The organism is Nocardiopsis sp. LOL_012 (genome assembly GCF_048060475.1).
Taxonomy (GTDB): Bacteria; Actinomycetota; Actinomycetes; order Streptosporangiales; family Streptosporangiaceae; genus Nocardiopsis.
This window is the reverse complement of the sequence record NZ_JBHMIV010000018.1, coordinates 55,336-110,571: the sequence shown is the minus strand read 5'-3', so window position 1 is coordinate 110,571 and position 55,236 is coordinate 55,336. Positions and strand designations below refer to the sequence as shown.

Below are 55,236 nucleotides of genomic sequence, written 5' to 3'. Positions count from 1 at the left end.
TTACCAGCGGCGCGACGACCGTGACCAGCGGGGCCGTGACCGGCGCGATGACCGGGGCGGCTATCGCGGGGGCGATCGTGAGGGTTTCCGGGGCCGTGATGACCGCGGCAGCGGTTACCAGCGGCGCGACGACCGTGACCAGCGGGGCCGTGACCGGCGCGATGACCGGGGCGGCCGTGGTGGTTTCCGGGGCCGTGATGACCGGGGCGGCGGCTACCGCGACCGGCGTGACGACCGTGGCGGCTACCGGGGCGGCGACGACCGGCGCGGCGGCTACCGCGACCGCCGCGACGACCGCGGGCGCGGGCGCGGGGACGACCGGCGCGGCGGCCGACGTGAGGAGCGGTCCCCCGAGGACATCGCCCCTTCGCTGCCCGAGGAGATCACCTACTCCCAACTCGACCCCGAGATCCGGCGCGACCTGAACTCCCTGCCCAAGACGCTCGCCGAACTCGTCGGCAAGCACATCGTGGCCGCGGGCCTGTTCCTGGACGAGGACCCCGAGCGCGCCTACAAGCACGCCGTCTTCGCCCGCAGGAAGGCCGCACGGGTGCCAGGGGTCCGTGAGGCCTCCGGCGTCGCCGCCTACACCGTCGGCAAGTGGCAGGAAGCCCTCTCCGACCTCCGTGCGGCCCGCAGGATGAGCGGTCGGGACAGCTTCCTCGCCGTCATAGCCGACGCCGAACGCGGTCTGGGCAGACCCGAGCGCGCTCTGGAGGTCGCCGAGGACCCCGCCGCGGCCACCCTGGACACGGCCGACCGCATCGAACTCCGGATCGTGGCCTCCGGCGCCCGCCGGGACATGGGAGACCTCGAAGCCGCCCTGGCCGAACTCCAGGTCCCCGAGCTCAAGGAGCGCCGCGCCCGCCCGTGGGTGGCCCGGCTCTTCTACGCCTACGCCGACGTCCTGGCCGAACTCGGACGCGAGGAGGACGCCCGGGAGTACTTCTCACGGGCCTCCGCGGTCGACCAGGAGGGGGTGACCGACGCCGACGAGCGGCTCGCCGCCATCGAGGGCGTCGAACTCGTCGACGTGGACGGAGACGGCATCGTCTGGACCGACGCCGAGGAGTTCCCGGCCGATGACGAGGAGCGGGACTGACCGGAACGGACCGCACGCCGCCGGGTGGTGACCGGCCCCTCGGCGGCGCCACCGTGCGCCTGGGCGCCCTCCCCGAAGCCCACGACTCCGTCGTCTGCCTGACCTTCCTCGATGGGCGGCCACTGCTCGTGCGCCACAGGGACCGGGGCTGGGAGTTCCCCGGCGGCCACGCCGAACCGGGGGAGGACGTGGCGGACACCGCCCGCCGAGAGGCCTTCGAGGAGGCCGGTGCCACCCTCGACCGCCTCCGGGTCGCGGGCCACTACGTCCTCGCCGGCGGCCACGTCACCGTGGTCACCCACGCCCGGGTCACCGCTCTGTCCCCGCTGAGCGGGGACTTCGAGACGGTGGACGTGCGCGCGTTCGACGCGTTGCCCGAGGGAGACCTGTCCTGGTCGGACGGCCTGTACGCGCACCTGCTCCGGGAACTCGGGCTTCCCGGAGCGCCCTGAGGCGGTACGCCTCAGGACCCCTCGGCCGCCTTCTTCGCCTCGGCCTGCTCCCGGGCGAGGCGGTCCAGCCAGTGCACGATGCCGGACACGTTGGACTCGGGCCCCGAGAGCACGTCCATGACTTGGGCCGACTCCTCCGAGGCCTCCGCAGGGCGCCGCCCGTACCGGGAGACCACCTTGTCGCGGACCATGGCGACCGCGTGGTCCAGGTCCCCGTCCGTGCCACGGGCCTCGCGTACGGTCTCCACCCACAGCCGCAGTTCGGACTCGGACCGGTCGATGGTCTCGGCCACCGTGTCCACCGCGCCGAAGTGGGAGAACATGAGCCGCTGCGCGTCGATGTCCCCGAACAGCCGCAGTGTGCGCAGGCACGCGTCCATGTCGAAGTCCGGCGGCGGGGTCGCGGGGCGCAGGTCGCCGGTGCGCGGGTTGTACACGCCCAGGGCGTCACCGACGTACAGGTCGCCCGTGGCCGTGTCCACCAGCCCCATGTGGTGCTTGGCATGGCCGGGCGCGTAGTGGGACACCAGGCGCCTGCCGCCGCCCAGATCGATCTCGCCCGTCTCGGCCACCGAACGGATCCGGGTCGCCTCGGTCGGGCTCATCCGGCCGAACAGGGTGTCCAGACGGTCGCCCCACACCATCGCCGCGCTGCGCATCAGACGGCCGGGGTCGGCCAGGTGCCGTGCGCCGCGTTCGTGGACGACGATCTCCGCGTTCGGGAACAGCGCCGCCATGTCACCGGTCCCGCCGGCGTGGTCCAGGTGGATGTGGGTCACCACGATGGTGGCCAGATCCTCCGGTGCCAGGCCCAGAGCGGTGATCGCCCGGTGCAGCGTCCGAGCCGACCCCGCGGTTCCCACCTCCACCAGACAGGGCCGTTCGGTGAGGATCAGGTACGCCGACACCACCCCCGGATATCCGGCGAGCATCGTGTCGATGACGAAGATGTCGTCGCCGAGGGAGACGGTCCCCTCCGGCAGGTCGCTCACATCCACCACGGGTGCCACCTCTCAATCACACGGACCCATCCGACTCTAGGGCGTCCGTCCACAGGCGCGAGGAGGGGCCTTGCCGTTCCGGCGCGCGCCGGGGGAGGCTGGATACCAGCGCACACGCTCTCCGTCGCAGTCCTCTCCGCCGTGCCGCGCCGTTCCCCCGCTCCTCCAGGAAGGACGTGCACATGCAGCAGGAGGCCGCCCCCACAGCGCCGGACACCGACCACCGGAACGAGATCACCGTGGCAGGCCGACTCACCGCCGAACCGGTGTTCCGGGTGCTCCCCAGCGGGGACCGCCTGGCCACCTGGCGGGTCTGTGTGGCCCGCACCGCCGCGACCCGCTTCCGGGGCCGTCGCGGCGACTCCATCACCTGTGTCAGCTTCGATCCCCAGGTCCACGACCTGGTCGGCGAGTGGCGGTTGGGCGACGTGGCCCGCATGAGCGGTGCGCTGCGACGGCGCACCTGGCGGGCCCCCGGCGGTGTGCGCAGTGTGTACGAGGTGGAGGTGCGCACCGCCGCCCGGTTGCGGAGGAGGGAGAACCGGTGACGGCCTCACCAGCCCAGCCGGGCCAGTGCCGTGCGCGCGTCCGGCCCCGCCGGATCGACCGACCCGTCCGACCACACGGCCGAGCACAGCGCGCGCAGCCCGTCCAGGCGGTCCCCGGAGCCCTCAAGGCGCAGGTCCGCGCCCTCGACGGCCACCGTCCACCCGCCGCAGCGCGTCCGCGGCCCCTCCGCGGTCACCGGAGGGTGGGTCTGGTTCATACCCGACACATCCCAGGCGAGGTAGCGGGGACGCCGGTGCTCCGGCGCGCACAGGGCGTCCAGCGGTGTGGCCACCCCCGACAGCACCAGCAGCCCGTCGGCGCCGTGCGTGGTGGCGCCCTCGATGTCGGTGTCCAGGCGGTCGCCGACGATCAGCGGGTTGCGGGCGCCGGTGCGCAGGATGCCCTCCTCGTGCAGGGGGCGCATGGGTTTGCCCGCCACGATCGGCTCCACCCCGGTGGCGTGGGCGATCACCCGGACGAACGCCCCGTTGGCCGGGGTGATCCCCCACTCGTTGGGGGCGGTGGCGTCGGCGTTGCTCGCCACGTACAGCGCGCCCCGGGAGACGGCGAGCGCGCCCTGGTCGAGCAGGTCGCGGGACAGGGTGCGCGCGTACCCCTGGACGACGGCCACCACGGACCCCGAATCCACGGTCACCGGGCGCAGCCCCCTGCGCCACACCGCCTGGCGCAGTCCGGTGTCGCCCACCACCAGCACCTCCGACCCGGCGGGGAAGCGGTCGCTCACCAGACGCGCGGCGGCCTCGGCCGAGGTCACCACGTCCTCGGGTGCGGCGGCCACACCCAGTTCGGTGAGGTGGTCGGCGATCCGGGCCGGGGTACGCCCGGCGTTGTTGGTCACGAACGCCACCCGTGCGCCCGCCGCACGCGCCTTCCCCACCGCCTCCGGTGCACTCGGCACCGCCCGGGAACCGATGTAGACCACCCCGTCCAGGTCGAGGAGCATCGCGTCGTAGAGCTCCGAGAGCGGACGTTCGGCGGCGAGCAGGGCCATCTCGGGGTACCCGTTCCGTGTGGGTGCGCGGACGTGTCCCAGGTTAGGGCCGACGGGGCGGCGGGGACCTGCGGTCGCCGGTGTGCGCTGTGTCGCACCGGCGCTGCCGGGCGGCCGCTTCCGTGCGTCCCGGGCACCGGGCGCGAAGCGCACCCCGCCCCGGTCGCGGGGCCGCCGGGGCCGGGACCGCGGCCGTCACGGGAGCAGGCGCATGACCAGTCCGGTACGGGGTTTGGGGCCGAACGAGGTGGACTTGCGCGGGGTGAGCTCCCCCCGGTCGGCGACGGCGTACACCTGCTCCACACGCAGTGGGGGCACGATGACGGCGGTCCCGTGCGCCTCCCGGGCGGCCGCCACGGCCTTCGCCGGATCGTCGTGCACCTTCCGCGTCCGGTGCTCGGCGTATCCCCACAGAGGGAGGAGTACATGCTCCAGAACGGCAGTGGGCAGCTCCCGGTAGGTCCGAGACCGGGAGGGGGCGGCCTCGGCCGCCTGCGCCGCGTCCACGTCCCGCACCAGGTGGAAGCGGCCGAGGGGGTCGGCCAGGAGCAGGGCCGGGCGGCCCGCCCCGGCGAGGGCCCGCTCGGCGTCGGGCAGCGAGGCACCGGTGAGCTCCTCGACCCGGGCGGCCGAGCGCGCCGCCTCGACCGCCGCCGCCGTGTCCAGGCCGGGCACGACACGGTGGATGGCTCCCAGGTCGGGCGGGTGGGTGTCGCTGTCCACCAGGTAGGCGAGCCCGTGGTCGCAGCCGGGAGCGCACCCCGATGCGCGCATTTCCTGGTAGGCGGCGTAGCGGTGGTGCCCGTCCGCGATCAGTGCGGTACGCGGGGCCAGGTCGGCGGCGATCTCGGCGTGGACGGCCGGGTCGGTCAGCGCCCACAGCCGGTGCCGGGTCCTGTCCGCGGTGCTGGTGTCGACCAGGGCCCTTCCCAGCCGCTCCGCGTCCTCTGCGGCCCGGGTGGCGGCTCCGCCGCCGCCCGGGTACAGCAGGAAGACCGGTTCGAGGTGGGCTCCCGTGCTGACCGTCAGCCGGAGCCGGTCGAGCACGGGGCCGTGGTCCACCTCCTCGTGCGGCCGGACCGGTCCGTGGGCGGGGGAGGAGGCCGGTGGCAGGGCCAGCGTACCGATCAGTCCGCGCTGGCGGACCCCCGCGGCGGTGGTCTGCTCGTACACGTACAGGGCGGGTTCGGGGTCCCGGGCCAGGATCCCCTGGTCGATCCACGCGCGCAGCCGGGTGGCCGCGCCCTCGTAGACGGCCGGGGAGGTCCGCCCCGCGCCGTCACCGCGCCCCCTCGGGTCCAACTGGTAGGGCACCGTGAGGTGGGCGGCGTTGTGCGGGTCCGAGCGCAGCAGGTCCCGCGCCTCCTCCGGCCCCGGGACGTCGTAGGGGGGAGCGAGGAGGACGGCGGCGTCGAGCTCACCCGAGTCCAGGGCCCGTCCGACGTCCAGGTCCGTGTAGCGCAGCCCCCGGAACGGGGTCAGTGCCAGAGGTGGGCGTGCCATGCCCTGAACGCTACCCGTCTTATCCGCGGGTGCTCCGGCGTTCACGTCGGAGGTGAGCAGGATCCGGTTCGCGCGCTGTGTTCGTGGTCCTGTGCTTTCCGTGTCGCCGGCGGGTGGGAACCGGCCCCGCCGACGTGGTCGCCGCCGGACGGGCGGAGACGTTGAACACCTGCGGAGGCTGTGTGAGGCCGGGAATCCCACGCCCCGGCACCGGCCTGTGAAACAGGGACCGGCTGTCGCCGTGAAACGTTCGGCGCCGCTCGCCCGCAAGGGCGAGTCGGAACGCCCGTCGGTTCACGGCGGGGAGGACGTCAACCCGTCGGCGTGCGCACCCGTGGGAACCCGGAGCGGGTGCGGCGCCCCACCGCGCCGCCCACCCGGCGGGTCACAGCATGCGGCGCATGCGCATCAGGTCGCCGACGCTCGCGTCCACCCGGAGCCGCCGGGTGAGCAGCGCCCCGGCCGCGTCCAACCGGTCCTCGGCCAGTTCCACGAGGTCCCCGCTGGACACCGTGATCCTCACCTGGGCTCGCGGTGCGGGCGTGTCGGCCGGGCGGTGGGTGATGCCGACCAGGCCGTCCACGGTGAGCCGCATGTCGAACACCGCCGACAGGTCCGGGACCGCCACGCTCACCGAACGGTCGCGGATGTGCTTGCGCCGCTCCGCCTCGGACTGGGCGAGGATTCGCTCGTTGAGTTTGGCGATGCCCGCCAGGCACGCCTCGATGTCGTTCATGGCCCCATGATGCCGTCGCCGGTCCCGTGGCCGGGCACCGGCACCCGGGCACCGTCCGTTCGTGGGGCCGGTGCCCGCGCCCCATCGTGTCCGGGCGCGGGCGTCTTGCCGTGGGGAGCGGACGGGCGTATGAACCCGGCCCTGTCCGACGCGCCCCGTCTCCGAGAGGTGGATCGCGGACGCCTGCGGTGCCCGGGACTCGGGCACGGGCGCCCCGGGACCCCCGCAGACGGGGCCTTCGCCTGCGCGGTGGTCCGGCTGTGCCCGAGGGTGGGCGACCCCGTCCGCGGCCGTGGCGCCCGCGCCGCTCCGGCGGGCGGTGCGGCCTCCCGGTTCCCGCGCCATCGGAGCGCGGGCCCCGGTAGCGTGGTGCACGCACCTTTCGCCGTGCGGCCTCCCCCGTCCGTGCGTGCTTTTCCCGTTCCTCCCTCCTGCGGTCCCATCAAGGAGACATTCATGGTCGTCGACGCGGTACGCACCTATCTCGATGCCGCCAGTGGCCTCACCGAACTCTCGCGCAAGGACGCGGTCACGGCGGCCAAGGCCCTGCTCCGCGCGGAGGGGACCGCGGCCCCCGCGCCGACGGAGCACGAGGCCCCGCCCCCCCGGCTCGGCCAGAGCATCCAGGCCCTCGCCGGCGAGCTGATCGAGACCAACCGCTCCAACCGCTCCGCGATCGCCGACCTCGTGCGTGCGGAGGTCGGGCGGCAGTTGGAGCGCATGGACGTCGTCCCCCGCACCGAGCACGACCGCCTGGTGCGCCGCACCGCCGAACTCGAACGCCGTCTGGCCGCCCGGCAGGGCCTGGAGCGCCCCTCGGCGCAGGCGGAGGGCGCCACCGCGTCCGGCGTCCGGCCGGTCCCCTCAGACGGGGGCGCCGCCCCGCTCCCCGCCGGGGAGGCCGCGGGGGCGGAGACCGGCACGGACGGTGCGGAGGCCGAGGAGGAGCCCGACACCGCCGCGATGACCGGGGCGCGGTCGGCCCCGGGCGACGGGGGCGGCGAGGGCGAGGACGGCGACGCCAAGCAGCACACCGCCAAGAAGCCCGCCCCGCGCGCCAAGCCCAGGACCGCGGCCAAGAGCACACCCAAGCCCGCCCGGTCGCGTTCCACGGCCAAGCGCAAGGGACCGGCCAAGAAGTAGGGTCGGTGCGCGGCGCCGACCCGCCCCGCCCCGCGATCCCGCGTGGAGCCGATCCGTTCCGAGGTACCCGCGGGTGGAGCCGCACACCCCGAAGGAGGAGGTCAGGACCATGGAACCCACGGAACAGGCCGCCGCGCTGGCCGAACAGACCCTGGACACCGCACGGGAACGCCTGGCGTCGCTGGAGTCGCTGCCCACGGCCCAGCACGTCGAGGTGTTCGACTCCCTGCACCGGGAGCTGTCCGCCGTCCTCAGGTCACTCGAAGAGAGCACCGGCGGCGACCCGCGGCCGACGCTATTCTAGGTGACCATGGCGAAACGTACCCGTCTCGACGCGGAACTGGTCCGGCGCGGACACGCACGCTCACGCGGCCACGCGGCCGAGATCATCGAGGGCGGGCACGTCCGGGTGGCCGGAATGGTGGCCGCGAAACCCGCGACCCAGGTCGGTACGGACCAGCCCATCGTGGTGCGCGCCCCCTCCGACGGGCCGCCCTACGTCTCCCGGGGCGCGTACAAGCTCATCGGCGCCCTCGACGCGTTCGACCTCGACGTCTCCGGCCGCCACGCCCTCGACGCCGGGGCCTCCACCGGCGGGTTCACCGACGTACTGCTGCGGCGTGAGGCCCTGCGCGTCACCGCGGTCGACGTGGGCTACGGCCAGCTCGCCTGGCCCCTGCGCAGCAACGAGCGCGTGCGCGTCATGGAACGGGTCAACGTGCGCCACCTGACCCCCGAGATGGTCGGTGAGCCGCGGCCCGACCTGGTCGTGGGCGACCTGTCGTTCATCTCCCTGGCCCTGGTCCTCGAACCGCTGCGCGACTGCGCCCTCCCCGGCGCGGACTTCGTGCTCATGGTCAAACCCCAGTTCGAGGTCGGCAAAGACCGTGTCGGAGCGGGCGGTGTGGTCCGCGACCCGGTGCTGCGCGCCGAGGCCGTCACCGGCGTGGCCGCCCGCGCGCTCGGCCTGGGGCTGGGCACCGTGGACGTGGCCGCCAGCCCCCTGCCGGGCCCCTCGGGCAACGTCGAGTACTTCTTGTGGATGCGCGAGGGCGCCCCGCCCCTGGACCCCGGGCGCCTGGCTCGGGTGGTCGAGGAGGGGCCGGGCTGAGCCCCGTGGCACCGTGTCGGCGGTGTCCGATAGCGTGATCCGGCCGGGTCGTCGACCGCACCCGGTCCGCATCCGACTCCCCGCGGGGAGCTGATCACGAGGGGAGGGCGATGACTCGCGAACGCAGCGTCCTCCTGCTGGCGCACACACGCCGGCCCGCGGCGGTGCGCAGCGCGCGCCTGGTGCACGAGCGGCTCACCCGCGCCGGCCTGTCCGTGCGCATGCTCAAGGGCGAGGTCGAGGCGCTGGCCGAGGTCGGCCGCCCCCTGTGGCCGGTGGAGGTCGTCGAACCGGCCGACGCCGCCGACGGTGTGGAACTGGTCATGGTGCTGGGCGGTGACGGCACCCTGCTGCGCGCCGCCGAGATCGCCCGGCCGGCCGGTGCGCCGGTACTCGGGGTGAACCTGGGACACGTGGGCTTCCTCGCCGAGGCCGAGCGCGAGGACCTCGGCGCGACGGTGCACAGCGTGGTCGACCGCGACTACGGCGTCGAGGAGCGCATGACCCTGGACGTGGCGGTGTTCAACGGCGGTCGCGGCGACGGCGCGCCGCCGGTGCGCACCTGGGCGCTCAACGAGGCCACCCTGGAGAAGGGTGAGGCCCGGCGCATCATCGAGGCCGTCCTGGAGATCGACGGCCGCCCGCTGTCCCGTTGGACCTGCGACGGTGTGGTATGCGCCACACCCACCGGATCCACCGCGCACGCCTTCTCCGCGGGCGGCCCCGTGGTCTGGCCCGACGTCGACGCGATCCTCGTCGTGCCGCTGAGCGCGCACGCCCTGTTCGCCCGGCCCCTGGTGGTCGGGCCGAAGGCCACGGTGGCGCTGGAGGTGCTCCCCGATACGGCACCGGGCGTGCTCTGGTGTGATGGACGGCGTATGGTCGAATTGCCTGCAGGGGCACGAATCGAGATCACCCGTGCCGACACACCGGTCCGGCTGGCCCGGCTGCACCGGGCGCCGTTCACCGATCGGCTGGTGGCCAAGTTCGGCCTACCGGTCGCGGGCTGGCGCGGGCGGGTCGACAACGACCACTGACCGGGGCGCGGTTCCCGACGCGACGCGCGGGTCCGGACATGAACGCACTGGCGTCAACCACAGGAGAGGGATCGGTGCTCGAGGAAGTCCGTATCCAGGGACTCGGTGTCATTGACGACGCCGTTCTGGAACTGTCACCGGGTCTGACCGTCGTCACGGGTGAGACCGGCGCGGGAAAGACCATGGTCGTCACCGGGCTCGGACTGCTCTTCGGTGGGCGTGCCGACCCGCAGCGCGTGCGCCCCGGTGCGCCGCGCGCCGTGGTCGAGGGCCGCCTGACGATCCCCCAGGAGGGCCGGGTGGCCTCGCGCGTGCGGGAGGCCGGGGGCGAGATCGATGACGACGACGTCCTCATCCTCACCCGCGCGGTGTCGGCCGAGGGGCGTTCGCGGGCGACGATGGGCGGCCGCTCCTCCCCGGTGAGCCTGCTCGCCTACCTCGCCGACGACCTGGTCGCCGTGCACGGCCAGTCCGACCAGCAGCGCCTGCTGCGCGCCGAGCGCCAGCGCTCGTCCCTGGACCGCTTCGCGGGCCCCGACCTGGCCCGCGTGGCGAAGCAGTACACGGTGGCCTACCGGCGCCACCGCGAGGTGTCGGCGGAGCTGGAGACGCTGGTCGAGCGGGCGCGCGAGCGCGCCCAGGAGGCCGACATGCTCCGCTTCGGGGTCGAGGAGATCGCCGAGGCCGAACCGCAGTCCGGCGAGGACGCGGAGCTGCTCGCCGAGGAGACCCGGCTGGCGCACGCCGACGGCCTGCGGGTCGCGGCCACGACCGCGCACGAGGCGCTCGCCGGGGACCCGGCCTCCGACGTCGAGATCGACGTCGTCGGACTGCTGTCCACGGCCCGCCAGGCGGTGTCGTCGGTCAGCGAGCACGACGAGCGGCTCGCCGCGATCGGTGAGCGCCTGGACGAGGCGTCCTACATCCTCACCGACGCCGCCACCGAGCTGGCCTCCTACGGGGAGTCGGTGGATGCCGACCCGGCGCGCCTGGCGGTCGTGCAGGAGCGGCGCGCACTGCTCACCCAGCTCTCGCGCAAGTACGGCCAGAGCGCCGACGACATCCTGGCCTGGGCGGAGAACGCGGCCAAGCGCCTCTCCGAACTGGACGGTGACGACGAGCGGATCGACGCGCTGCGCACCGAGGCCGACGACCTGTACGCCCGGATGGACGAGGCGGCCCGGGAGCTGAGCCGCATCCGCACCGAGGCGGCGGAGCGGTTCGGCGCTGCGGTCACCGAGGAGCTGACCGCCCTGGCCATGCCGCACGCGCGGGTGGTCCTGCGGGTCGAGACCGGTGAGGAGTTCGGGCCGCACGGGCGCGACGAGGTGGAGCTGCTGCTGGCCCCGCACCCGAGCGCCCGGCCGCTGGCCCTGCACAAGGGGGCCTCGGGCGGTGAGCTCTCCCGTGTGATGCTGGCCATCGAGGTGGTCTTCGCCGGCGCCGACCCGGTGCCCACGTTCGTCTTCGACGAGGTCGACGCGGGCGTGGGCGGCAAGGCCGCCGTGGAGATCGGCCGCCGCCTGGCCCGCCTCGCGCGCAGCGCGCAGGTCATCGTCGTCACCCACCTGCCGCAGGTCGCGGCGTTCGCCGACGCCCACCTGGTGGTGGAGAAGTCCACGGACGGCCTGGTCACCGAGAGCGGTGTGGTGCGGCTGGACCGCGCGGGCCGGGTCCGTGAACTCTCGCGGATGCTCGCCGGGCTGGAGGACTCCGAACTGGGGCGCGCACACGCCGAGGAGCTGCTGGGCAACGCCGACCCCGAGCGCGCGTACCCGGCCGGATGAGGGTGTCCGTGCCCCGCGGGGCACGGACACCGCGGCTCGCCGGGGCGGACAGGAGGGCGTGCAGAACACGCCGACCGATCCATCGTTGTGACGCACTGTCGTCGAATTCTGACAGTATGCGATCGATGAAGGTATCGGATGCGCTCAGCGCCACAGTCCTGCGGCTCCGCCGCACCCGGGGGGACGCACCCGCCGGACTGGTCGCGCCCGTACGTTCGGACCGGCGCACCAAGAACCTGACCAAGCGGCTCCGGCCCGGCGACATCGCCGTCATCGACCACGTCGACCTCGACAGGGTCAGCGCCGAGGCCCTCGTCGGATGCGGCGTCTCCGCGGTCCTCAACGTCGCCCGGAGCATCAGCGGCCGGTACCCCAACCAGGGCCCCGAGATGATCGTCTCCGCAGGGATCCCCCTCGTCGACGACGTCGATCCGGAGGTGTTCACCCGGATCCGCGACGGCGAGCGCCTGCGCCTGCTCGGTGGCTCCCTCCTGCGCGGCGACGAGGTCCTCGCGAGCGGCACCCCCCAGAGCGCCGAGACCGTCGGCGCGGCCATGGCCCAGGCGCGCGCCGGACTGGCCACCCAGTTGGAGGCCTTCGCCGCCAACACCATGGCCTACCTCCAGCACGAGCGCGACCTGCTCCTGGACGGTGTCGGGATCCCCGCCATCGGCACCGAGATGGAGGGGCGCCACGTCCTCATCGTGGTGCGCGGCTACCACTACCGCGAGGACATCGCCGCCCTGCGCCCCTACATCCGCGAGTTCCGCCCGGTGATCATCGCCGTCGACGGCGGCGCGGACGCGGTCATGGACGCCGGCTACCGCCCCGACATCATCGTCGGCGACTTCGACTCGGTCTCCGACCGGGCGCTGGGCAGCGGCGCCGAACTGGTCGTGCACGCCTACCGGGACGGCCGGGCCCCGGGCCTGCCCCGGCTCACCGACCTCGGGTACACGGCCGTGGTCTTCCCCGCGACCGGCACCAGCGAGGACGTCGCGATGATGCTCGCCGACGGGGCGGGAGCCGCCCTGATCGTGGCGGTCGGCACACACGCCACCCTGGAGGAGTTCCTCGACAAGGGGCGCTCCGGGATGGCCAGCACCTTCCTCACCCGGCTGCGCGTGGGCGGCAAACTCGTGGACGCCAAGGGGGTCAGTCGCCTCTACCGGTCGCGGATCTCCCCGTGGGCGCTGCTGGGCCTGGTCGCCGCGTGCCTTCTCACCATCGTCGTCGCCGCCTACAGTTCTCCGGCGGGGCAGGTCTACCTCACGTTCCTGGCGGCGCGGTGGGACGCTTTCTCCTATTGGCTGACGGGGCTGCTCACGTGATCGACTTCCGCTACCACCTGGTGTCCATCGTCGCGGTCTTCCTAGCCCTGACCGTGGGAATCGTGCTGGGCACCACGATGCTCCAGGATCCCCTGCTCGACACCCTCCAGGCGGAGACGGCCGACCTGCGCGTCCAGAGCGAGGAGCTGCGCGTCCAGCGCGACGCGGCCGACCGGGTCGCGCTGGGCGCCGACCAACTGGCCGAGGCCCTGTCCGGGGACGTGCTCGGCCGCCGCCTGGACGGCCTGGGCGTGGCCGTGGTGGCGGCCCCCGGCGCCGACGTGGACGTGGTCGCCGCCCTGGCCGACCGTGTGGCGGAGGCCGACGGCGAGATCGTGGGGCGGATCGACCTCACCCCGGACCTGGTGGAGCACGGCAGCGCCTCCTTCGTCGCCGCGGTCGCGCGCCGGGCCTCCGGCGCCTCCGAACAGCTTTCGGGGACCGCCTACGAGCAGGCCGGAACCGCGCTCGGCCGGGCCCTGGCCGACGTCGGGAAGGGCGGCGGTGGAACCGGCGGCACGGACGGGGACGAGGAGGCCGGCGGTGCGTCCGACGGTGTGTCCGACGGCCCCTCCGCGCCCGGACCCGAGGAGAGCGGAGAGCCCCGGGAGGCCGACGGTGCCGCCGCGGTACGGGCCGCCCGGGCGCGGGCCGGCGCCGTCCTGGACGACTTCGCCGAGAGCGGCCTGATCGCCCTCCACGGTGAGCCGGCCGGTGCCGCCGACACGGTGGTCGTGGTGGCGCCCGCGGCCCCGCTCTTCGGCTCCGACGGGGACTCCGAGGCCGTCACCGCCGCCCTGGCCTCGTTCGTCGCCTCCATGGGCGGCCAGGTCGGCCCCACGGTCCTGGCCGGGGACGCCGCATCCGCGCAGCCCGGCGGCCTGATCGCCCGCGCGCGCTCCCAGGAGTCGGGTCTGGCCACGGTCGACCTGGCGGGGCGCCCCGTGGGCGACGTCATCACCGTCCTGGCCCTGGCCGACGCACTGGAGGGCGCACCCGGCGCCTACGGAGTGGGGGAGGGCGCGGCGGGGTTCGCCCCCGTGCCGCTGCCCGGCCCCCGGCCACGGCCCGTCGTGGAGCCCTCCGCCGCGCCGTCGGCCGGTGCCGCGACCGCCGGCGGGCTCGCCGACGGCACCGTCGCCCAGGCCTCCGGCGTCCCCGACGACACGCCCCGGGCCGTGGAGGAGGGGGAGTGAGGGACATGGCGGGCCCGGTCCAGGGCCTGGTCGGAGCCGCCCTGGGGGCCGCCGCCGCCCGCTGCGCCTACACCCTGCTCACCCGCCGGGGCGCCGGCCCCGCACCGGACGGCGCCCGGACGTGGCGGCGGACCAACTACCGGGGACGCGTCGTCACCCTGCACCAGGGCCCGGCCCTGGCGTCGGGGGTGTGCGTGGCCAGCCTCCTCGCCCCCGGCCTGACACCGCGCGTGCGCGCCGCGTGCGCGCTGGCGGCGGCGGGTGCCGCCGGGTTCGGGGCCTATGACGACCTGTCCGGATCGGCCGACGCCCGAGGACTCCGCGGACACCTGGGCGCGCTCGCGCGCGGCCGGGTGACCACCGGCCTGGTCAAGATGGCCGGGATCGGCGCCACCGGCGTCGCCGCCGCCTCCCTGCTGCGCCGCCCCGCCGCGGAGACCATCATGGACGGTGTGCTCATCGCGGCCGGCGCCAACCTGGTCAACCTGTTCGACCTGCGCCCGGGGCGCGCGGCCAAGGTCTGCCTGCTCGCCGCGGCCCCCCTGCTGGCCTCCCCGGCGGCGCCGGCCGCAGGGCCGGCGGTGGGCGCCGCGGTCGCGCTGCTCCCCGACGACCTGGCCGAGCGCTCCATGCTCGGCGACGCGGGCGCCAACGCGCTCGGCGCCGCGCTGGGCGCCGCCGCCGTCGCACGGGCGCCGCGGCCCGTCCGCGGGGCGGTGCTCGCGGCGGTGCTGGCCCTGACCCTGGCCAGTGAGCGCACCAGTTTCTCGCGGGTCATCGAACGGGTCCCCCTGCTGCGCCGGCTCGACCGATGGGGCAGGTGTGCGTGAAGCGGGGCCCGGCCCCTTCCCGGGCCGCGGCGTGACACGCGGTGTCGGTACGGCGGCGGCCGTCGTCGCGGTGGCCACCGCGGGGGCCCGCCTGGCCGGGTTCGGCCGCACGGTGGTGTTCTCCCAGACGGTCGGCGACACCTGCCTGGGCACCGCCTACGTGACCGCCAACCAGATACCCGCGGTGCTGTTCGAGGTCGCCGTCGGCGGAGCGCTGACGGCCATGGTGGTACCGGTCCTGGCCCCGGCCGTCGGAGGCGGGGACCGCGCGCTGGTCAGACACACCGCGTCGGCGCTGGTCACGTGGGTCCTGCTGCTGTCGGTGGCCCTCTCCGCCCTGCTCGCCCTGGCCGCGGTACCCGTGACGGCGCTCATCCTGGGCGACGTGGCCGGGTGCGACCGTGCCGCGCTGCTCCCGCTCGCCGCGCGCATGCTCGTCCTGTTCTCCCCCCAGGTCCTCTTCTACGGTCTGGCGGCGGTCCTGTACGGCCTCTTGCAGGCGCACAGCCGCTTCCTCCCGCCGGCCCTGGCGCCGCTGGTCTCCAGCCTCGTGGTGGCCACCGCCTACCTCGCCTTCGTCCCCCTGGGGCAGGGGCACCTCCAGGACGTCGCGCGGCTGCCCCGGGCCGCGGAGCTCACGCTCTCGCTGGGCACCACCGCGGGCGTGGCCGCACTGCTGCTGACCGTCCTGGGGCCCGCGGCCGGGCTGCGGGTGCGGCTGCGCCCGCGCCTGACCTTCCCGCCGGGGGTGGGGGCGCGTGTGCGGTCCCTGGCCGTGGCCTCCCTGCTTCCGCTGGCGGCCATGCAGGTGTGCCTGCTCTTGTTCGTCGCCCTGGCCAACCACGGGGGCGGGGCGGGCGCGGCCGTGCTCAACACCTACGCCTGGGCCCTGTTCACCCTGCCCTACGGGGTCATCGCCGTGCCGATCGCCACCAGCGCGTTCACGGCTCTGGCCGTGGCCCACGCCGAGCACGACCACGGCGGTTTCGCCGCCCTGGTCTCCGGCGCCTCGCGGATGACCGTCGTGGCCGCGGCCGCCGTGGCCACGGCCCTGGCGGGCGCCGCCGCTCCGGTGGCGGCGGTCCTGGCCCGGCACGAGCCCCAGGAACTGGAGCGGGCGCTGGTCGCCTACGCACCCGGGGTGGTGGGGTTCGGGCTCGCGGCCGTGCTCGGCCGCGCCCTGTACGCCTCCCACCGCGGCCGCGGGGCGGCCGCGGCCCAGGTGGCGGGGTGGCTGGCGGTGATGGTGTGCGCGGTGCTCCTGGTGCGGATCCTGCCGCCGGAGTGGGCCGTCACCGGGCTGGGGGCGGCGACCACGGTCGGTCTGACGCTCGCGGCCGCCGCGCTGTGCGCGGGCGTGGCCGGATCGCACGGGCGCGCGGCACTGAGCGGCCTGGGCAGGTCCGTGGCGGCGGCGCTGGTCGGCGGGGCCGCGGGGTGGGTTGCGGGCCGTGCCGTGGCGGCGGCGGTGCCCGTCGACGGCGTGTGGTCGGCGGTCGGCGCCGCGGTGGCGTCGTGCGCTGCGTCGGTGCCGGTGTTCGCACTCGTGGCGGGGCTGGTGGACCCGGCCACGCCGCGTGTGCTCAGGGCGCGTCTGAGAACCGCAGGGGAAAGCAGAGAGGGCGGACGGTGAACCACAGGATCGCGTTGGTGATGGGTACCAGTACCGGAGGGGTCGGCCGGCACGTCCGCTCCCTGGCCGAGGGGTTGCGCCGCGGCGGGTACCGGGTGGCGGTGATCGGCCCGGAGGCGGCCGACCGGGCGTTCGGCTTCACAGCGGCCGGATTGAGGTTCGCGCCCGTGCCGATCGGCGCCGCACCCTCCCTGGGGGACCCGGGCGCCGTCCTGCGGCTGGGCCTGCTGACGCGCGGAGCGGACGTCGTCCACGCGCACGGGATGCGGGCGGGCGCCCTGTGCGCGCTGGCCGGGGCCTCGCCCCTGGTGGTGACGGCGCACAACGCGCCTCCCTCGGCCGAGGGCCCGCTGGCTCTGGCCTACCCCGCTCTGGAGCGGATCGTGGCCTGGCGCGCGGCGGCGGTCCTGGGGGTGTCGGACGATCTGGTGCGGCGGCTGCGCGCGGCCGGTGCGCGCGGTGCGGGGGCCGCGGTCGTGGCGGCTCCGCCGGTCGGGGCTCCGTGTGAGGGACGTGAGGCCACCCGCGCCGACCTGGCGGTCCTACCGGAGCGGCCACTGGTGCTCACCGTCGGGCGCCTCGCCGAGCAGAAGGGGCTGGACACACTGCTGGCCGCGGCTCCGGCGATCGCCGACCGCAGCCCCGAACCGGTGGTCGCGATCGCGGGGGACGGGCCCCTCTGGGGGGCGCTGCACGACACCGCCGCCGAACTCCGTGCCGACGTGCGCATGCTGGGGCACCGCTCGGACGTGGCCGACCTGCTGGCCGCGGCGGACGTGTTCTGCCTGCCCAGCCGGTGGGAGGGGCCGGCCCTGGTGGTCATGGAGGCGCTGCGCGCCGGGCTGCCGGTGGTGGCCACCCGGGTGGGCGGCATCCCCGACCTGTGCGCGGGCGCGGCGCTGATGGTGCCGCCGGAGGACCCGCGGGCCCTGGCCGCGGCGGTCGGGAGGGTACTCGACGACCCCGTCCTGGCTGGGCAGATGCGGGCCCGGTCGACCGCGGCGGCGGGGAAGCTGCCCACGGAGGAGGACGCGGTGGAGGCGGCCGCGGCCGTGTACCGCACGGTGGTGCGCGGCTGAGCCGGCGCCGGGGGAGGGACGTTCCCCCGCGTGTGTCCGACGACTCATTCGGCCGGGTTGCGGTATACGCGACCGCGCGCACCCGGTAGCGTTGGAGGGCACGTGAGGGGAGTATCCCTTTCGCGGCGGTGCCGTCATCACGGAACGCGGTCCGAGGCCGTGTTCCCGGTTCCGTCGGCCCGTGAGCCGGTCGCGGCACGGGCGGGAGAGACCTCCGGTGATTCGCCGTGCGCGCGAGAGCGCTCGCGCGCACCTGACCGGAGGAGAACCCCGCCGTGAACGTCCCCCTGTGGGTATGGGCCGCCACCATCGGTGCCATGGTCGCCATCCTGGTGATCGACCTGGCCATCGTCGACCACCCCTGGAGCAAGAAGAGCGGCCCCAAGGAGTTCGGGGTCCGCCAGGCCGCCTGGTGGGCGGTCTTCTACATCGGCATCGCCATCGTGTTCGGCTTCGGGGTGATGTACTTCGGCGGCACGACGGCGGGCGCGGAGTACTTCGCCGGGTTCGTCACCGAGAAGAGCCTGAGCGTCGACAACCTCTTCGTGTTCTACCTCCTGATGGGGGCCTTCGCCGTCCCCAGGCAGTACCAGCACGAGGTGCTGCTCGTCGGCATCGTCATCGCGCTCGTCATGCGCGGCTTCTTCATCGTCCTGGGCGCGCAGGTGATCAACGCCTGGAGCGAGGTCTTCTACCTGTTCGGCGCCTTCCTGATCTACACCGGATACAAGATCGTCCGGGACCACGTCAAGGGCGAGGACGAGAACCAGGACTTCAGCGAGAACCCGGCTGTGCGCCTGGTCAAGCGCTTCTGGCCCGTCACCGACGACTACCACGGCGCCCACATGACCGTGAGGATCGACGGCAAGCGGCACGTGACCCCGATGCTGCTGGTGATCATCGCCATCGGCGTCGTCGACCTCGTCTTCGCCGTCGACTCCATCCCGGCGATCTTTGGCCTCACCCAGGACGCCTACATCGTCTTCACCGCCAACGCCTTCGCGCTGCTGGGTCTGAGGCAGCTCTACTTCCTGCTGGCCGGGCTCATGGACAAGCTCGCCTACATCAGTTGGGGCCTGTCCGCGATCATGCTCTTCATCGGCGTGAAGATGATCCTGCACGCCCTCCACGAGAACGGCGTGCACGCCCCCGAGATCGGTATCGGCGCATCCCTGACGGTGATCGTGGGCGTCATGGCGGTCACCATCGTCGCCAGCCTGGTCAAGGCGCGTATCGACGACCGGCGCCGCAGGGCCGCCGTTTCCGGCGCGCAGGAGGACTCCTCGGCCGAGCGCTCCTGAGCCGGCGCGGCCCGGCAGAGGGGCAGGGTTCCGCGTGACGGCCGTACTCGAACGCGTGTTCGTCTATAGTGGTGGTGTCCCGGCGCTCCGGGACACCACCGCTTTCCCGATACGGGGGAAAGCGCCGTCGGCGGTCGTTAGTCTGGGCGGACGGGTCGGGGTGCACCTCTTCCGCACCGCCCCGCGCGGCCCCGGCCGCCGGCCCGCACCCCACGCCGTACCGTGCAGTCCGCAGGCGGGTCGGTCGACGCCGCGCGACGAGGCCCGCGTCCTGTGTGCCCGAGCCGAAGGATGTCTCACTCGATGGTCGAACAACTGGTGGTCCGCGGAGCCCGCGAGCACAACCTCAAGGACGTCTCGCTGGACCTGCCGCGCGACGCCATGATCGTGTTCACGGGGCTGTCCGGCTCTGGCAAGTCCTCGCTCGCCTTCGACACGATCTTCGCCGAGGGACAGCGCCGCTACGTCGAGTCCCTGTCGGCCTACGCCCGCCAGTTCCTGGGGCAGATGGACAAGCCGGACGTCGACTTCATCGAGGGCCTCTCGCCCGCGGTCTCCATCGACCAGAAGTCGACCAGCCGCAACCCGCGCTCGACCGTCGGCACCATCACCGAGGTCTACGACTACCTGCGCCTGCTGTGGGCGCGGGTGGGCGTGCCGCACTGCCCCGAGTGCGGCCGCGAGATCGCCGAGCAGACACCGCAGCAGATCGTGGACCGGGTCATGGAGATGGCTGAGGGCACGCGCTTTCAGGTGCTGGCCCCGGTGGTGCGCGGACGCAAGGGCGAGTACGTCGAACTCCTCAAGGACCTCCAGTCCCGGGGGTACACGCGCGCCGTCGTGGACGGCGCCGCCGTCCGCCTCGACGAGGCGCCCAAGCTGGGCCGCTACGACAAGCACGACATCGCCGTCATCGTCGACCGGCTCGCCGTCAAGCCCGCCGCGCACGGGCGCCTCACCGACTCGATCGAGACCGCGCTCAAGCTCGCCGGCGGCACCATCGCCCTGGACTTCGTCGACCTGGACCGCGACGACCCCGAGCGGGAGAAGGTGTTCTCCGAGCACCTGTACTGCCCCTACGACGACCTGTCCTTCGAGCAGCTCGAACCCCGCTCCTTCTCCTTCAACGCCCCCTATGGCGCCTGCCCCGACTGTTCCGGGCTGGGCACCCGCATGGAGGTCGACGCCGACCTGCTGGTCCCCGACCCGGAACGGACCCTGGCCGAGGGCGCCATCGCCCCCTGGTCCGGCGGCTCCACCTCGGAGTACTGGGAGCGCATCCTCACAGCCCTGGGCGAGGCCGTGGGCTTCGATCTGGACACCCCCTGGCAGGACCTGCCCCGCCGTACGCGCAAGGCCATCCTGGAGGGCCACGACACCCAGGTCCACGTCACCTACCGCAACCGCTACGGGCGCAGCCGCTCCTACTACACCGAGTTCCCCGGGGTCGTCCCCTGGGTGCGCAACCGCCACGCCCAGTCGGAGAGCGACACCACCCGTGAGCGCCTCGAAGGCTACATGCGCACCGTGCCCTGCCCCACCTGCGAGGGGACGCGCCTGAAGCCCACCGTGCTCGCCGTGACCGTGGGCGGCAGGTCCATCGCCGAGGTGGCGGACATGCCGCTGAGCGAGAGCGCCGCCTTCCTCGCCGCCTTGGAGCTGTCGGAGCGCGACCTCATCATCGCCGCCCAGGTGCTCAAGGAGATCAACGCCCGCCTTGGCTTCCTGCTCGACGTCGGACTGGACTACCTGAGCCTGTCGCGCTCGGCTGGCTCGCTCTCCGGAGGCGAGGCACAGCGCATCCGGCTCGCCACCCAGATCGGGTCTGGCCTGGTGGGCGTGCTCTACGTCCTGGACGAGCCCTCGATCGGCCTGCACCAGCGCGACAACGCGCGGCTGCTGGAGACCCTCCAGCGCCTGCGCGACATCGGCAACACGCTCATTGTCGTCGAGCACGACGAGGACACCATCCGCGCCGCCGACTGGGTCGTGGACATCGGCCCGGGCGCGGGCGAGCACGGCGGCCACGTCGTGGTGTCGGGCATCGTGGACCAGTTGCTGACCAGCCCGGACTCGATGACCGGCGACTACCTGTCCGGGCGCCGCTCGATCGCGCTGCCGGCGACGCGGCGCCCGACCACCCGCGGGCACGAACTCGTGGTCCGCGGGGCCCGGGAGAACAACCTTGACGGGATCGACGTCACCTTCCCGCTGGGCGTCTTCACCGCCGTCACCGGGGTGTCCGGCTCGGGCAAGTCCACCCTCGTCAACGAGATCCTCTACAAGGCCCTGGCCAAGGAGCTCAACGGCGCGCGCAGCGTCCCCGGCCGCCACCTGCGGGTGAACGGCACGGGGAAGGTCGACAAGGTCGTGCACGTGGACCAGAGCCCGATCGGCCGGACCCCCCGGTCCAACCCGGCCACCTACTCGGGGGTCTTCGACCGCATCCGCAAGCTGTTCGCGCAGACCACCGACGCCAAGGCGCGCGGCTACCAGCAGGGCCGGTTCTCCTTCAACGTCAAGGGCGGCCGCTGCGAGGCGTGCGCGGGCGACGGCACGCTCCGGATCGAGATGCAGTTCCTGCCCGACGTCTACGTCCCCTGCGAGGTGTGCCACGGGGCCCGGTACAACCGCGAGACGCTCCAGGTGCGCTACAAGGGCAAGAGCATCGCCGAGGTGCTGGACATGCCCATCTCCGAGGCGCTGGACTTCTTCGAGCCGATCAACGCCATCCGCCGCCACCTGCAGACCCTCTCCGACGTGGGCCTGGGGTACGTGCGCCTGGGCCAGCCCGCCACCACCCTCTCCGGCGGCGAGGCGCAGCGCGTGAAGCTCGCCGCCGAACTCCAGCGGCGCTCCACCGGCCGCACGGTCTACGTCCTGGACGAGCCCACCACCGGGCTGCACTTCGAGGACATCCGCAGGCTCCTGGAGGTCCTCGACCGGCTGGCCGAGTCCGGGAACACGGTGATCGTCATCGAGCACAACCTCGACGTCATCAAGACCGCCGACCACGTCATCGACATGGGCCCCGAGGGCGGGGCCGGCGGCGGCCGGGTGGTGGCACAGGGGACGCCGGAGGAGGTCGCGGCGGTCGCCGGATCCCACACCGGCCGGTTCCTGGCCAAGGTGCTCTGAGCCGGTGGGAGGGCCGGGGTCGGCGGGTGCGGCGGATACAGTCGCAGGGGAACACGCCCCGACGGCAGCGCAGATCGGACCAGGCCATGAACGCTCCCCCTCCGCAGGGTCCCCAGCACGGCGGCGCCCGGCCCGGCCCGGGTACCGGGCCGCTGGAGGACCCCCGCTACCCCCTGGCGTCCCTGCAAGCCCGCGTGCTGGCACGCGGGATCGACCTCGTCGCCGCGGCCCTGCCGGCGCTGCTGGTCGCCGCCCTGCTCGCCCTGGCCTGGACCGGGCTCCGGGTCCTGGCCGGCGGGAGCCCGTGGGACGCGGAGGGCCGCTACCGGATCATGCTCGGCGTGCTCTTCTTCCTCCTGTACACCGGGTACGAGACGGTCGCCCTGGTCCGCTTCCAGCGGACGTTGGGCAAGCGCTGGGCCGGTCTGCGGGTGGCACCCGCCTCCGGGGAGGGCCGCCTCGGCCCGCTGCCCGTCGCGGCGCTCACCGTCCGCGCCGCGGTGTTCGCCCTGCCCGGTCTGCTTCTCTTCCTTCCCCCGCCGCTGTGGTGGCTGCTGCTGGCCGCCGTGGTCGGGATCACCGGGGGCGCCGCCGCCGGGAACCGCCCGAACCGTCAGGGCGTCCACGACAAGGTGGCCGGGACCGTGGTGCTCGACGTGGGCTGAGCGGTCGCGGGGTCCGGTTCGGGCACCCGCCGACTACTACTACAGTTCGTAGTGTTGTGCGTGTCTGCGCGGATGGGAGCGGTCGTGGGGAGAACGTGTGAGTGCGGGATGAGCAGGCGCCGACTGCTCGGTGCCGCCGGGGCCGCCGCGGCGGTCACGGCCGCTTCCGCCTGCGCGGGAGAGGTGCCCAAGCCCCAGGACGTACGGCGCGGCCAGGTGATCGGACAGACCACCGACGTCCCCGTCGGCACCGGCACCGTCTTCAACAACAGCAAACTCGTCGTCACCCAGCCCGAGGAGGGCGTGTACAAGGCCTTCGGCGCCTCTTGTACACACGGCGGGTGCACCGTGCAGGAGGTGGACGAGGAGGCCATCGGCTGCCTGTGCCACGGCAGCCGGTTCGACATCGTCACCGGAGAGCCCCTCGTCGGCCCGGCCACCGAGCCGCTGGAGCCGTTCACCGTCACCATCGACGGCACCGACATCGTCCTCGACGACTGATCCGCCCCGGCCTTGCACGGACGGAAGGCGGCCCCGGAGCCGCCTTCCCGGGGATCAGTTCTCGCTGCCGTCCGAGATACCGCCGCGCTGGGCGCCCGCACCGCTCGGTTCGCGGGCCGGCCGCCGGAACGCCGACTCGGGGAAGGCGCTGGCGTAGGGCGCCTCCCCGCTCTCGGAGATGAACTCGGTCCGGTGGCGGGGCAGGGACAGGGGGTGGTGCTCGGCCAGCCACGTCACCAGGTGCTCGCGGATCTGGACGGCGAGGTTCCAGTGGGCGCCGGAGTCGGCGACGGTGGCCACCACGCGCACGACGACCTCACCGGTGGGCGTGATGTCGACCACCTGGCAGGACCAGCTCCGCCCGTCCCAGTGCTCGTTGGCGGCGATGAAGCGCCCGGCCTCTTCGCGGACCTGGTCGACGGGCACCTCCCAGTCCAGCGGGAGCCGGACCTGCGTGGTGAGGTCCGTGCCGCTCTTGGTCCAGTTCTCGAAGGCCATGGTGGTGAAGTTGGCCACGGGGACCACCAGGCGGCGCTCGTCCCAGATCTTCACGGTCACGTTGACCAGGCTCAGCTCCTCGATCCGGCCCCACTCGCCCTTGACGACGACCACGTCGCCGATGCGCAGGGCGTCGCTGAAGGCGAGCTGGAGGCCGGCGAACAGGTTGGCCAGGGTGGCCTGGGCGGCCACACCGGCGACGATACCGATGATGCCCGCCGAGGCCAGCAGCCCGGCGCCGAGCGCGCGCACCTCGTCGAAGGTGAACAGGATGGCGGCGATCGCCAGGATCACGATGATCGAGGTGATCACCCTGCGCAGCAGCCGGAGCTGGGTCTGGAGCCGCCTGGCGCGGCGGTCGGCGTCGCCGTTGGAGGCCGAGAGCCGGTCCAGGATCATGTCCGTGGCCGCGTGCGACAGGCTGACGCCCAGCCCCGTCAGGGAGGCGATCATCAGGATGCGCATGGCGTGCTGGATGGTCTGGTAGGTGCTCCAGCCCACCTCGGTGATCTCGGGCATGGCCATGTTCGCGCCGATGACCGTCGCGGCGAAGTACGCCGTGACGGAGGACCTCTCGACGATGAACCGGGCGTGGGGCCAGACCCTGCTGACCTGGCGGTGCAGCAGCCAGTGCGCCAACGCCACGATGAGGAGGGCGACGGCGACGGCGACGCCGATCGCGATCCATTGCTCTGCTGACACGACGGAGAACCCCTAGTCGTTCGGGTCGGAGAGTTCTTCCCGCCCAACGTAGACCATGTCGAGACACGTTCGTGACGTTGGGGGCGAACGCATGACATGTCTTTGGTATGGCCTTGGTCCCCTCCGGGGGAGGGGGAGGTCACCCGCGATCCGGGGGCGCCCGGGAACCGGTGGCCGGATGTCCGTGGGAGCGACGAGAATGGGGCCATGGCTGCGACACCTCACCTGCGCCCCGCACCCGGATCCATCCCGCGCGACCCGGGGGTCTACCGCTTCCGCGATGCCTCGGGGCAGGTCATCTACGTCGGCAAGGCGAAGGACCTGCGCGCCCGGCTCTCCTCCTACTTCCGGGACTTCGCCGGCCTGCACCCGCGCACCCAGCAGATGGTCTCCACCGCCGCCGACGTCGACTGGACGGTCGTGGCCACCGAGGTGGAGGCGCTCCAGTTGGAGTACTCCTGGATCAAGCAGTACGACCCCAGGTTCAACGTCAGGTACCGCGACGACAAGAGCTATCCCTACCTCGCCGTGACCCTGGACGAGGAGTTCCCCAGGGTCCAGGTCATGCGCGGCGCCAAGCGCAGGGGCGTGCGCTACTTCGGCCCCTACTCCCACGCCTGGGCCATCCGGGAGACCGTCGACCTGCTGCTGCGGGTCTTCCCCGTGCGTACCTGCTCCAAGGGGGTGTTCCGCGACGCCCGCAACAGCGGACGCCCCTGCCTGCTCGGCTACATCGGCAAGTGCGTGGCACCCTGCGTGGGCCGGGCCACCCCGGAGGAGCACCGGCGCCTGGCCGAGGACTTCTGCTCCTTCCTCGCCGGCGACACCGGGCGCTTCATCCGCGGACTGGAGTCGCGGATGGCCGAGGCCGCCCGGGACATGGAGTACGAGCGCGCCGCCCGCCTGCGCGACGACGTCCAGGCCCTGCGCGCCGCGCTGGAGAAGCAGGCGGTCGTCCTGCCCGACTCCACCGACTGCGACGTCGTCGCGATCGCCGACGACCAGCTCCAGGCCGCCGTGCAGGTCTTCCACGTGCGCGGCGGCCGGATCCGGGGGCAGCGGGGGTACGTGCTCGACAAGGTCTCCGACTCCGGTCCCGGCGAGCTGGTGGAGACCTTCCTGGGGCGCCTCTACGGTTCCGGGGACGAGGGCGCGGACGGCGGCGGCGCGGTCCCGCGCGAGGTCCTGGTCTCCGACGCGCCCGCAGACGCGGAGGCCGTCGCCTCCTGGCTGTCGCAGCGGCGCGGGTCGGCCGTGGACCTGCGGGTGCCCCGCCGCGGGGACAAGAAGGACCTGATGGAGACCGTGGCGAAGAACGCCCGCGAGGCGCTGGCCCGCCACAAGACCCACCGGGCCGGGGACCTGAGCACTCGCGGCCGGGCCCTCAACGAGGTCCAGGAGGCCCTCGGGCTGCCCGAGGCGCCGCTGCGCATCGAGTGCTACGACGTCTCCAACCTCCAGGCGGAGCACGTCGTGGCGTCCATGGTCGTCTTCGAGGACGGCCTGGCCCGCAAGTCCGAGTACCGGCGGTTCGGCATCCGCGGCGCCGCGGCCGGCGGCGGGGACCAGGGCGACGTCGCCGCCATGTACGAGGTGATCAGGCGCCGGTTCACGCGCTACCTCAAGGAGAGCGCAGAGGCGGGGGAGGTCGCCCGCATGGGCGGTGGCGGTGACCCCTCGCGGGAGGACGGTCCGCGTCCCGGCAGGTTCGCCTACCCCCCTAACCTGGTGGTCGTGGACGGTGCCCGCCCCCAGGCCAGGGCGGCCAGGCGGGCGCTGGACGAGCTCGGGATCGAGGACGTCGCCGTGTGCGGCCTGGCCAAGCGCCTGGAGGAGGTGTGGCTGCCCGACGACGAGGACCCGGTGATCCTGCCCCGGACGGGGGAGGGGCTGTACCTGCTCCAGCGCGTCAGGGACGAGGCGCACCGCTTCGCGATCCAGTACCACCGGCAGCGGCGGGCCAAGGCGTTGACCGGGAGCGGACTGGACGACATGCCGGGCCTGGGCCCGGCGCGCAGAGCGGCGCTCATCAAGGAGTTCGGATCGGTCAGGCGCCTGGCCGCGGCCACGGAGGAGGAGATCGCCGGGGTCCCCGGCATCGGTCCCGTGCTGGCCGGGGCCGTGCACGCGCACCTGTCGGGAGAGGCGGACAGGGGCGGGGACGGCGGCGGGGCGCCGACGGAGCAAGCCAACGACGGGGGAGGAGAGAGATGACGGTCGAACTGGGGGGCGAACTGCCGCCCGAGGTGGTCATCGTCACCGGGATGTCCGGTGCGGGACGCAGTACGGCGGCCAGGGCCCTGGAGGACCTGGGCTGGTTCGTGGTGGACAACCTGCCGCCCGAGCTGCTGCCGACGATGATCGAGCTGGCCGGTCGCACCCACGGCGCGGTGCCCCGGGTCGCGGTCGTGGTGGACGTGCGCTCACTGGCCTTCACCGAGGACCTGCTGTCCACGGTGGAGGACCTGCGCCACCGCGCCATCAACGCGCGTGTGCTCTTCCTGGAGGCGGGGGACCACGCCCTGGTCCGCCGCTTCGAGGGTGTGCGCCGCCGCCACCCGCTCCAGGGCGACGACCTGCTGACGGACGGGATCACACGGGAGCGGGAGACACTGCGGGCCGTCCGGGGCGACGCGGACCTGGTCATCGACACCTCCCAGCTCAACGTCCACCAGCTCAAGGCCCGCGTCGTCGGTTTCTTCGGAGAACGGGACGAGGAGCGCCCCCGCGCCAACGTGGTCTCGTTCGGTTTCAAGCACGGCCTCCCCGTCGACGCCGACCTGGTGCTGGACTGCCGTTTCCTGCCCAACCCCCACTGGGTGCCCGACCTGCGGCCGATGAACGGCCGCGACGCCCCGGTGCGCGACTACGTCCTGTCCCGGGACGGCGCCAAGGAGATGGTCGAGGCCTACTCCGAGGTGCTCAGGCTCACGATCGAGGGCTACCAGCGCGAGGGCAAGCACTACATGACGCTCGCCGTGGGCTGCACGGGGGGCAAGCACCGCAGCGTGGCCATGTCCGAGCAGTTCGCCGAGCGGCTCCGTTCCCAGGGCGTGGACGTGCACGTCGTGCACCGCGATGTGGGGCGTGAGTAATCCCTGGATATGCGTCGTGTCTCACGTACAGTGAGCGAAATCGCCATTTGTAGCGCCTTCGCTTAGATTGGCCCGGTCACCGCCGGTGGCGATCGTGTACAGGGACGAGGGGCAGGCCGCAGCCGACATGTCGAAACGCAGGGTGCCGGAGGACGTCGAGGGGCAGCGTCCGCCGCGCGTGGTCGCGCTGGGCGGCGGGCACGGCCTGCACGCCTCCCTGTCCGCGCTGCGTCGGGTGACCACCGACGTCACCGCCGTCGTCACCGTCGCCGACGACGGCGGTTCCAGCGGTCGGCTCCGCCGCGAACTGGGCGTACTGCCCCCGGGGGACCTGCGGATGGCGCTGGCCGCGCTGTGCGGCGACGACGACTGGGGCCACACCTGGAGCCAGGTCCTCCAGCACCGGTTCCGCTCCGAGGGCGAACTGCACGGGCACGCGGTCGGCAACCTGCTGATCGTGGCGCTCTGGGAACTGCTGGGCGACTCCGTGGCGGGCCTGGACTGGGTGGGCCAGTTGCTCGGGGCGCACGGGCGGGTGCTGCCGATGTCGTCGGTGCCCCTGGACATCGCCGCGGAGGTCGCCGGGATCGACCCGTCCCGGCCCGGGGGGCTGACCACGGTGCGGGGCCAGGTGGCGTGCGCGAGCACCAGCGGCCGGGTCCGCTCCGTCTCCCTCATCCCCGAGGACCCGCCCGCCAGCCCGCAGGCGGTCAAGGCGGTGCGCGAGGCCGACTGGGTGGTCTTCGGGCCCGGTTCGTGGTTCACCAGCGTGCTGCCGCACCTGCTGGTGCCCGATCTCGCCCACGCCCTGGTCACCACCCGGGCCCGACGCCTGGTGGCGCTGAACCTCTCCCCGCAGAAGGGCGAGACCGAGGGGTTCCGGCCCGAGACCTACCTGGAGGTCCTGCACGAGCACGCGCCCAAGCTCGGCGTGGACGTGGTTCTGGCCGACCGCGGGACCGTCGACGAGGTGGAGCCGCTCGAACACGTCGTGCGCCGGCTGGGCGGCCGCCTGGTCCTGGCCGACCTGGTGCGGGAGGACGGTACGCCCCGGCACGACGCCGAGCGCTTCGCCGCCGCGCTGGAGGGTGTCCTGGGCGGGTGAGGCGGTGGCGGCCCCGCCGCCGGGGCCGTTCGTGGAGCAATGGGATACAACCACCACGAAGCACGACACGCCGCCCTGCCAGCGGGATCGGGGACCGGCGACACGCGGCGCGGGGGTCGGCAGCGGGCGGCCGCCTCACGTAGTCTGCCACGAGGACGCCGAGCGTGGCGGGGCCACGGCGGCGCGGGGCCGGCGCCCGGTGCGGGGACGCCGGAACGGCTCACTTCATAGGGGGAGGATCGCGGGGATGGCGATGACCGGCGTGGTGAAGGACGAGTTGAGCCGTCTGGTCATTCTCAAGCCATGCTGTCGCAAGGCGGAGGTGTCCACCATCTTGCGGTTCACCGGCGGCCTGCACCTGGTGGGCGGGCGGATCGTCATCGAGGCCGAACTCGACACCGGTATCGCCGCGCGCCGCCTGCGCAAGGACATCTCCGAGGTCTTCGGGCACGAGTCCGAGATGGTGGTCCTGTCCCCGAGCGGGCTGCGCAAGGGCAACCGGTACGTGGTCCGGGTGATCAAGGACGGCGAGTCCCTGGCACGGCAGACCGGCCTGGTGGACAACAACGGCCGTCCCGTGCGCGGGCTGCCGCGCCACGTGGTGGCGGGCGGGGCGTGCGACGCCGAGTCGGCCTGGCGCGGCGCGTTCATCGCGCACGGCTCCCTGACCGAGCCGGGGCGGTCGATGTCGCTGGAGGCCACCTGCCCCGGACCGGAGGCGGCGCTGGCCCTGGTCGGTGCGGCGCGTCGGCTCAAGGTGCACGCCAAGGCGCGCGAGGTGCGCGGCGTGGACCGGGTGGTGGTTCGCGACGGCGACTCCATCGGAGCCCTGCTGACACTGCTGGGGGCGCACCAGAGCGTGCTGGCCTGGGAGGAGCGGCGCATGCGCCGGGAGGTCCGGGCCACCGCCAACCGGCTCGCCAACTTCGACGACGCCAACCTGCGGCGCAGCGCCCGCGCGGCGGTGGCCGCGGGGGCGCGGGTGGAGCGGGCCCTGGAGATCCTGGGCGAGGAGGCCCCCCAGCACCTGGTGGCGGCGGGCAAGCTCCGCCTGGCGCACAAACAGGCCTCCCTGGAGGAGTTGGGGCAGTTGTCGGTCCCGCCGCTGACCAAGGACGCCATCGCGGGGCGGATCCGCAGGCTCCTGGCGATGGCCGACAAGCGGGCGAGCGATCTGGGTATCGAGGGCACCGAGGCCAACCTCACTCCGGACATGCTCGTGCCCTGAGCGGCGGCGGCCCTGCGGAGGGGCCGCGAGCCTCCGCGGTGTGGTGTTCGACTTTGTGAGCTGGAAAAACCCCTGTACAACTCTTCACAATGGTCTAGACCTGTTGTGCGGTGGATGCCAGTATGGGCACGAGCCCACAAGGCCTGCCACGCGGTCGACCCGGGTCGGCAACCGCCGCCCCGCGGTCCTCCGCTAGGCTCTTCTGACAACACCTGGCGCGTGTTAACCCTGTTCAACGCGGTGACCTGCCCAGTCGGCGGCACACGCGGCGCAGAAGGTGGATGCGCGGGTGGAAATGATGTGCGACACATGAGGAGATTGGTTCCGTGACCATCCGTGTAGGCGTCAACGGCTTCGGTCGGATCGGCCGCAACTTCTGGCGCGCGGTCGCCGCCGGCGGCAGCGACATCGAGATCGTCGCCGTCAACGACCTCACCGACACGAAGACGCTCGCGCACCTGCTCAAGTACGACACCGTGCTCGGCTCCCTCCAGGAGAAGGTCGAGGTCGGCGAGGACTCCCTGCGGGTCGGCGACACGTCCTTCAAGGTCCTGGCCGAGCGCGACCCGGCCCAGTTGCCCTGGGCCGACCTGAACGTGGACGTGGTCATCGAGTCCACCGGCCGCTTCACCAAGGCCGAGGACGCGCGCAAGCACATCGAGGCCGGCGCCAAGAAGGTCATCATCTCCGCCCCGGCCAAGGGCGAGGACCTGACCGTCGTCATGGGCGTCAACGACGACAAGTACGACGCCGCCCGGCACAACGTCGTCTCCAACGCCTCGTGCACCACCAACTGCGTTGCGCCCATGGCCAAGGTGCTCCTGGACTCCTTCGGCGTCCAGCAGGGCCTGATGACCACGGTGCACGCCTACACCAACGACCAGGTCATCCTGGACTTCCCCCACTCGGACCTGCGCCGCGCCCGCGCCGCCGCGCAGAACATCATTCCGACCACCACGGGTGCGGCCAAGGCCACCGCCCTGGTCATCCCCGAGCTCCAGGGCAAGCTGGACGGCATGGCCATGCGCGTCCCCGTGCCGGACGGCTCGGTGACCGACCTGGTCGTCACCCTGGACCGCGAGGTCACCAAGGACGAGGTCAACGCCGCGTTCAAGGCCGCCGCCGAGGGGCCGCTCAAGGACGTCCTGGTCTACACCGAGGACCCGATCGTCTCCTCCGACATCGTCGGCACCTCCCCCTCCTGCACCTTCGACGCGAGCCTGACCATGGCCTTCGGCAACCAGGTCAAGATCGTCGGCTGGTACGACAACGAGTGGGGCTACTCCAACCGCCTGGTCGACCTGGCCAAGATGGTGGGCACCGGCCTGTAGACGACGGACCGACCGAGCCCTCCGCCCGCACGGCACCCCTTCGTCCGCCGCGAAGGGGTGCCGTTCGTGGGACCCGCCCGCCCCGCCCGGCGCGACGTCCGGGCCGACCTTCCCGAGGAGACCTGCCATGCGGACGATCGACGACCTCGACGTCTCCGGTAAGCGTGTGTTCGTCCGATCCGACCTCAACGTGCCCCTGGACGGCGACCGGATCACCGACGACGGCCGCATCCGCGCGGCCCTGCCCGTGATCGAGAAACTGCGCGAGCGCGGCGCGCGCGTCATCGTCGCCGCCCACCTGGGCCGCCCCAAGGGCGCCCCGGACCCGGTGTTCTCCCTGCGCCCCGTCGCGGCCCGCCTGGGCGAGCTGCTCGGCACCGACGTGGCCTTCGCCGCCGACACCGCGGGCGAGTCGGCGCGCGCCACCGCGGCCGCCCTCGCCGACGGCCAGGTGGCGCTGCTGGAGAACGTGCGCTTCGAACCCGGTGAGACCAGCAAGGACGACGCCGAGCGCGGCGAGCTCGCCGACCGGTTCGCCCAGCTCGCCGACCTCTACGTCGGCGACGCCTTCGGGGCCGTGCACCGCAAACACGCCAGTGTCTACGATCTGCCCGGCAGGCTCCCGCACGCCGTCGGCGGCCTGGTCCTGACCGAGATCGAGGTCCTGGAACGGCTCACCTCCCAGCCCCAGCGGCCCTACGCCGTCGCGCTCGGCGGGTCCAAGGTCTCCGACAAGCTCGGCGTCATCGACAACCTGCTCGGTACCGCCGACCGCCTGCTCATCGGCGGCGGGATGGTGTTCACCTTCCTCAAGGCCCAGGGCTTCGAGGTCGGCGCCAGCCTGCTGGAGGCCGACCAGCTCGACACGGTGCGCGGATACCTCGACCGCGCCGAGCGCGAGGGCGTGGAGATCGTCCTGCCCGTGGACGTCGTGGCCGCGGAGAAGTTCGCCGCCGACGCCCCCCACGCCGCGGTGGACGTCGACGCGATCCCGGCCGACCGCATGGGGCTGGACATCGGCCCCAAGAGCCAGGATCTCTTCGCCTCGAAGATCGCCGACACCCGCACCGTGTTCTGGAACGGCCCGATGGGCGTGTTCGAGATGGAGCCCTACGCGGGCGGTACCCGTGCGCTGGCCGAGGCGCTCATCGGCTCCGGGGCCTTCACCGTGGTCGGCGGCGGGGACTCCGCCGCGGCCGTGCGCGCCCTCGGGTTCGACGAGGCGGCCTTCGGCCACATCTCCACCGGAGGCGGTGCGAGCCTGGAGTACCTGGAGGGCAAGGACCTGCCCGGTATCGACGCGCTCCGCTGACGCTCCCTTCACGCCAACCGAACCGACGGGAAGTGACCATGTCCCAGCGCCTGCCGCTCATCGCGGGCAACTGGAAGATGAACAACAACCACCTGGAGGCGATCGCGCTCGTCCAGAAGCTGGCCTTCGCCCTGAACGGCAAGGACCACGACAGCGTCGAGGTCGTCGTCCTCCCGCCGTTCACCGACCTGCGCAGCGTCCAGACGCTCGTGGACGGCGACAAGCTGCGCATCGGGTACGGCGCCCAGGACCTCTCCGCCCACGACAAGGGGGCCTACACCGGAGAGGTCTCCGGGGCGATGCTGGCCAAACTGGAGTGCTCCTACGTCCTGGCCGGCCACTCCGAGCGCCGCGAGTACCACGACGAGGACGACGCCCTGGTCAACGCCAAGGTCAAGGCGGCCTACCGGCACGGGCTCGTCCCGATCCTGTGCGTGGGCGAGGGCTTGGAGGTCCGCAAGCGGGGCGCCCAGGTCGAGCACGTCCTGGCGCAGTTGGACGGAGCGCTGAAGGAGGTCACCGCGGAGCAGGCCGAGAAGCTGGTGGTGGCCTACGAGCCGGTGTGGGCCATCGGCACCGGCGAGGTCGCCACCCCCGAGGACGCCCAGGAGGTCTGCGCCGCGGTCCGCGTGCGGCTGGGTGAGCTGTACTCGCCCGAGCTCGCCGACCGGGTCCGGATCCTCTACGGCGGTTCGGTCAAGGGCGACAACGCCCCCGGCATCATGGCCCAGAAGGACGTCGACGGTGCCCTGGTCGGCGGCGCCTGCCTGAAGGCGGACGAGTTCGTCAAGGTGATCCGCTTCGGCGAGAGCTGAGGCCTGGAGCCCGGGCGCGCCCCGTCCACATGGGTGGAACCACCCGTAGCCGCGGGCGGGGTGCGCCACGGGGCGGCGATCAGGCTAGACTTCGTCCAGGGGGTTTCCCGTGCCTCGCGGGTCAAGCCCCACCCGTGTCCGGTCAGGACACGGTAAAATCCGAAATCGTCCCGGCCTCCTCCTCACACGGACCGAGTCGGTCGGCCCGCTGCCGCGGTGCCGCCGCAGGTGCGTGGGGGATACGGGGCCGCGGTGTCCATCCCCCCGATTCGGGGTCGAACTACGGGTGAGCGTGTGACTCTCGGTCTGTCCATCTTCGTGATGGTTCTCAGTGTGCTGCTGATCTTCCTGGTGCTCCTGCACAAGGGCAAGGGCGGTGGCCTGTCCGACATGTTCGGCGGTGGCGTCACGTCCTCGCTCGGCGGGTCGTCGGTGGTCGAGCGCAACCTCGACCGCATGACGGTGGCCGTCGGCATCGTGTGGATCCTCTCCATCATCGTCCTCGGCGTCCTGTACAGCCGGGTGTAGCCGCCTCCCGTAGGGCCCCTCCACAGTCACGCTCGCCCGGATTCCCCCGGTGAGCGCGTTCGCCGAAGGAGTTTTTCGTGGGTAGTGGCAGTGCCATCCGTGGCAGCCGTGTCGGAGCAGGCCCCATGGGCGAGGCGGAGCGGGGCGAGGCCGCCCCTCGGATCCGGGTGTCGTTCTACTGCGCCAACCGTCACGAGGTCGTGCCCAGCTTCGCCAGTGAGGCGGCCGTCCCCGACGAGTGGGACTGCCCCCGTTGCGGCTTCCCCGCCGGCAAGGACCGGGCCAACCCCCCGTCGCCGCCGCGCACCGAGCCGTACAAGACCCATCTCGCCTACGTCAAGGAACGGCGCAGCGAGGAAGAGGGCAAGCTCATCCTCGACGAGGCGCTCGCCAAGCTCCGCGCCGACCGCGCCGCCGTCGAGGCGCACATGCAGGCGTCCCGGAACTAGGTCGCCCGGCTCGGGTCCGCCGCGGTCGCGGCCCCGGGCCTCTCTCGCCCCAGGGGCGACTACTCGGGGTTGTCTTATCGATGCTCTGGGTTACGATTCCGCTTCGGAGGTGAAAGACGGAAGCACTTTCTCATTCCTGGGACCGGTGTGGTCTCTGAGAAATACAGTGACCGGCACCGACCCCGACAACCCCTTATTCGAGGAGATGGTGCCGATGTCAACCTGTCCGACCGGTGGCGACCACGACTGGATTCTCGGCGACGACCGCAAGTTCCAGTGCGCCAAGTGCGGAGCTCAGAGCGCACGGCGGTTCTGAGGGGCCCGGTTCCGCTCCGGCTGCACAGTGCTCCGTGCGGCGACCTCTTCCCCGTCCAGGGCATACCAGGTCACCGGCTCCCCCAGGGTCTCGGCGACGCCCTTGGCCCACCGATCGAGCGGGGCGAACCCGTCGGGGCCCTCCTCCAGGACCGTGCGTCCCTGATAGGACACACCGTCCACGACGAGGACCTCCCCCCGGACCCGCAGTTCCGTGTCGTACTCGCGTGTCTTGCGTCTCATGGCACGGACTCTAGCGGGACCCGCGCCCGCTCCGCCGGGGATTCTCCCCATGCCCTGCGGCGGCTCAGGGACGCCGGTGGTCCGACGCACGGAGTGCTGTGCGGAGTTGGGACAATGAGGGCATGTCTGCGCCCGAGCCCCCCGACGTCCCCGCCACGACGCACGCCCCGCCCTCGGACCTGTCCCACCGGCCCGCCAGCGTCTCCCACCTGAGGCGCTACGTCAGTCTGCGCGGCCCCAACACCAGGATGTGGATCGCCGCCGCCTACTTCTCCGCGCTCCTCACCGCAGGGTTCGTCGCGGTGGCGGGGTCGCTGGTCTGGCACCTGACGACGGCGGACCACACCGTCGGCTCGGTGGCGCTGTGGGGTGCCGCCGCGGTGGTGATGGCCTTCCTGGGGCCCGTCGGCAACGTGTTCATGGTGCGGGGCCTTCCCCAGCGCATCACCCGCCAGGGCATCAGTGCCGACAGCGACGGGATCACGGTGCTCCAGGAGCGCAAGTGGTGGTTTCCCGGAGAGGGGACGTTCGTCGCCTGGCCGGAGATACGGCGCGTACGTGAGGTGCGCGTGGGCGAGCGCAGGCCCCTCTACTTCATCGAGTTCGTCCTGGACACACACCGGACCGACGCCGAACTGCCCAACTGGGCGGAGACCGCCGACGGCTTGGGGCTGGAACCGGAGGAGGCGCCCACGCAGTTCTACGTCCAGGTGCCCTCGGCGGTCAAGGAACGGATCCTGCGCATGGTCGAGTACACGGCCCCGCTGCCCTCGATCGTGGAGCGCACCCCGCCCCCGCGGTGACAGATGCCGATTGGCGCTGAAATGGCGCCAAGAATTCCTCTATCTAAGAGCTATGCCGAGGATGCTTCAGCTACTATCGCGCCATGGGAGCTATTCAGGTCAAAGACGTTCCGGACGAGGTCAGAGAGATCCTGGCTGCGGAAGCCCGGCGATCGGGACAGTCACTCCAGACGTATGTGCTCGCCGTGTTGGAGCGTGAGGCGCGCTTCGCCCGCAACCGGCAGGTAGTCGAACAGACACCTCTGCCGGGAGCCGCTCTCAGCATGGACGAGATCGTCGCGGCGGTCCGCGCCGCTCGCGGTGACGATGTGCCGGACGGTGACGGGAAGAGCGGTGTCGCGTGATCGTCGTCGACACTTCTGTCTTGATCGATCTCTACTTGGGAACACCGAGCCGTTCTGCCGCCGCAGTACGTCGGGTGCTCGGTGCCGACAGTGAGTGGTACGCCCCCAGCCACCAGCCCATCGAGTTTCTCAACGCGCTCAGGGGGCTTGTGCTCGGGCGGAAGGTGCCCGTCGGTGACGCTGAAGCCGCACGCAAACTCTATTCCCTGCAAGCGATCTCCTATGTGGAGCCCGTCAGGGAAGTCGCTGACCGGATCTGGGAACTGCGGTCCAATCTGACGGCCTACGATGCGGCCTACGTCGCGGTGGCCGAAGCCCTGGACTGTGCTCTGGTGACCGGTGACGCTCGTCTGGTCGCGGCGCCGGGGCTCCGGTGCGAGGTGCGCGTCCTCCGGTAGGACGGTCCCCGGTGAACGGCGCGTCACGGGGGTGCGCGCGGCGGCTCGGGAACTCAACGGCGGCCTAACCTCCCCGAAACGCGTGTCGGCGATGGTAGTACCACGTCGGTGCGCGCCCCGCCGCCACGGCCCGACGACGCGTCGCGGCGGCGGGGACATCCACTGGGAGGGAACGCCTGTGGGCCTGTGGAGGATCAGGACGACGGTCGAGGACCGTCCCGGCGAACTGGCCGGCATCGTCGACGCCCTCGCGCGGTGCGGTGGCAACATCGTCGGCCTCTCCATCCACACCGACGTGTCGGGCGTGGTCGACGAGTTCGTCGTGGACCTGCCCGGTGACCACACCCGGGCCGTGGACGCGGTCGCAGAGCGCTGCCCCTCCGGCGAGACGACCGCGGTCCCCGCCCTCCGGCGCGAGGTCGGCGACGACGCCACCCGGGCCCTGCTCCTCACCGCCCGGCTGAGGGCGCACCCCAACGCGTTGCCCGACGCACTCGCTGATCTGCTGCTGGCCGACGAGGCCCGCTGGACCAACCTGACCAGCCAGGACGAGGTCGCGGACACGGTGGTCGGCACCGCGATGCTGGTCCCGGTCGGCCCCCTGCGGGGGGTGCTCGTGCGCCGCCGGTCACGGCCCTTCACCTGGACCGAGAGCAGCCGAGCCGACGCCCTGGTCCGCTCCGTGATGCCCTCGGCCGGGCCGGTGCCCACCGGGCGGACCGTGTCCACCGTCGACGGTGCGGACCTGTCCCTGCGGCAGGTACGGGAAGCCGACCTGCCTGCTCTGGACGGCCTGCACCGGCGCTGCTCGCCCGAGACGGTGCGCGGCAGGTACTCCACGGGTATGCGGGAGCTGAGCCCGCACATGCGCCAGGTCTTCTGTGATCCCGAGCGCGGGCTGACGCTGGCGGTGCGGCCGCACGGCCACGAGGAGCCCGTGGCACTCGGGCACCTGATGTACACGCTCGACCCCGGCGCGGGGGAGATCGCCCTCCTGGTGGAGGACGCCTGGCAGGGGCGCGGCGTGGGTACGGCCCTGGCCCGGGTCCTGGCGGCCACCGCCGCCGACTGGGGGCTGGCCGAGCTGAGGGCGGAGACCACTCTGTCCAACACCGCCATGCTGCGCGTCATGCGCCGCCTGGGCGCGTCGGTGCGCCCGTCGGGCGGGGCGCAGGTGCACGCGCGGGCGCCGGTCGCCGAGGCGCTCCAGCCCGGCACCCGCGGCGGTCAGCGGCGCGGCGGCCAGGTCGCGCGGCTGATGGGACGGGGATAGCGGCTACCGGGGAAAGACGCGGGGGTCGGCGGCCACTGGGGGGTGCCGCCGACCCCCGCCCGTCTGTGGCGCGGTGAGGCCGTCTCCCGGGCGGGGTCCTGCTTCCTCTACTCGTCCGACGCGGAGGCCGACCCGTCGTCCGCGGCGGGGGCCGGAGCTGCGGCCTTCTTGGTACGGCGCTTCTTCACCGGGCGCGAGTAGTCCACGAGCGGCTCGAAGCGGGCCTCGTGCTCCTTGGCGCACTCGTCGCAGGCGTCGACCTCGCGGACCGTGCCCTCCCAGGCGAACTGAATGACCTCAGTCGCCTCGACCTTCTCCTCGCTGACAGCGTGGGGGTCGCAGTACTTGAGCGTGAAGACCTCGGTGACCACGGCGGGGATTTCCCTTCGGTATCGCGTGAACAGTGCGGACCCCGCAATCATACACCTGTACGAACACGGAGAGCCGGGCGTGCGCCAGGGCTCGCCGTGCGGGCTGCGGGGTCCGTCCGAGCCTAGCGAAGTCCGGGCGCCGCCGCGTACCACGCGTGTGCGTCCGCCCTGGAAGGGCTCGTGCCGCGGCCGGCCCCGCGCCGGTTCCGGAGCTCCCGCGGCTATGGGCGACCGAATTTGTGCGTTCGGTGAACACGGAGCGGGCGCCGTGGCTATCGTGTTGCCCACTTTCGACGGAGAGCCAACAAGGGGGTAGGCCGTGGTCGAGTACATGGAGGGCGCCCGGAGCCGGTCCGACACGGGGAGCGTGAGCGAGCGCGTGTCGGCGGACCCGGGGTTCGTCAGGCTGCGCAGGAGGTTCGCCCTGAACGCGGGCCTGCTGGTGGCCGGGCTCCTCGTGAGCTACACGCTCTACCTGCTGCTCTCGGCCTACGCCCGGGACCTCATGGGGGTCAGGGTCGTCGGCTCCGTCAACGTGGCCCTGCTGCTGGGGATCGGCCAGTTCGCGGTGACGTTCGCCCTCGCGTGGGCCTTCGGCCGTGTCTGCGAGCGCGGTACCGACCCGCTCGCGGAGCGGATCCGCGACCGGGTGCGCGACGAGGAGACCGTCACCGGCCGGGTGGTCGGCCGATGAACACGTTCCCTGTTCACAGAGCCCTCGCGGGCGGTGCCGCCACGGGGGAGGGCACCGCCCCCGGGCCCGCCGCACCGGACTGGGCGGCCGAGCTCGGATCGGTCCTGGGCGACCGGTTCGGGGCCGCACACGCCTGGACGATCGCCCTGTGCGCCCTCTTCGTCCTGGCCACGCTGGTCATCACCGTCCGGGCCCGGCGCACCACCCGCGGCGCGGTCGACTTCTACGCCGGGGGGCGGGGCTTCTCCAGCACCCAGAACGGGCTGGCGCTGACCGGCGACTACCTGTCGGCCGCCTCGTTCCTGGGCATCGCCGGGATGATCTCGCTGCGCGGATACGACGGTTTCCTGTACTCGGTCGGCTTCCTCGTCGCCTGGCTGCTGGTGCTGCCGATGGCCCAGCTCACCCGCAACACCGGCCGGTACACCATGGCGGACCTGCCCGCCTTCCGCCTGCGCCGGATGCGGGTCCGCCTGGCCTGCACCGTCTCCACGGTCACCGTCTGCGTGTTCTACCTCGTCGCACAGATGGTCGGCGCGGGCGCCCTCACCGCGGTGCTGCTCGGGCTGCACGAGGGCGGCACGTTCCTCGGGGTGGGCGCCGACCAGGCCCGCTCCGGGGCGATCGTGCTCGTGGGCGTGCTCATGATCGTCTACGTCATGTACGGCGGGATGAAGGCGGCCACGTGGCTGCAGATCATCAAGGCGGTGGTCCTGCTGGCCGCCACCGGGCTGCTCACCGCCATGGTCCTGGCCCTGTTCTCCTTCAACCCCAGTGCCCTGCTGTCGGAGGCCGCCGGGGCCAGCGGTCACGGGCAGGCCTTCCTCGAACCGGGGCTCCACCTGGGGGTGGACGTGCCAGGGGACGCGGCGGCGACGCTGTTCAACAAGCTCGACCTGATCAGTCTCGGCCTGGCCCTGGTCCTGGGCACCGCCGCGCTGCCGCACATCCTGATCCGCTTCTACACGGTCCCCGACGGACGCTCGGCACGCACCTCGGTCAACCGCACCATCGTCATGGTCGGGGTGTTCTACCTGATGACGCTCGCCCTGGGCTTCGGCGCGGCGGCGCTGGTGGGCTCCGAGCGGATCCTGGCCCTGGACCCCTCGGGCAACAGCGCCGTGCCGATGCTCGCCGAGGAACTGGGCGGGCGCGCCGCCGGTCCGGCGGGCGCCGCCGTGTTGCTCGCGCTGATCTCCGCCGTGGCGCTGGCCACGATCCTGGCCGTGATCGCCAGCCTCACCCTGGCCTCGTCGACCTCCATCGCGCACGACCTGTTCGGCCACGTCCTCATGTGGGGGCGTCCCCGGGAGTCGCAGGAGGTGTCCGTGGCGCGCTTCTCCGCGTGCGTGATCGGGGGCGTGGCCATCCTGCTGGCCATCCGCGCGCAGGAGATGAACGTCGCCTTCCTCGTGGGCCTGGCCTTCGCCATCGCCGCCGCCGCGAACCTGCCCGTCATCGTGCTGACGATGTTCTGGCGCCGCTTCAACACCCGGGGGGTGGAGTGGGGCATCTACGGCGGGCTGTCCTGCACGCTGGCGCTCATGCTCTTCTCGCCGGTGATGTCGGGTAAGACCGACCCGCTGACCGGGGAGAACCTGTCGGTGCTGCCTGCGTCGATCGACATCCAGTTCGTTCCCCTGGAGAACCCGGCGCTGATCGCCGTGCCCTTCGGGTTCCTGTGCGCCGTGGTCGGCAGCCTGCTCTCCCAGGAGCGCAACACGGCCCGTTTCACCGAACTGCGGGTGCGTTCACTCACCGGGTGGGGGACCGAGGGCAGGTGACGGCGGGGCCGGTTCGGCGGCACGGGGCGCGGTCAGGCCCCGCGCCGGGCGGCCTCGGCCATGCCGCGGGCCACGTCGTGCAGCAGGTCGGGGATCTCCTCGGCGCCGCGGGCCATCCGGTCCCAGGCCCTCGCACCCCGGTCGAGCTGTTCACGAGGGCTCGTCACCGTGACGCCCTCGGCACCCTCGCGGGCCCGCCGCTGTTCACGGCGGTAGGAGCCGCGGACGGCCCAGAACGCCAGGGCCACCAGGGGCCGCGCGAGCGGGCCGCGCCCCCGGGCCCGCAGCGTGGCGGTCACGTCCCACCGGCCGTCCTCGCGGGGGGCGGGGGAGAGGTCGGCCTCGATGTCGGCCAGCGCGTGGGCGGCGGTCAGCCGGACCGGGGCGGGTCCGGTGCGGCCTGCCAGGGCCGCGTACCAGGCGGCGGTGTCGATCGTGAGTGACCCCCGCGCCGAGCGCAGCCACGCGCCCCGCCCGGGCAGGCGGACCTCGACGGTCATGGCCAGGGTGCCCGCCGCCGCGTCGTGGGCGGCCGTCCCCGACGTCACCGGCGGGGCGCCGCCGCCGACCCGGTCGGGCATGGCGAACTCCAGCGCGCTGGTGCCCTCCGGATCCCATGAGGTGACGGTCAGCCCCGTGCTGGTCCACCCCTGCCGCTCGTAGACCGGCTCCACCGGCACGCCGCCGGGGGAGAGTTCGGAGACGAGGTAGTGGCTCCGGGGCTCCAGGTGGTGCCCGGACTGGAGTTGGAGCGCCGTGGTGGAGGCCTCGACGGCCAGCTCCTCCGCCTCCGCCGGGTCCTCGACCCCCTCGCGCAGGCGTTCGGCGGCGGCGCGGCGGCGCTCGCGGTTGCTCCGCGCCACCGCGCGGTCGACCAGGCCCAGGCGGTCGGCGCGCTCCTCCCACCGGCCGACGGTGGCCTCGTCGGGGGTGATCAGCCACCCCCTGCCGTCGAACCCGCATGCGCGGGCGACCGCGTGCGCGGCGGCGACGGAACGGACCACCACCCCGTGGTCCACGGGTGCGAGGTCGAAGGTGTGGCTCAGGCGGGGCAAGTCGGCTCCGGTGTCGTGGGCGGGTCGCGCGGGCGTCGGTCCGCACGCGCACCAGGGTATGCGGCGCACGGCCGTGAGTTCCCGCTGCGGGTGCCCCTCCCAGGGCGCGATGCCGCACAATAGCGTGCGTGACGAGGTACGTCGCGCTGTTGCGCGGAGTCAACGTGGGGGCGCACCGCCGGATCGCCATGGCCGACCTGCGCTCGCTCCTGACCGGGCTCGGCTACACCGCTGTGGCCACCTATCTCCAGAGCGGGAACGCGGTCCTGGACGCCGAGGGCACCGGCCCCGACGCGGTGGCCGCGGCGATCCGTGGCGCCGTTCTCGACGGGCTCGGCCACGACGTGCCGGTCGTGGTGCGCACGGCCGAGCGGTGGCGCGCGGCGGTGGCCGCCAACCCGCTGGAGGTCCCCGACCCCTCGCGGTTCCTGGTGCTGTTCTCCTCCCAGGCCTGGGACACGGAGGCGCTGGGCGCGGTCGACCTGTCCGCCCACCCGCACGAGCGCCTCGCCTTCACCGGGACGGAGGTCTACACCGGCCACCGCGACGGGGTGCGTTTCGCCGCGCTCCCGGACACGGTCGCCGGATGCACCACCGGCGCCGTCACCGCCCGGAACTGGCGGACCGTGGTCCGCCTCCTGGAGATGGTGCAACGCTGAACGTCCCGGTTCGGAGCGTTCTGTCCGAGAGTAGTCCTCGGTGAACCGAGGACGGCGCGTGCCGTCGGGACCACACGAGAAGGGGTGGTGTACGTGCCCAGACGCTGGACCGTGATCCTGCGGGACCTGGCGGACGCGGCGCGGCCGATCCGGTCCGAGGACTGCCACGGCCTGCTCAACCACTGGTGGCCGCAGCCGCAGGAGGACCACACGGCCGCCAAGCGGTGGTCGATGAACGGGTGGCCGTCGCCGCTGGGGGACCGGCTGTACCACTGGTCCGTCTCCTGGCTCGACGACGACCCGCCCCCGGTCGACCCCGAGGCCCTGGTGGGCCAGCCGCAGCGGATCGGCGACCACCTGATGGAGCCCTTGTCGGTGACCCGCACCTTCGACCGCACCTACGCCGGGATGCTCACAGCCGCGCGCGGCCCCTTCGCGGTGCGCTCGGCGGTGGTGCGCAGCCGCACGCCCGTGGTGATGGTCGCACGCGATTCCGGGGGCGAGCGCATCCCGCAGGTCTGGCCGAATCCCCGGCGGCTCTTCGGGGCCGTGCACCGCTCGGGGGGAGGGATCGTCGGCGGCAGCGGAGCTGTGGGCGCCGTCGCCCGGTTCGCCCCCGCGGACCTGGCCGACCCCTGGTTGGACCTGCTGTTCGGCGGGCTGGCCCACGTGCGGCGCGTTCCGCTGCCGGAGGAGCCCGTGCGTGTGGGCGAGCACCGGCACAACGACGAGCGCACCGTCCTGGGGTGGGAGGGGGGCCTGCGCCTGGAACTGGTGGGAGGGGAGCGCCACCACGCCGACGCCTTCGCCGCACTCCTGGAACTGGTCGAGCTGTCGGGCGTGGGCAAGTACACGGCCCAGGGGTTCGGCGCGGTACGCGTGGACACCATGACCGGTGCGGCGGCGCGGGTCCGGGTGCCCGCGTCCCGCAGGGGCGGGCGCCGCGCACGGGTACGGACCGGGGAGTTCAGCGGGACCCTGTTCGACTGATGCCGGACCGTCGGCCCGGGGAGGGCGGGGGCGGTCCCGCACACCCGTGCGCGGCCCCGGTCCGGCGGACGGCACCGGCCCGGGGTCACCGCTGCGGGGGCGGGGCGCCCCCCGGTTCTGGGCGGGCCGCCGCCCGCTCTCTCAGCGCCCGTGCCAGCCCGAGCAGATGGGGGACCAGGTCGCCGGGGGCAAGCGGGTCCGGGGCGCGATCCGGTGCGGTGTGGTGCGGTGCGGGGGAGCGCGGTACGCGGCCGTGCGTCACGGGGACCTCCGGGAGGGGAACTGATGGGCGTACCCAGGTCTCTCGGACGGTCCCCGCGTGTTACTGGCCGAAACGGGTCAATATGGTGCGAAGGGGTGACTACCGGTTGAATCTCCTGATATCGGTAGTGCGTCGTGGTTCGTGTGCCGACACCGCCCGGCGGGCGGCCCGGCGTCCCGCGTCCGGCCGTGCCCCCTGCCCCGCCCCGCCGACGAGGAGACGTGACACAGTGTCGCCCCATCCCTGCCCTCCGCCGCCCCCGACGCGCGGGGACGCCCCGCCGGAGGCGCCACCGGAAGGGCGGCCGGTCCGCGCACCGGACTCCGCGCCGGAGGGGGAGGGCATCCCGCGGCGCGGTGTACTCGTCGCCGTCGACCTCCGCGGCATACAGGCGTTCGTCTTCGGAGGGCACCGCATCCTCGACGCGGTGGGGCGCGCCGCCCTGGTCGCGGAGCTGACGGCCACCTCCGGCCCCAGGGGCGGCGCCGCCGGCCTGCTGCCCCCCGGACACGCGGTCCTGCGCGACGCCGGAGGCGCGCTCACCGTGGTCCTGCCGGATGCCGCCGCGGCACGGGAGTTCACCGGCCGCTACACGCGGCGGCTGCGCGAACGGGCCGGGGACCTCACCCCCGTGGTGTCCCACGTCCCCTACGGCCGGTGGGAGCGGGGGGCCCCGGACACGCCGGCCAGCGTGGACGAGGCACTGGCCGTCCTCCCTGAGCGCCTGCGCAGGGCCCGCCGCTCCATGTCCGCGCTGCACACCCCCGCCCGGGGACACGGCATCACCGCGCCGTGCTCCGTCAGCGGGGGCCCCGCAGAGGTCGTGGACAGCACACGGTTCCAGGACACGCACGTGTACGAGCGCGTCTCGGCCGACGTGGCACGGGCGCGCGGGGTGGGCCGCCGCTGGCACCGGGCGCACAGCGAGGACTGGCTGGAGGGGGCGGCCACCGCCACCGGGTCGCCCCCGCTCGCCCTGCCCATGGAGGCCGACCTCCTCGGACGCGACCACGGCGGACTCAGCCGCGTCGCCCTCGTCCACGTGGACGTCAACGGACTGGGCGCGATCCTCGGCGACTACCGAGAGCGGGTCGCCGACCCCGCCGTCCCCGGGTCCGGGGCCATGGCGCAGCGCCACCTGTCCGCGCACCTGCGCGGGCTCGTCGAGGGGCTCGCCCGGACCCTGGTCCGCGCGGTGGCCGCTACGGTCCGGGCCGGGGACGGGGACCGGCCCGCGGTCCCCGGGGCCGGCGCGGCCGGTCCGGTCCTGCTCTCACACACCCCCGACGGCCGTGTGTGCCTGCCCCTGCGCCCCATCGTCGTGGCCGGCGACGACCTGACCGTCCTGTGCGACGCCCGGCTCGCACTGAGCCTGGTCCGGTACGCCCTCGACTGGCTGGACGCCGACCCCGACGCGGTCGCCGACCCCCGCGACCCCAGGGTGGCCCTGCACCTGGCCCTAGCGGACGCCGCCCCGGGCCCCGGGCGCACCGTCACCGCTCCCGGGGGGCGGACCCACGCCACACACGTCCCCACGGTAGGGGCCGGGATCGCGATCCAACCGGTCGGTGCGCCGCTGGCCTGGGGGTACGACCTGTGCGAGGCGATGTGCCGCCGAGCCAAGCGGTACCGGACCGAGAGCGCCGAGACCGACCCCCGGGTGGCGGAGGAGCACGCCGTGGCCTGGACGACCCGGTCCGGCGGGGTGGAGCGGGTCGAACGGATGCTCGACCGGGACCGTCGCCCCCCTCTGCCGCGCACCGAACTGCCCCTGACGGGCCGCCGGTTCACCGGCTTCCTGGAGCGGTACCTGTCCGCGGACGCCCCCCGCGGCCTGCTCGCCGACGGCGGTACCCGCCACCGGGGCTGGCTGGTCTCGGCCCTGGCCCCCCTCCTGGAGTCGGGGGCCGACCCCGGCCCCGAACTCACCAGGCGCTCCCGCGCGGTCGGCGCCCCCGTGGACCTGCCCCCGGGGTGGACCCCCGGCGCGGTGCTGGACGCGATCGGGGTGGCCGACCTGTACCTGGACCCCGGTCTGGCCGCTGCCCTGCCGCCCCGGCTGCCCCAGATCCGCGGACGGAAGGGCGCGCCTTCGTGAGCGCCCCGGACCGCATCACGGTGTACCTGGCCTCCCCGGCGCTCTTCACCGGAGACAGCGCCGACGGGACGGCGGCCGACACCGACGTGGTCACCGACGGCCACGGCCTCCCCTACCTGCCCCGGCACCGGCTCTCGGCCCGGCTGCGCGCCGGGGCCGACGACGCCCTCTCCGTCGCCCCGGACCTGAGGGCCGCCGCCGACGACGTCCTGGGACGCGACCGGTCCCACGGCCCGGACCGCATCCTGCGTCTGGGGCACGCCGTCATGGCCGACACCGTCCGCGACGCGGTGGTGTGGGCACTGGACGGCAGGGACGAGCCCGAGCGCACAGCCCTGCGCCGGGCGGTCACCGACGCCTGCACCGCTCTGGAGTCGAGCACGGAGACCGGGCCCGACGGCGCCCCCGTCCCCGGCCGGCTGCGCACCCACCGCGTGCTGCTGCCCGGTCTCACCCTCACCGCACCCCTGGTCTGGGCCGCACCGCCGACCGCGGAGCACTGGCGGATCCTGGCACGCGCCTGTCTGGCCACCACCCGTATCGGCCTGCGCGGCTCACGCGGACGCGGGCGCGTGGACGTCCGCCTGGCCCCGCCGGCCGGCGACCCGCATGCGGCGACACTCGCCCTGGCGGCCCGCCGCCCGGCGGAGACCCCCGTCGGAGGAGAGGAGGCCCGAACGTGAGCCCCGCCCCACTCCTGAGCGCCTACCTGCCCCTGCGCTACGTCCTCACCGACAGCCTGGCCGTCCGCACCTCCTACGACCCCTCCGGGATCGACTCCGAACACGTCATCGGCGGACGGGCGCAGCGCGGCATGCTCGCCGCCGCGCTCACCCGCGCGGGCCGCCACGACGACCTGCACGCCTGGGTGGCCCGCGGAGACCGCATCCGCTTCGCCCCCGCCCACCCCCGGCTCGAACAGGGGCCGGGGCGCACGGCCCCGGCCGTCGCCTACCCCCCACCCGCCTACCTGCACACGCCCGGCAAGGAGGGGGACACCACCGTCGACGTGTTCGGGCCCACCGACCCCGCCATCCCCTACCGGGCCGTCCGCGACCCCCTCACCCCCGACCGCACCCTGCGCGCCCGCGTGCATACCACCGCGGAGCGCCGCCTGGGCCGCACCCGCACCGGGGCCCGCACCCAGGGGGTGCCCTTCGTCACCACCGCGCTCGACGCCGGCCAGGTCTTCGAGGCCCGATGGCAACTGCGCGCCCCCGACACCGCGACCCTGGAGCGACTGGCCGAACGGGTCGCCGCCGCGCTGGCCCGGGCCGAGGGAACCCTCACCCTGGGATCGGGCGGAACCAGGGCCCACGGCGGCGTGAGCGTCGCGCCCGTGGACCCCGACCGCCTGCTCTCCCCAGACCGGATCGACCCCGCGGGCCGGGCCCGCGACTGGCCCGCCGGATCCCCCGTCGACCTCATCCTGCTCTCCCCGGCCCTGGTGGTCGACGAACACGGCCGGCACCGGCCCTCCGTGCTCACCCGCGCCGTGCTCGACCTGTGCGCCCGGGTCCTGCCCGACACCCGCGTCGAGGTGCTCGCCGACCACGTGGAGGGCGAGAGCGTGGGGGGCTACCACCGCGGCTACCGGGGACCCATGGCCGAACGCTGGGCCGCGCGCCCCGGAGCGGTGGTCCGCCTGCGCCCCGACCGAGACCTCACCACCGCCCGAGCCAGACTCCTGGAGGCCCACACCCTCGGGGAACGCGCCGTGGACGGCTACGGCCAGTTCACCCTGGCCTCCCCGCCCCCCGCCGGGCCCGAGCCGCTCGCCCCGCAGACCGCCCCCTTCGAGGCCCGCCGCCGCCCCGCTCCCCCTGAACCGGACCGCGACGAGCGGCTGCGCCTCCTGTACGACCGCCTCCTGTGGGACGCCGCAGTGCGACCGGTCCGCGACCACGCGCGTGCCCTCGCACGGGCCTCCGCGCCCCGGTCGGCGGAACTGACACCGCACCTGCTGGAGCGCCTGAGAGAGGTCCTCGCCCAGCCGCGCCACACCCCCGGCCGCGCACTGTCCGCCCTCGAACACACCGTCGCCCCGAACGGCGCACGCGGTCCCGGCAGCGGTGCCGGGGAACTGCGCGAGCACGACCTGCGCGCACTGGACCGGGCCCTGCTGGTGCGCCCGGACCGCCCCGGGCGCACCAGCGTCCGCTCCTGGCTGGAGGGGCTGTCCACCCGCACCGCCGCCTGGTGGGACGACAACCGCCCCGGACGCGCACCCGCCTACACCGGGGCACTCGCGGCCGTGGACCTGACCCTGGCCGACGGCCGCCCCCCGGCCACGGCGGCCGGGCTCTCCCGGCACGCCCTGGAGTGGGAGCGCCGCGCCGCGCCGTGCCTGTCCCTGCTCCTGGTCTCCTCCTGGCTCGCGGAGACGGCCCGGACCGCGAGGGGAGGACCGGGGTGAACCGTTCCCGCGCACGCACCCGCCGGGCCCCTTCCGTACCGCGCCCCGGGGTGATCGCGCCCCCGCGGCACCGGCGCGACCGCACCACGGCGCGCACCCACGCGACCCTCTCCCTCCACGGACACCCCATGACCAGCAGCCCCCGGCCCGGCCCCGTGGTGTGGGAGATCGCCGCGCACCTGCGCCTGGAGTCGGACACCCATGTCGGCGCCGCCCGCAACCCCGGCGACCGCGCCGTGCGCGGTGACGCGGACCTGCACCTGGACCGCGACCCGCGCACCGGGCGGCCCCGGGTGCGCGCCACGACCCTGGCCGGGATCATGCGCCACGAACTGGCCGCCCGCACGGGCGACCCCGACCGGGTCCGGGCGCTCTTCGGCTCCTTCGGAGCCCACCGGGACGTGCCGCCGTCCACGGGCGCCCTCGACCTCGACGACGCCCGCGCCGTCCTGCCGGAGGGGGCCGCCGTCGCGGTCCGGACGGGGACCCGGGTGGACCCCGCCACCGGGACCGTGCACCCTGGCCGGGTGTGGCGTTGGGAGGTACTGCCCGCCGGGACGCTCCTCACCGCGCACCTGCGCCTGCGCTGCCCGTCCCCCGCCGACGAACCCCGGCTGCTGGCACTGCTCCTGACCGCCGTGGCCGCACTGGAGGGGCACGGCCCGGGGGCCCGCCTCGGCGCCCGCACCGGACGCGGGTTCGGCGCTGTGGCCGCGGTGCGCTGGACCGCGTCCCGCCACGACCTGTCCGGTGAGGACGGATGGCTGGCCTACCACGGGCGCACCTGGGCCCAGCGGTGGGCCGCCGAGCCCCCGGCCGACGCCGCCACCCGACTGGCCCGCGCCCTCGACCGGGAACTGCGGGCGCACGGGCGGCACCCCGCCGCCGACCTGGCCGCCCGTACCGACACCGGCGACCGCCGCCACCGAGCCGAACTCCGCCTCACCCTGGCTGTGGGGGAGCGCCCCGCGCCCCCTCCGGGCCCGCCGCCCGGCCGCGCGCAGGGGGACCCGCGCCCCGTACCGCTCATGCTCGGCGACCTGCCCGCGGCGGACCGCGCGGGCGAGGCCGACCGCGCCCACCGCCACCGCCCCGTTCCGGACGGCCCCGACGGGGTCCGGACCGCCCCCCTGCTGGGGGACACCGCCCTGTACTCCCTGCTCAAGCGGATCGGTGCCCGTCTCGTACGCGACGCCGCCGAACGGTGGGGCGCACCACCCGAGCGCGGACGGGACTGGCACGCCCACTGGTGGGGCGCCGACACCACGCCCGCCGCCTCCGGACCCGCCCCCTCGCGCGTGCGGCTGCGCTCGGCCTCCGTCCTGTCCGGCGGGGCACCGCTGACCACGACCCGGCTCACCGTGGACGCCCTCTTCGGCGACGCCGTCGACGGGCACCTGTTCACCGCCGATCTGTACTGCGGGGGGACCGCCGAAGCCGTCCTGGACATCAGCGAACCCGACGGCGCCGTGCTCGGACTGCTCACCCTGATCGTGCGCGAACTGGCCACGGTCCCCTTCGAGACGCTCGGGGCGGGGACCGGCGGAGGCAACGGCCGGCTCACCGCCACCCGCGCCCGAGTGAGTGTCCGCACCGGCGGCTCCGCCCACGCGGTCGACCTGATCACCGCGCTGTTCGACCCCGGGAGCGGGGAAGCGGCCACCGCCCGCGGCTGGCTGGAGGCCCTGCGCACCGCCCTCACCGCCACAGGCCCCGGGGAGGGCGACCGATGAGCCACCGCCCCCCGCCCGCCGCGGGACTCACCGTCGCCCCGCTCACCGCGGAGCAGATCGAGGGGGTCCTCACCGACGTCTTCACCCGCGGCACCCGCTGCCGCCTGCTCGACACGGGCACCGACGGCTGCCCCGCCCCACACGGCCACCCCCAGTGGCTGCTGGCCGAACTCGGAGACACGCGCGTCACCGGCGCGTGCCACGGCGGCCGGTGGACCCGCTCCGACACCCTCACCGAGCCGCCCCCCACGGCGCCGACGCTGGACCCCGGCACCGACCGGTGGCGGATCCTGGAGGTCCTCGTCTTCGGCCCGCGGGCGCAGATCAGGATCGGTGAGGCGGCCGAGGCCGGATGGATCAGCGCCGACGCCCCCACCGCACCGCCCGCGTGGCTGCGCCCCCGCGACCGCTCCCTCCTCCTCCAGGGCTGGAACGGCCCCGACCACAGCCGCACCCTCGACCGCAGGGCGCACCTGTCGGTGGCGCGCGAACCGGGCGGCTCCGAGGCGGTCCTGCCGGTGGAGTGGGCCGACTTCTCCGGCCGCCACCGGCTCCTCCCCGGCGGGCGCACCGCACTGGAGAGCGAGGGCACGTGGCTGACCCTGCGCGAGTACTGGGCGAGCGACCCCGGCACCGGCGCGGTCGGGGTGGCCTTCCACCGCCTCACCGGCCTGACCAGCGGGCCCAAACCCACGGGGCCGCTGATCGACGCGGGGACCGGGGACGACCTCCCACCGGAGCCCTGATGGACGGACGCTTCCACGCCACCGCCCCCTACGGGCTGGTGCGCCTCGCCGACACCCCCATGCCCGCCGCCGACCTGCACACCGGGCACGCCACCGGCGACCTGCTGCGCAGCCACGACCGGACCGTGCCTGGCACCCACACCGGCTGGATCGAACTGACACTCACCACCCTCACCCCCACCTTCGTCGGCCAGAGGCTCGACCACGGGGCGGTCAACCCCTCCGCCCGCTTCCCCCAGGGCGGCCGCACGCTGCCGGCCATCCCCGGGCCGACCCTGCGCGGTCTGGTCCGCAACACCGTGCGCATGCTCACCGGAGGCGAGACCGGACCGGTCAACACCCCCATGCTCTTCTTCCGCGCCCCCGTGCGCATCGGCCCCGGCGACGCCGACAGCGCGCTCTCGCCCCGGGCCCGCAGCGTCATGGCCCGCCAGCACGCCCACTACCGCAAACGCCGCGAACGCCTGCGCACCCGGCAGGGGTTCCTCTTCCGCTCCGGGGACCGCTGGTACGTGACGGCGGTCGCGGCCACACCGCTGACCGAGGCGGGCCGGGCGCTCAAGGTCTCCTTCGACGTCCTCAGAAGCAGCATGCGCAGGTGGGACTTCGGCGTCGACGACTTCCCCGACCCGCCCAGGACCGGAACCTACGTCCCCACCGCACACGAGCAGCACGGCAGGCTCCAGTTCCGCTGGGTGTACGCGGTCCACCCGCCGGGGGAGCGGCGGATCGCGGCCGTCGCCCCCACAGACCACCAGGCCAGGCAGTACCTCGGCACCCGGCCCGCTCGGGGCCGTGACCGCGGCGGCGTGATCCCGTGCCTGACCGTCCTGACCGGAGTCGCCGCGGGCGGGCGCCGCAACGCCTACCTCTTCCCGCGTACGGACGACCTGCGCACCGGCCGGTCCCCGGTCCCCGCCGCCCTCGTGCGGCTCTTCGAGTCGGCCGAGCAGATCACCGGCTACCAGCGCGCCGCCTTCCCCGACGCGCTCGGGGTGGGTACCGGCGACCCCGGACGCCCCCCGGTGGCGGGCACCGGCGGGGGCGGACTGCCCCGCCGCGGGCTGGAACCGGTCTGGTTCGACACCGACGCCTCGGGGGAGGTGGTCTCGTTCGGGAGGTCGGGCGGCTACCGGATCGCGGTCAGCGACGACAACCCGGTCCGCAGAGCGGTCCCCGCGCCGGTCCTGGGCCCCCAGCGCGCCGATGCCGACCGCGCGCGCCGCGCGGGGCGTCCCGTGGACGTGTGCCGTGCCCTGTTCGGCGACACCGACACCTTCCCCGGCGAGGCGTCCGCGGCCAAGGGCCGGGTGTCCTTCGGCCACGCCCTGAGCACCGACCTCGACCCCGACTACCCCGACGGTGCCGCGCTGCGCGTCCGCCTGCTCTCCCCGCAGCGCGGCTGCTTCGCCAACTACCTCGTGCAGGGTCCCGACGCGGCGGAGGGCGACCGGCCCGACATCGTCACCTGGTCGCACGAGGGCCGGGTGCGGCTGGGCGGGTACAAGGTGTACCTGCACCGCCACCGCTCCGATCTGGGGCGGCCGGTGCGCTACGACGCGCGCACCCAGGAGGAGCTGGGCCTGGAGGTGCTGCCGCGCGGGCACCGCGCCGAACCGCCGGGGGAGACGCAGCGCGACGTCGTCCCACTGCGCGACGGGCTCACCTTCCACTCCAGGATCACCTTCGCCAACCTCACCGACGGGGAGCTCGGCGCCCTGATGCGGGCGCTGCTGCTGGACAACCCGGTCGGCGGCGGGGACACCGCCGACCCCGGCCACGCGCACAAGATCGGGATGGGCAAGTCACTGGGCATGGGCAGCGTGCACCTGAGCCCGGAGCTGTACCTGGTGGACCGCGGGGCACGCGCGGTCTCCCTCGACCCGGCCGCCGGGGTCGAACGCGCCGCACCGGAGCGGGTACAGGGGTTCCTGGACGCCTTCGGCGCCGCGCTGGCGCACCGCAGGCTGCCCGGTGAGCCGCGCCCGGACCGGTGGCGCGAGGTGGACCAGGCGGTGGACGTGTGCCTGGCAAGCCGGTGGCGAGGCCGCCTGCCGTGGGAGCGCACGGCGGTCATGTCACTGCGGGAGTTCGCCGACTACCCGGTGCTGCCGCCGCTGGTCCGCAGGTTCGCCGACGCCGACCGGGACGCCGAGGCCTGAGCGAGGGCTCACGCGTGGTCCTCGATCCGGAAGGGGAAGCTCTCCTCGTCGGCACGTGCGTCGATCGCGGCGCTGTCGGCCGCGTCCTCCAACTCCTCCAAGTACGCGGCGGATACCAGGACCAGACCGCGGTCGGCCAGTGCCTCGGCCAGTTCGGTGGCCATTCCCTATGGTTCGACCGGTTCCGTAGTCATGCCGCTCCGTTCGTCTGCCCATCCACTCGTGGTACCGGTGCGCATACGCGCCGGGCCCGTGGAACAGTCTGGGCGGAAGGACGCCTCACCGCCCGTCGATGGCCTCGGCGAGCGCCTCCAGCAGGTCGGCGCGCAGCTCGGGGTCCTCCTGGGCGCCGCGCCAGCGCTCGGGGACCGCGGGCCCCTCGGCGAGCAGGGCGCGCAGCAGGGCGTCCAGCGCCTTCTGCGGGGCGGCGTCGAAGGCCGCGCGGTCGGCCTGGGCGCGCACGGCCAGCGTCCCGCCGGTCTCCTCCAGCCACGCCCGCTCCTTGGCGGTCAGAACCTCCCGTCGGCGGCCGTCCGCGGCCGGGCCGCCGCCGTTGTCGGGGACAGGTGCGTAGGGGGCGCTGCGCGCGCGGCCCCGCGCCCGCTGCACGAGGGTGAAGTGCACGGGCATGTCCACGGCCATCCGCCCCAGCACGCCGGTGAGCCGCCGGGCGACGTCCTCGCCGTTCAGCCCGGGCAGGATCTCGCGCAGGTGCAGCCTGCGCCGCTGGTCGGGGGTGCGGCCCCGGTCGGCGTCGCGCCCGGCGGCCAGTTCGGCGAGTTTGCGCAGCAGGTAGTCGCCGGTGGCGGTGGAGACCATCGGCGGCTCCCGGGTCTCGGTGGCGGCGCGGCCATGCAGGTCCGCCACCGGAACGGCGCTGCCGTCCTCGGTGAATGAGGCGCTCTCACCCGGGTGGACGTCCTCGGGCAGGTCCGCGGCCGGGTTGCCCCACCCGGCGGTCAGCACGAGCATGGCCAGGGCCTCCTGGTCGACCACGTCGGCGGCCACGCGGGCGACGTCGCGGCGCTGCGCCCAGCGGCGGGGGCGTTCGGAGAACGCGCAGCGCAGCCCGCCGTCGGCCGCGGCCACCGGGTACACGCGGCGCAGGTTCTTGTACGAGCGGTCGCGGCGGACGTCGTCCAGGGCGTCGCGCAGGCGGTGGGCGGCGGTACGGTCGATCCCGTCGGCGGGCGCGGCCCGCTCCATGCGCACGGCGATGACGCTTTCGGGGTCACCGCCGTGCACCGGGCACGGACAGTGCTCGGCGCACAGGTCGACGTAGTCACAGAACTGCTCGGAATGGCCCGCGCAGCCCTGTGCGGTTCCGTCCGCAGAGCAGGGCCCGCAGCCCAGTACGCGTGTGAAGACGCGCAGAAAGGCAGCGGAACCGAACAACTGCCACGCGGAGCAGTGGTGTGTGCTCACGAACTCTTCTCCCCGGGTGTTCCGGGGCCGGGTCGCTCTCCCAGCCCTCCGGGAAAGCGCACTGAAGAGTCAGTGAGGCTTTTCTCTGGACACGCCCGCGTCAACGGGAGATCCTCGACCAAGTTAGGGCGTTCGTGTCGTCAATGTCAATGATCGAAGGGGACTCCGCATTCTCCCGAAGAATGACTTCGGCAATGAATCGGACATCATTATCATGAGACGCTTCTGTAGCGGCCTGCGAACTCCGGTGGAGCGCCTGCGCGGATGTGTCCGAGAGACGGCGGTAGCAGCACCGGAACGAGAGGAACGGAGGTCGCCGGATGCCGGTGTTCAACCTGACGCCGCATGTGGTGACAGTCGTCGACGAGCGGTCGCGTGTGATCCGGAGCTGGCCCAAGGCCAGTCGGCCCGCCCGGGTCGAGGCCGTACGCGAACCGGTCAGGGAGACGGACGGCATGCCCGAGGGCCTTCCCCTGTTGACCGAACGGCGGACCCGCGCCGACCTGCCGGAACCGCGAGAGGGGGTGTGGCTCATCGTCTCGTCCGTCGTTGGATCGGCCCATCCCGAGCGCCACGACCTCCTCATCCCCTCCGACCTGGTCCGCGACGGCAGGGGCGTGGTCACCGGCTGCCGCGCGTTCGTCGTCAGCAGGCCCCCGGCGAAGGGCGGCACATGACCGGGAGAGCCGCATGAGCGCCCCCGAGGCCGCCGCCGTGCTCGTGGGGCGCAGCCCCACCCCCGCACTCCTGTCGTCGCTGACCCTGGCCGCCGACCGCCTCGCCCTCATCGCCAGCGACGACACCCTGTCCGTCGCCCGGCGCGTGGCCGAGGCCGCCGCGCGTATCGGCCCGGCGCGCTCCGTGCGGGTGCTGAGCGCCGGACCCGACCCCCACGACTTCCGCGCCGTGACCCGGTGCCTGGAGGACTGGCACCGCACGAGCGGCGGCGGGGCGTGGTCCCTGGACTACACGGGCGGAACGAAGGTGATGAGCGTGGCCGCCGCGCTCCTGCACGCACACCTGCACCCCGGACGGGCTTCCCGGTGGCGCTACTACCTCGACGCCACCGCGGACGCGCTGCGCCCCGCCGACGGCGCCCACCCCGCCCTCCCCCTCTCCTGCGCCGGGGTGGACCTGGCCGTGCTCGCCGGACTCCACGGCGCCCGCTGGCTGGCCGACCGCGACCCCGAACCCGTCCGCCTCTTCGTCCAGGGCGGCGCACAGGCCCTCACCGCCCGCCGCCCGGACCTGTCCCCGGCCGTGCGCCGCGGAGTCGTCGCCGAGGGGCGCGTCCT

52 protein-coding genes (1 of these 52 only partly in view) are annotated in these 55,236 nt (G+C 73.8%); 42 read left to right on the top strand and 10 right to left on the bottom strand.

The features are described from left to right. Both ACFHWE_RS13905 and ACFHWE_RS13900 read left to right on the top strand, forming a co-directional pair. On the top strand, positions 1-1,102 hold a 1,102-nt coding region (locus ACFHWE_RS13905), incomplete at its 5' end, for a hypothetical protein (RefSeq protein WP_416601806.1). Between the two features lie 53 nt (positions 1,103-1,155). Next, on the top strand, positions 1,156-1,554 hold the full coding sequence (locus ACFHWE_RS13900; protein ID WP_416601804.1) for an NUDIX hydrolase: 399 nt from the start codon (positions 1,156-1,158) through the stop codon (positions 1,552-1,554). An 11-nt stretch (positions 1,555-1,565) separates the two neighbouring features. Here the strand turns inward: ACFHWE_RS13900 and ACFHWE_RS13895 are convergent, their stop codons facing one another. After that, positions 1,566-2,555: an MBL fold metallo-hydrolase gene (locus ACFHWE_RS13895; protein ID WP_416601802.1), complete on the bottom strand. Its 990-nt coding sequence runs from the start codon at positions 2,553-2,555 to the stop codon at positions 1,566-1,568. Positions 2,556-2,737: 182 nt separating this feature from the next. On the opposite strand from ACFHWE_RS13895, the gene ACFHWE_RS13890 reads away from it, so the two are divergent. After that, positions 2,738-3,103: a single-stranded DNA-binding protein gene (locus ACFHWE_RS13890; RefSeq protein ID WP_416601800.1), complete on the top strand. Its 366-nt coding sequence runs from the start codon at positions 2,738-2,740 to the stop codon at positions 3,101-3,103. Between the two features lie 5 nt (positions 3,104-3,108). Here the strand turns inward: ACFHWE_RS13890 and ACFHWE_RS13885 are convergent, their stop codons facing one another. The 3 genes from ACFHWE_RS13885 to ACFHWE_RS13875 all read right to left on the bottom strand — a co-directional run bounded on the left by ACFHWE_RS13885 (position 3,109) and on the right by ACFHWE_RS13875 (position 6,355). Beyond that, positions 3,109-4,116: an HAD-IIA family hydrolase gene (locus ACFHWE_RS13885; RefSeq protein WP_416601798.1), complete on the bottom strand. Its 1,008-nt coding sequence runs from the start codon at positions 4,114-4,116 to the stop codon at positions 3,109-3,111. A 195-nt stretch (positions 4,117-4,311) separates the two neighbouring features. After that, positions 4,312-5,619 carry a DUF1015 family protein gene (locus tag ACFHWE_RS13880; RefSeq protein WP_416601797.1) on the bottom strand — a complete coding sequence of 436 codons (1,308 nt, stop codon included), beginning with the start codon at positions 5,617-5,619 and terminating at the stop codon, positions 4,312-4,314. 385 nt (positions 5,620-6,004) lie between these two features. Further along, a complete protein-coding gene (locus ACFHWE_RS13875) occupies positions 6,005-6,355 on the bottom strand; it encodes an SCP2 sterol-binding domain-containing protein (RefSeq protein ID WP_416601795.1) in 351 nt (116 codons plus the stop codon). Between the two features lie 456 nt (positions 6,356-6,811). On the opposite strand from ACFHWE_RS13875, the gene ACFHWE_RS13870 reads away from it, so the two are divergent. The 14 genes from ACFHWE_RS13870 (at position 6,812) to ACFHWE_RS13805 (ending at position 23,107) form a co-directional block, all read left to right on the top strand. After that, positions 6,812-7,498, top strand: coding sequence for a membrane fusogenic activity family protein (locus ACFHWE_RS13870; RefSeq protein WP_416601793.1), 687 nt, complete (start codon positions 6,812-6,814; stop codon positions 7,496-7,498). A 109-nt stretch (positions 7,499-7,607) separates the two neighbouring features. Beyond that, positions 7,608-7,802: a hypothetical protein gene (locus ACFHWE_RS13865; RefSeq protein WP_416601791.1), complete on the top strand. Its 195-nt coding sequence runs from the start codon at positions 7,608-7,610 to the stop codon at positions 7,800-7,802. Between the two features lie 6 nt (positions 7,803-7,808). After that, entirely contained in the window at positions 7,809-8,609 is an 801-nt protein-coding gene (locus ACFHWE_RS13860) for a TlyA family RNA methyltransferase (RefSeq protein WP_416601789.1), read from the top strand. Positions 8,610-8,719: 110 nt separating this feature from the next. Continuing rightward, a complete protein-coding gene (locus ACFHWE_RS13855; protein ID WP_416601787.1) occupies positions 8,720-9,646 on the top strand; it encodes an NAD kinase in 927 nt (308 codons plus the stop codon). Between the two features lie 74 nt (positions 9,647-9,720). Further along, on the top strand, positions 9,721-11,433 hold the full coding sequence (gene recN / locus ACFHWE_RS13850; RefSeq protein WP_416601785.1) for a DNA repair protein RecN: 1,713 nt from the start codon (positions 9,721-9,723) through the stop codon (positions 11,431-11,433). 125 nt (positions 11,434-11,558) lie between these two features. After that, on the top strand, positions 11,559-12,764 hold the full coding sequence (gene steA, locus ACFHWE_RS13845; RefSeq protein WP_416601783.1) for a putative cytokinetic ring protein SteA: 1,206 nt from the start codon (positions 11,559-11,561) through the stop codon (positions 12,762-12,764). Beyond that, positions 12,761-13,960 carry a copper transporter gene (locus tag ACFHWE_RS13840; protein WP_416601781.1) on the top strand — a complete coding sequence of 400 codons (1,200 nt, stop codon included), beginning with the start codon at positions 12,761-12,763 and terminating at the stop codon, positions 13,958-13,960. Before steA ends, ACFHWE_RS13840 begins: the two co-directional genes overlap by 4 nt. Before the next feature lie 5 nt (positions 13,961-13,965). Continuing rightward, on the top strand, positions 13,966-14,790 hold the full coding sequence (locus ACFHWE_RS13835) for a hypothetical protein (protein WP_416601820.1): 825 nt from the start codon (positions 13,966-13,968) through the stop codon (positions 14,788-14,790). Continuing rightward, on the top strand, positions 14,783-16,423 hold the full coding sequence (gene murJ / locus ACFHWE_RS13830; RefSeq protein WP_416601779.1) for a murein biosynthesis integral membrane protein MurJ: 1,641 nt from the start codon (positions 14,783-14,785) through the stop codon (positions 16,421-16,423). The genes ACFHWE_RS13835 and murJ overlap by 8 nt, the downstream gene beginning before the upstream one ends. After that, complete coding sequence (locus ACFHWE_RS13825; RefSeq protein ID WP_416601778.1) at positions 16,420-17,502, top strand: glycosyltransferase family 4 protein; 1,083 nt, start codon at positions 16,420-16,422, stop codon at positions 17,500-17,502. The genes murJ and ACFHWE_RS13825 overlap by 4 nt, the downstream gene beginning before the upstream one ends. A 275-nt stretch (positions 17,503-17,777) precedes the next feature. Beyond that, positions 17,778-18,803: a TerC family protein gene (locus ACFHWE_RS13820; protein ID WP_416601776.1), complete on the top strand. Its 1,026-nt coding sequence runs from the start codon at positions 17,778-17,780 to the stop codon at positions 18,801-18,803. A 303-nt stretch (positions 18,804-19,106) separates the two neighbouring features. Further along, positions 19,107-21,941: an excinuclease ABC subunit UvrA gene (gene uvrA / locus ACFHWE_RS13815; RefSeq protein WP_416601774.1), complete on the top strand. Its 2,835-nt coding sequence runs from the start codon at positions 19,107-19,109 to the stop codon at positions 21,939-21,941. A gap of 86 nt (positions 21,942-22,027) precedes the next feature. Next, a complete protein-coding gene (locus tag ACFHWE_RS13810) occupies positions 22,028-22,606 on the top strand; it encodes an RDD family protein (protein ID WP_416601772.1) in 579 nt (192 codons plus the stop codon). A 108-nt stretch (positions 22,607-22,714) separates the two neighbouring features. Next, positions 22,715-23,107, top strand: coding sequence for a Rieske (2Fe-2S) protein (locus ACFHWE_RS13805; RefSeq protein ID WP_416601770.1), 393 nt, complete (start codon positions 22,715-22,717; stop codon positions 23,105-23,107). Positions 23,108-23,161: 54 nt separating this feature from the next. Here the strand turns inward: ACFHWE_RS13805 and ACFHWE_RS13800 are convergent, their stop codons facing one another. After that, positions 23,162-24,307, bottom strand: coding sequence for a mechanosensitive ion channel family protein (locus tag ACFHWE_RS13800; protein WP_416601768.1), 1,146 nt, complete (start codon positions 24,305-24,307; stop codon positions 23,162-23,164). Between the two features lie 207 nt (positions 24,308-24,514). On the opposite strand from ACFHWE_RS13800, the gene uvrC reads away from it, so the two are divergent. From uvrC to ACFHWE_RS13755, 9 genes are all read left to right on the top strand, one after another. After that, entirely contained in the window at positions 24,515-26,521 is a 2,007-nt protein-coding gene (gene uvrC, locus ACFHWE_RS13795; RefSeq protein WP_416601766.1) for an excinuclease ABC subunit UvrC, read from the top strand. Next, on the top strand, positions 26,518-27,402 hold the full coding sequence (rapZ, locus tag ACFHWE_RS13790; protein ID WP_416601764.1) for an RNase adapter RapZ: 885 nt from the start codon (positions 26,518-26,520) through the stop codon (positions 27,400-27,402). The genes uvrC and rapZ overlap by 4 nt, the downstream gene beginning before the upstream one ends. A 127-nt stretch (positions 27,403-27,529) precedes the next feature. Next, on the top strand, positions 27,530-28,507 hold the full coding sequence (locus ACFHWE_RS13785) for a gluconeogenesis factor YvcK family protein (RefSeq protein ID WP_416601818.1): 978 nt from the start codon (positions 27,530-27,532) through the stop codon (positions 28,505-28,507). A 247-nt stretch (positions 28,508-28,754) separates the two neighbouring features. Continuing rightward, entirely contained in the window at positions 28,755-29,735 is a 981-nt protein-coding gene (gene whiA, locus ACFHWE_RS13780) for a DNA-binding protein WhiA (RefSeq protein WP_416601763.1), read from the top strand. A gap of 326 nt (positions 29,736-30,061) precedes the next feature. Further along, positions 30,062-31,066 carry a type I glyceraldehyde-3-phosphate dehydrogenase gene (gene gap / locus ACFHWE_RS13775; protein WP_416601761.1) on the top strand — a complete coding sequence of 335 codons (1,005 nt, stop codon included), beginning with the start codon at positions 30,062-30,064 and terminating at the stop codon, positions 31,064-31,066. Positions 31,067-31,193: 127 nt separating this feature from the next. Further along, positions 31,194-32,378: a phosphoglycerate kinase gene (locus ACFHWE_RS13770; RefSeq protein WP_416601759.1), complete on the top strand. Its 1,185-nt coding sequence runs from the start codon at positions 31,194-31,196 to the stop codon at positions 32,376-32,378. A gap of 38 nt (positions 32,379-32,416) precedes the next feature. Next, the gene (gene tpiA, locus ACFHWE_RS13765; RefSeq protein WP_028648311.1) at positions 32,417-33,193 is read left to right on the top strand and encodes a triose-phosphate isomerase; all 777 of its coding nucleotides are present in this window, start codon (positions 32,417-32,419) and stop codon (positions 33,191-33,193) included. Positions 33,194-33,487: 294 nt separating this feature from the next. Continuing rightward, positions 33,488-33,721, top strand: a complete 234-nt coding sequence (gene secG / locus ACFHWE_RS13760) for a preprotein translocase subunit SecG (RefSeq protein ID WP_028648310.1) — start codon at positions 33,488-33,490, stop codon at positions 33,719-33,721. A gap of 77 nt (positions 33,722-33,798) precedes the next feature. After that, complete coding sequence (locus ACFHWE_RS13755; protein ID WP_081748726.1) at positions 33,799-34,170, top strand: RNA polymerase-binding protein RbpA; 372 nt, start codon at positions 33,799-33,801, stop codon at positions 34,168-34,170. A gap of 294 nt (positions 34,171-34,464) precedes the next feature. Here ACFHWE_RS13755 and ACFHWE_RS13750 read toward each other — a convergent pair whose 3' ends face one another. Then, the gene (locus tag ACFHWE_RS13750) at positions 34,465-34,728 is read right to left on the bottom strand and encodes a hypothetical protein (protein WP_416601757.1); all 264 of its coding nucleotides are present in this window, start codon (positions 34,726-34,728) and stop codon (positions 34,465-34,467) included. 122 nt (positions 34,729-34,850) lie between these two features. Here ACFHWE_RS13750 and ACFHWE_RS13745 point away from each other — a divergent pair, with 122 nt between their 5' ends. The 4 genes from ACFHWE_RS13745 to ACFHWE_RS13730 all read left to right on the top strand — a co-directional run bounded on the left by ACFHWE_RS13745 (position 34,851) and on the right by ACFHWE_RS13730 (position 37,546). Next, positions 34,851-35,531 carry a hypothetical protein gene (locus ACFHWE_RS13745; protein ID WP_416601756.1) on the top strand — a complete coding sequence of 227 codons (681 nt, stop codon included), beginning with the start codon at positions 34,851-34,853 and terminating at the stop codon, positions 35,529-35,531. An 83-nt stretch (positions 35,532-35,614) separates the two neighbouring features. After that, positions 35,615-35,875: a FitA-like ribbon-helix-helix domain-containing protein gene (locus ACFHWE_RS13740; protein ID WP_416601754.1), complete on the top strand. Its 261-nt coding sequence runs from the start codon at positions 35,615-35,617 to the stop codon at positions 35,873-35,875. Continuing rightward, positions 35,872-36,273 (top strand): type II toxin-antitoxin system VapC family toxin, encoded by a 402-nt coding sequence (locus ACFHWE_RS13735; RefSeq protein WP_416601752.1) that lies wholly within the window; start codon positions 35,872-35,874, stop codon positions 36,271-36,273. Before ACFHWE_RS13740 ends, ACFHWE_RS13735 begins: the two co-directional genes overlap by 4 nt. Before the next feature lie 178 nt (positions 36,274-36,451). After that, positions 36,452-37,546 (top strand): GNAT family N-acetyltransferase, encoded by a 1,095-nt coding sequence (locus ACFHWE_RS13730; RefSeq protein ID WP_416601750.1) that lies wholly within the window; start codon positions 36,452-36,454, stop codon positions 37,544-37,546. A gap of 107 nt (positions 37,547-37,653) precedes the next feature. On the opposite strand, the gene ACFHWE_RS13725 is transcribed toward ACFHWE_RS13730, so the two are convergent. After that, positions 37,654-37,917 carry a hypothetical protein gene (locus ACFHWE_RS13725; protein WP_416601748.1) on the bottom strand — a complete coding sequence of 88 codons (264 nt, stop codon included), beginning with the start codon at positions 37,915-37,917 and terminating at the stop codon, positions 37,654-37,656. A 319-nt stretch (positions 37,918-38,236) separates the two neighbouring features. Here ACFHWE_RS13725 and ACFHWE_RS13720 point away from each other — a divergent pair, with 319 nt between their 5' ends. Continuing rightward, positions 38,237-38,611, top strand: coding sequence for a DUF485 domain-containing protein (locus ACFHWE_RS13720; RefSeq protein ID WP_416601747.1), 375 nt, complete (start codon positions 38,237-38,239; stop codon positions 38,609-38,611). Continuing rightward, entirely contained in the window at positions 38,608-40,395 is a 1,788-nt protein-coding gene (locus tag ACFHWE_RS13715) for a cation acetate symporter (protein ID WP_416601745.1), read from the top strand. The genes ACFHWE_RS13720 and ACFHWE_RS13715 overlap by 4 nt, the downstream gene beginning before the upstream one ends. A 32-nt stretch (positions 40,396-40,427) precedes the next feature. Here ACFHWE_RS13715 and ACFHWE_RS13710 read toward each other — a convergent pair whose 3' ends face one another. Beyond that, positions 40,428-41,450, bottom strand: a complete 1,023-nt coding sequence (locus tag ACFHWE_RS13710) for a hypothetical protein (protein WP_416601743.1) — start codon at positions 41,448-41,450, stop codon at positions 40,428-40,430. 128 nt (positions 41,451-41,578) lie between these two features. Here ACFHWE_RS13710 and ACFHWE_RS13705 point away from each other — a divergent pair, with 128 nt between their 5' ends. The 8 genes from ACFHWE_RS13705 to ACFHWE_RS13670 all read left to right on the top strand — a co-directional run bounded on the left by ACFHWE_RS13705 (position 41,579) and on the right by ACFHWE_RS13670 (position 52,516). Further along, positions 41,579-42,109 (top strand): DUF1697 domain-containing protein, encoded by a 531-nt coding sequence (locus tag ACFHWE_RS13705; protein ID WP_416601741.1) that lies wholly within the window; start codon positions 41,579-41,581, stop codon positions 42,107-42,109. 84 nt (positions 42,110-42,193) lie between these two features. Beyond that, a complete protein-coding gene (cas6, locus tag ACFHWE_RS13700; protein ID WP_416601739.1) occupies positions 42,194-43,099 on the top strand; it encodes a CRISPR system precrRNA processing endoribonuclease RAMP protein Cas6 in 906 nt (301 codons plus the stop codon). Between the two features lie 491 nt (positions 43,100-43,590). Then, positions 43,591-45,459 (top strand): hypothetical protein, encoded by a 1,869-nt coding sequence (locus ACFHWE_RS13695; RefSeq protein WP_416601737.1) that lies wholly within the window; start codon positions 43,591-43,593, stop codon positions 45,457-45,459. Next, positions 45,456-46,142, top strand: coding sequence for a hypothetical protein (locus ACFHWE_RS13690; RefSeq protein ID WP_416601735.1), 687 nt, complete (start codon positions 45,456-45,458; stop codon positions 46,140-46,142). Before ACFHWE_RS13695 ends, ACFHWE_RS13690 begins: the two co-directional genes overlap by 4 nt. Next, positions 46,139-47,875 carry a hypothetical protein gene (locus ACFHWE_RS13685; RefSeq protein WP_416601733.1) on the top strand — a complete coding sequence of 579 codons (1,737 nt, stop codon included), beginning with the start codon at positions 46,139-46,141 and terminating at the stop codon, positions 47,873-47,875. The genes ACFHWE_RS13690 and ACFHWE_RS13685 overlap by 4 nt, the downstream gene beginning before the upstream one ends. Positions 47,876-48,003: 128 nt before the next feature. Next, positions 48,004-49,608, top strand: coding sequence for an RAMP superfamily CRISPR-associated protein (locus ACFHWE_RS13680; protein ID WP_416601731.1), 1,605 nt, complete (start codon positions 48,004-48,006; stop codon positions 49,606-49,608). After that, positions 49,605-50,354, top strand: coding sequence for a hypothetical protein (locus ACFHWE_RS13675; RefSeq protein WP_416601729.1), 750 nt, complete (start codon positions 49,605-49,607; stop codon positions 50,352-50,354). Before ACFHWE_RS13680 ends, ACFHWE_RS13675 begins: the two co-directional genes overlap by 4 nt. After that, entirely contained in the window at positions 50,354-52,516 is a 2,163-nt protein-coding gene (locus tag ACFHWE_RS13670) for a TIGR03986 family CRISPR-associated RAMP protein (protein ID WP_416601727.1), read from the top strand. Before ACFHWE_RS13675 ends, ACFHWE_RS13670 begins: the two co-directional genes overlap by 1 nt. Before the next feature lie 8 nt (positions 52,517-52,524). Here ACFHWE_RS13670 and ACFHWE_RS13665 read toward each other — a convergent pair whose 3' ends face one another. Together ACFHWE_RS13665 and ACFHWE_RS13660 are read right to left on the bottom strand one after the other, a co-directional pair. Beyond that, the gene (locus ACFHWE_RS13665; RefSeq protein WP_416601725.1) at positions 52,525-52,680 is read right to left on the bottom strand and encodes a hypothetical protein; all 156 of its coding nucleotides are present in this window, start codon (positions 52,678-52,680) and stop codon (positions 52,525-52,527) included. A gap of 115 nt (positions 52,681-52,795) precedes the next feature. After that, positions 52,796-53,941 carry a hypothetical protein gene (locus ACFHWE_RS13660; RefSeq protein WP_416601723.1) on the bottom strand — a complete coding sequence of 382 codons (1,146 nt, stop codon included), beginning with the start codon at positions 53,939-53,941 and terminating at the stop codon, positions 52,796-52,798. A gap of 320 nt (positions 53,942-54,261) precedes the next feature. On the opposite strand from ACFHWE_RS13660, the gene ACFHWE_RS13655 reads away from it, so the two are divergent. Beyond that, a complete protein-coding gene (locus ACFHWE_RS13655) occupies positions 54,262-54,618 on the top strand; it encodes a hypothetical protein (protein WP_416601721.1) in 357 nt (118 codons plus the stop codon). A 13-nt stretch (positions 54,619-54,631) separates the two neighbouring features. Next, positions 54,632-55,236: the 5' end (the start) of a CRISPR-associated protein gene (locus ACFHWE_RS13650; protein WP_416601720.1), read on the top strand. The gene runs 1,546 nt beyond the window's last position; 605 of the gene's 2,151 nt are visible here — the first part of the coding sequence; it begins with the start codon at positions 54,632-54,634; the stop codon falls past the right edge of the window.

Excerpts from the sequence above, each read along its gene's own strand:
- ACFHWE_RS13890 (WP_416601800.1), top strand. The coding sequence starts at position 2,738 with ATGCAGCAGGAGGCCGCCCCCACAGCGCCGGACACCGACCACCGGAAC.
- ACFHWE_RS13885 (WP_416601798.1), bottom strand. The coding sequence starts at position 4,116 with ATGGCCCTGCTCGCCGCCGAACGTCCGCTCTCGGAGCTCTACGACGCG.
- ACFHWE_RS13880 (WP_416601797.1), bottom strand. The coding sequence starts at position 5,619 with ATGGCACGCCCACCTCTGGCACTGACCCCGTTCCGGGGGCTGCGCTAC.
- ACFHWE_RS13875 (WP_416601795.1), bottom strand. The coding sequence starts at position 6,355 with ATGAACGACATCGAGGCGTGCCTGGCGGGCATCGCCAAACTCAACGAG.
- ACFHWE_RS13870 (WP_416601793.1), top strand. The coding sequence starts at position 6,812 with ATGGTCGTCGACGCGGTACGCACCTATCTCGATGCCGCCAGTGGCCTC.
- ACFHWE_RS13865 (WP_416601791.1), top strand. The coding sequence starts at position 7,608 with ATGGAACCCACGGAACAGGCCGCCGCGCTGGCCGAACAGACCCTGGAC.
- ACFHWE_RS13860 (WP_416601789.1), top strand. The coding sequence starts at position 7,809 with ATGGCGAAACGTACCCGTCTCGACGCGGAACTGGTCCGGCGCGGACAC.
- ACFHWE_RS13855 (WP_416601787.1), top strand. The coding sequence starts at position 8,720 with ATGACTCGCGAACGCAGCGTCCTCCTGCTGGCGCACACACGCCGGCCC.
- steA (WP_416601783.1), top strand. The coding sequence starts at position 11,559 with ATGAAGGTATCGGATGCGCTCAGCGCCACAGTCCTGCGGCTCCGCCGC.
- ACFHWE_RS13835 (WP_416601820.1), top strand. The coding sequence starts at position 13,966 with ATGGCGGGCCCGGTCCAGGGCCTGGTCGGAGCCGCCCTGGGGGCCGCC.
- uvrA (WP_416601774.1), top strand. The coding sequence starts at position 19,107 with ATGGTCGAACAACTGGTGGTCCGCGGAGCCCGCGAGCACAACCTCAAG.
- ACFHWE_RS13810 (WP_416601772.1), top strand. The coding sequence starts at position 22,028 with ATGAACGCTCCCCCTCCGCAGGGTCCCCAGCACGGCGGCGCCCGGCCC.
- ACFHWE_RS13805 (WP_416601770.1), top strand. The coding sequence starts at position 22,715 with ATGAGCAGGCGCCGACTGCTCGGTGCCGCCGGGGCCGCCGCGGCGGTC.
- uvrC (WP_416601766.1), top strand. The coding sequence starts at position 24,515 with ATGGCTGCGACACCTCACCTGCGCCCCGCACCCGGATCCATCCCGCGC.
- rapZ (WP_416601764.1), top strand. The coding sequence starts at position 26,518 with ATGACGGTCGAACTGGGGGGCGAACTGCCGCCCGAGGTGGTCATCGTC.
- ACFHWE_RS13785 (WP_416601818.1), top strand. The coding sequence starts at position 27,530 with ATGTCGAAACGCAGGGTGCCGGAGGACGTCGAGGGGCAGCGTCCGCCG.
- whiA (WP_416601763.1), top strand. The coding sequence starts at position 28,755 with ATGGCGATGACCGGCGTGGTGAAGGACGAGTTGAGCCGTCTGGTCATT.
- ACFHWE_RS13770 (WP_416601759.1), top strand. The coding sequence starts at position 31,194 with ATGCGGACGATCGACGACCTCGACGTCTCCGGTAAGCGTGTGTTCGTC.
- tpiA (WP_028648311.1), top strand. The coding sequence starts at position 32,417 with ATGTCCCAGCGCCTGCCGCTCATCGCGGGCAACTGGAAGATGAACAAC.
- ACFHWE_RS13750 (WP_416601757.1), bottom strand. The coding sequence starts at position 34,728 with ATGAGACGCAAGACACGCGAGTACGACACGGAACTGCGGGTCCGGGGG.
- ACFHWE_RS13745 (WP_416601756.1), top strand. The coding sequence starts at position 34,851 with ATGTCTGCGCCCGAGCCCCCCGACGTCCCCGCCACGACGCACGCCCCG.
- ACFHWE_RS13740 (WP_416601754.1), top strand. The coding sequence starts at position 35,615 with ATGGGAGCTATTCAGGTCAAAGACGTTCCGGACGAGGTCAGAGAGATC.
- ACFHWE_RS13715 (WP_416601745.1), top strand. The coding sequence starts at position 38,608 with ATGAACACGTTCCCTGTTCACAGAGCCCTCGCGGGCGGTGCCGCCACG.
- ACFHWE_RS13680 (WP_416601731.1), top strand. The coding sequence starts at position 48,004 with ATGACCAGCAGCCCCCGGCCCGGCCCCGTGGTGTGGGAGATCGCCGCG.
- ACFHWE_RS13675 (WP_416601729.1), top strand. The coding sequence starts at position 49,605 with ATGAGCCACCGCCCCCCGCCCGCCGCGGGACTCACCGTCGCCCCGCTC.
- ACFHWE_RS13670 (WP_416601727.1), top strand. The coding sequence starts at position 50,354 with ATGGACGGACGCTTCCACGCCACCGCCCCCTACGGGCTGGTGCGCCTC.
- ACFHWE_RS13665 (WP_416601725.1), bottom strand. The coding sequence starts at position 52,680 with ATGGCCACCGAACTGGCCGAGGCACTGGCCGACCGCGGTCTGGTCCTG.
- ACFHWE_RS13655 (WP_416601721.1), top strand. The coding sequence starts at position 54,262 with ATGCCGGTGTTCAACCTGACGCCGCATGTGGTGACAGTCGTCGACGAG.